Consider the following 54,631-nt stretch of genomic DNA (forward strand, 5'->3'; position numbering starts at 1 on the left):
CGTCGGGCCCTGCTGCGCAAGCGGCCGGACATCACCTCGTGGAAGTCGGCGCTCCGCGCGGGCATGGCCGCTCAGGCGAGGTAGATGCATTTGATCGGCGGTGCGAGCTGGTCTGCAGAGCGGTTCGTGACGGTCCGGTCGGTCAGACATCGTGGCTCCGTCGCAGGGAGTTGCCTCTCAGCACTGAGTGGTACGGACCGCTCCGATGCGCGACAGGACGGCCATTCGGAGCGCTGAAGAGGAGATGACGCCATGCCACAAGGCAGCCCTCACGTTCAGGGGAGGGAGGACCCCGCACCCCCGCTGAGGCACGACCTCGTCGACTTTGCGCTGCTCGAGGAGATCGAGCTCCTCGTTGACGTGATCACCCGAGTGGCCGGTCGCACCGACTACCTGTCAGGTGACGAGGTGGACTCCGTACTCGGCCTGTCGCGCATTGCCTGAGGGACTCCCTGTCCCAGAAGACATAGATGCGTTCACGCTCCACGCCGCGTCCCCCTGCATGGGGTTACTCCCTCCTGGCGACGCGTCCGGCCTTTAGTGAGCGAAGGGCCGTCGGCCCCAGTCGGAGACGAACTGCGCGACGAGTTCGGACTCGATCTCCTCAGCGTCGTCGTCCGGCGTCTCGCGCCATGCAACCAGCAGGGCATCGAGGTCGACCACCTGCCAAAGGCATCTGCCGCCCCAGTGCCCGACAGGTTCTCCAACAGCATGCCCCCGGTACTCGTCCACGCGTGTCGCCAAAACCACGCCTGCCGGAGGCTCGGCATCGGCCCGAAGCACAAGGTAGACCCCCGGTCCTCGAGGCAGGGCGGACGAAGCGGCTCAGTACCCGCCGCCTCCGCCACCCCCGCCGTTGCCGCCACCGCCACCGCCATAGACGATCACGAGAACAACCACGACGACAGCGACTGCAACAAGTGCTGCGATCACCCATCGCTTGGTCAGCACCCTGACCACCTCTCTCCCATCGGGCGCCAACTTTCCAGGGTCGGCCCCACACATGACGACGCACCGCGCCATTGCACGGTTCAACCCGGTGGACGTGACATGGCCGCCTGACGACCACGCGGTCTACCCGGTCCCGTGGATCGTGTTGCCATCCAGGGAGGTGGTCGGCTACGAGCCCGTCAAGGCTGCGCAAGCGTCCCACCTGATAGGACAGGGCCGTGACCACTGACGCGACCGACCACTTCGTCCGCGTCCGCGGCGCGAGAGAGCACAACCTGCGCAACGTCGACGTCGACATCCCGCGCGACGCGATGGTGGCGTTCACCGGGGTCTCCGGCTCGGGCAAGTCCTCGCTGGCGTTCGGCACGCTCTATGCGGAGGCGCAGCGCCGCTACTTCGAATCGGTGGCGCCGTACGCCCGCCGCCGCCTCCTGCCGCAGGTCGGTGCTCCGCACGTCCAGGAGGTCACCGGCCTGCCGCCTGCGGTGGCCCTCCAGCAACGCCGGGCAGCCGCCACCTCCCGCTCGTCGGTCGGCACCATCACGACGCTGTCCAACCTGCTGCGGATGCTCTACTCCCGGGTTGGCGACTACCCCGAGGGCGCCGAGCACCTTGCCGCAGAGGCGTTCTCGCCCAACACCGCGGCCGGCGCCTGCCTGCGCTGTCACGGGCTGGGGGTCGTGCACGACGTCACCGAGGAGCTGCTGGTCCCTGACCCGTCCCTCAGCATCTGGGAGGGCGCGATCGCCGCCTGGCCGGGAGCCTGGCAGGGCGCCAACCTGCGCAGCATCGTCAGCGGTCTCGGCATCAACGTCGACACGCCGTGGCGCAAGCTGCGGAAGAAGGACCGCGACTGGCTGCTCTACACCGACGAGCAGCCGTCGGTGCTCATCAAGCCCGAGCGTGACCGCATCGACTACGGCTACTACGGCACGTTCTGGAGCGCGCGCCAGCACGTCATGCACGTGCTGGCGGACTCCCAGAGCGACCGGATGCGCGAGCGGGCGCTGAAGTTCGTCGTGGATGCGCCGTGCCCCGACTGCCACGGCAGCGGGCTGCGACCGGAGGCCCTCGCGGTGACGTTCGCCGGCCGTTCGATCGCCGAGGTCAACGAGCTGCCGCTCACCGAAGTGGTCGCGCTGCAGCGGCCGTTCGCCGAGCAGCCAGAGGAGGCCAACGAGGTTGCCGTACGGATCTGCAGAGACCTGGTCGCGCGCGTCGAGGTGCTCCTCGACCTCGGCCTGGGCTACCTCAGCCTCGGGCGGAGCTCGACCACGCTCTCCCCGGGGGAGGCGCAGCGCCTGCGGATCGCCACCCAGCTCCGCTCCGGCCTTTTCGGAGTCGTCTACGTCCTCGACGAGCCCTCCGCCGGGCTGCATCCCGCGGACGCCGAACCGCTACTCGACGTGCTGGACCGGCTGAAGGCCTCCGGCAACTCCCTGTTCGTCGTGGAGCACGACATGGACGTCGTTCGACGCGCCGACTGGGTCGTCGACATCGGCCCGGGTGCGGGCGAGGCCGGCGGCCGGGTGCTCTACAGCGGCCCCATCGAAGGGCTGGAGGATGTGGCGGAGTCCGCCACCAGCGCCTACCTGTTCGGTCGCGCCGAGCGGCTCGAGCACGCCGTGCGCGGCCCGCAGGGTTGGCTGCAGCTGGCCGGAGTCACCCGCCACAACCTGGTCGACCTGTCCGTCGACATCCCGCTCTGTGTGCTGACCGCCGTCACTGGCGTCTCCGGGTCCGGCAAGTCGACGCTGGTCAGCCAGGTCCTCGCCGAGGAGCCGTCCGTCGGTGACCAGTTCGACCGGCTCGTGGTCGTCGACCAGCGGCCGATCGGCCGTACGCCGCGGTCCAACCTCGCGACGTACACCGGCCTCTTTGACTCGGTGCGCAAGCTCTTCGCCGCGACAGACGAGGCGCGTGAGCGCGGGTACGGCGCCGGCCGGTTCTCCTTCAACCTGCCCGAGGGCCGCTGCGAGACCTGCCAGGGCGAGGGGTTCGTCGCCGTGGAGCTGATGTTCCTGCCGGGCACGTACGCGCCGTGCCCCACCTGCCACGGCGCGCGCTACAACGAGGAGACCCTCGAGATCACCTACCGCGACAAGAACGTCGCCGAGGTTCTCACGCTCTCCGTCGACCAGGCCGCGACGTTCCTCGCCGACGTGCCGGCCGCCGCGCGGAGCCTGCGAACGCTGCGCGAGGTCGGGCTGGGCTACCTGCGGCTGGGGCAGCCGGCCACCGAGCTGAGCGGCGGAGAGGCGCAGCGCATCAAGCTCGCCACCGAGCTGCAACGGGCGCAACGCGGCCATGCGCTCTACCTGCTCGACGAGCCGACCTCGGGGCTGCACCCCGACGACATCGCGCTGCTGCTGCGCCAGCTGCACCGCCTCGTCGACGCCGGCAACACCGTCGTCCTCGTCGAGCACGACCTCGACGCCATCGCCACCGCCGACTGGGTCATCGACCTCGGCCCCGGCGGCGGCGACGCGGGCGGCCAGGTCGTCGCCACGGGCACCCCAACAGAGGTGGCGAGGGCTCAGGACAGCGCGACCGCCCCGTACCTTGCCCGCCGGCTGGCGCGAGCTTGAACCGACGAAGACCAGCGCTCGCAAAACGCACTGAGGACAGCGCAAAGGCGATGAGACGAGCCGGCACGGAACAGCCTTCCCGCTGCGTATACGGCCGGTTATGGTTCGCCGATGATCGACTTCCAGAACGCCAGTTACATCAAGCTCAGTCAGGTGGACTACACCCAGGTAGCCGACCAGATCGACCCCTTGCTGATCGAGGGAGAGCATGCGTTCGCGGCGTACAAGGGAATGCGGGATTACGTCGTCTTCACCAGTAAGCGCGTCATCGCGGTGAACGTCCAGGGCATCACCGGCAAGAAGAAGGACTTCACCTCCCTCCCCCTCGCCAAGATCCAGGCGTTCTCGATCGAGACCGCCGGCACCTTCGACCTCGACGCCGAGCTCGAGCTGTGGTTCTCGGGGCTCGGCAAGGTCAGGTTCGAGTTCAGCGGCCGGACCGACGTGGCCTACTTGAACAAGCTCGTGGCTCATCACGTCTTGTGACATCGCCGGGAGGGCGGGGATCACAGCAGCTTGATCTCGGCGAGCGTGCCGACGTGCTTTTCCCTGTCCTGAACAGCTGGTGGACGTGGTCGGCAGGAGCGGGACAGGACCCCTGGCGCGTCTTCAACAGGCTCCCGCCTTGGTGTTCTCGCGCACCGCCCGACGCCTCAGGTCCGCTTGGTCAGCAGCATGTCCTTCGACACGTTGAGGCGGACGGTGCCGTCCTCCACCACGTCGACCTCGGTGGCGGAGACGTACGCGTCCCGGGCGAACAGACCTTTGCGGTCGACCTTGAGGAAGCCGGTGAGCAGCAGGCGCTCGGCGAACGGGCGCGGCACGTCGGGCATCACGTCCGGGCCCTCGTCCTGGATGCTGATCGCCTGTGGATCACCGAGCTTCACGAACTCCACCTTGCCGACCTCCTCGCCGTTCACGTCCACGACCGCCATGCCCTCGTAGACCTTCTCGATCGGCCCGATCCGGTCGACGGGTCCGCGGTACTCGTCGTGCCGTTGGACGTCGGTGCTACCCAGCTCGGCCAGCAGCCCCTGCGCCCGGGCCACCTCCTCCTCGGTGCCGTGGACGACCAGCAGGTAGCTGCCCGTGCGGACGAGTTCCTCGTACTTCGGGAGGTGGCTCTTGGCCACGAAGTGTCCGAGGAGGACGCCGACTGCGCCCCCCAGAAGCGCGCCCTCTGCGGCCCCGACCGCAGCAGCCGCCAGCGGGCCCAGGACGACGAGGGGGCCAAGACCCGGGATGAAGAGCATCGCGGCCCCGCTCAGGACGCCGAACAGCCCTCCCACCCAGGCTCCCGTCGCCGCGCTGGGACCCGCGAGGTCACCTGTGGTGACGAACCCACTGATCCGGACCTCGCTCTGCATGTCCTTTCCCACGATCGAGATCCGGTCGACCGGGAAGTCCCTCTGGGCGAGCTCTATGACCGCCTGCTCGGCGGCGGCGAGGTCAGGGAAGACCGCGATGACGGCTTGGTCGCCCTGGCCGACCGGACGGGAGTGGGTGGTAGGTGGATTGCTGCCGAGGGTGCGAGCGGGATCCACCGGCGTGACCACCCGCGTGCTGGGGTCGTTACCCGCGGGATCGGCTCCGGTCTGGGTGACGGGATCTGTCATGACGCCCTCCTCGAGTGCTCCGACCGGGCCGCCCGTGCAGCGTCGTCCGGTCACGGGCCGCTATCCACCGTGTCACGTAGTGGCACCCCTCGCTATCCCGCGATCACGTGCCCTTGCAACGTCACCGACACGTCAGCGAACGAGCTCGGCCACTCGCTCGAGCACCGTGCACGTGAAGAGCGCGTCTTCCGCCGCCGATCGTCACCGTGGCTGGCCTCAGGTCTGGTCGCGAACCTCGCGGGCGGCGAGCCAGGACTCGAAGCGCCCTGCTGCTGTCGTCAGGTAGCGGTGGATCCCGGCCTCCAACTGCGCGACCTCCTCGCGCAGCCCGAACATCTGGAATTCGGCCCGACGCTCGGGCGCGCACTCGTGCCCACCAGTACCGGTCCGATCCACGGAAGCGCCGCACTCCTGACAGGGCATGAAGCGGGAACTGAACATCGCGCACCACCTCGTCGTTGTGAGCGCATTCTCCGACTTCAAGTCGAGTTGCACCAGTCTCGGCCCGTTGCCCCCTGCCGGGCCCAGTACTAGCCTTCGACAGGGTGGGCAGGTGCCAGAGCGGAGGCTCAGATGGCAGACAACGCATCCCTCGCGCGCAGGATTCACGAGGCATGGAACGAGCGAAACTTCGACGAGATCGCCGAGGCAACAGCGCCCGAGGCAACGATCACGATCGTCGGCTCGGGTGACACCTTCACAGGCGCCGAGGGCTCTCGCGCCTACAACACGATGTGGTCAGAGGGGTTCCCGGACGGCAAGGTCACAGTCGACCGAGTGATCGACTCGGGCAACTACGTCGTCGTCGAGTTCACCGGCCGGGGCACCCACACGGGAACCTTGGCGACCAGCATGGGTGAGATCCCAGCAACCGGGCGGTCCCTGACCTTGCAACTGTGCGATGTCATGGAGTTCAAGGACGGCAAGGTCGAGAGTCAGAGGACCTACTTCGACACCGGATCCATGATGGCCCAGCTCGGACTCACGTCCGGGCAGACGGCATCCCAGCACCAGTAGTCCTTTCAGCACAACCGGCACCGGCCCACACTGTCCACCCCCCAACGCTCCCTGGTTCACCGCGTCTGTCCGCGGCTTCGGAGATCGGGCGAAGGCAGGCGACCCACAAGAGATGTGTGTCATTCCGCCGCGTCGGGGCGGGCGCTTCACCTACATCTCGACGCTTGTACGCCTGCGCGAGTGAATCCGGGAGGCGGCTCTCCGTCACTCGGACGCGACCGGAGCTCCCGGTGCCGGTTCGGCGACATCGTTCGCGGTCCTGTTCGCCGGCTTGCGGCGGAGGAAAGCGACCCGAAGGCTGAGTGACAGCGCGGATGTCGTCGTGACCGCGGCCAGGGCGGCGATGGGCGCGCCCACGAGGGCTCCGATGGCCACGAGCAGCAGCCGGCCGTCCCGGCCACCCAGCAGCCAACCAAGCGCTCGTTCGGGTGCCGGTGGCAGGCCCAGGGCAGCGGCCCGGTCCTTGGTCGCCATTGACAACAGCGCGCCGGTCGTGGCGGCAACGGTCAGCGCCAGCACAGGTCCGGGACCGTGTCCGTCGAGCGCCCACAGGCCCAGCCCGGTTAGGATCGCGGCGTCGCCGACCCGATCGAGCACGCCGTCGAGCAGCGCACCCTGGGGCCTGCCGCGCAGCTGGAGCCGGGCGACCTCTCCGTCGACACCGTCGAGGACAGAGCTGGCATGGACCAGGAGGGCGCCGGCGACGCCCTGCCCGACGGCAAGCAACACCGCGCCGGCCAGGCCGAGCACGAAGGCGGCCAGGGACACGAGGTCAGGATCAGGTCGCAACGGGACCAGCACCATGGACAGCCGGGTCGACAGCGGGCGGTTGAGCCAGCGGCTGGCCGGCCCGTCGGCGTCCTTGCCGAGCGAGGCGCGCAGCTTGGCGGCGGCGGCCCGCGCGTCCGCGGGACTGTCCACGTCCTGCCACCAGCAGCCGACGGGCAGCGCGACGGCCCGTAGCGGCCGTTCCTGAGCGAGCCGGGTCACAGCCCTGGCCAGAGTGTGGTCGCCCTCGCCGGCGGCCTGCGCCTGGTGACGGAAGATGTCCGGCGGGAGCAGGAACGCGCCGCAGTCGATGGCCGGCTGGTCCAGGTGCTTGCCGAACGCCACCACGGCGCCGTCCACGACCTGCACCCTCGTACCTTCGTCCCAGGCGTCGCGAACCGGACTCGGGTCGACCAGCACTGCAGGCTCACCGGTCGCCAGCAGCCGGTCGATCGCTCCCTCGCCGAAGACGTGGTCGGCGGTGAGCAGCACGAAGAGCGCCTCGCCGGCCACCGCGTCCTCGACCGCGGCCAGCGACGCACCGTTGCCGTCCTGCCACCGGTCGGCATAGACCGCCCTGACCCGGCCAGGGTCCAACCGGTCGACGACGGCCGTGACCGACTCCGCGTCGTGGCCGACCACCACGACGACGGACTCCACCCCGGCGGCGAGCAGGGTCTTCACCGCGCGCTCGACCAGGCTCAGGCCACCCAGCCGCAGCAGCGCCTTGGAGCCACCTCGGGTGATCGAGCTGATCCGCTCTGAGCGACCCGCGGCCAGCACCACACCGACCCGAGGCAGCGACGTCGGCCGCGAAGGCGGCTCCGGGGCCTCAGTCACACGCCACCTCCCATGTGGGCACCACTGGACACTGCGGGCCGCTCACCCTCGGTGAGGTTCTTGAAAGATAGCCCATGACGTGGTCTCGTCGCCGATGTCCGGCGCCGAGGGGCGCGCCGGTGGGCAGCCTGCCGACGACGGTGGGTGAGGGCCCCTTTCGGCTGGCCCCGACACCCCTTGACAAGATTTTTTGTCAGGAGGATGGTGGCGATATGCGGGACGTCGAGGTCATCGAGAGCGCGGAAGCGGCGGCCACCGCGCTGGATCCGGTCCGGGCCCGGCTGCTGGGCGAGCTGGCCGTCCCGGCCTCCGCCGCCGGACTCGCCGCCCGAGTCGGCATCGGGCGCCAGAAGGTCAACTACCACCTCAAGGCGCTCGAGGCGCACGGGCTGGTGGAGCTGTCCGGCGAGCGCCGGCACGGGGGCATCACCGAGCGGGTGCTGCAGGCCACGGCGGCGACATACGTGGTGTCGCCCGCGGCCCTCAGCGCGTCCGCGGCAGACCCGGCATCCAGCGCCGACCACCTCTCGGCCAGCTACCTCGTCGCGCTGGCCGGTCGGCTGGTGCGCGAGGTCGGCGCCCTGGCCCGCCAGGCGGGCGCGTCCGGCAAGCGCCTGCCGACCCTGACCATCGACACGCAGATCGGCTTCACGTCGGCCGCCGACCGTGCTGCCTTCGCCGACGACCTGACCGCCGCGGTGCTCGACCTGGCCGCTCGCTACCACCACGACGACGGGCGCCCGCACCGGCTCCTCGTCGCCGCCCACCCCGTTCCCGAGGAGAACCCATGAGCACCACCCCGAACGTCCCTTACCGCCTGGAGTTCAGCGTCGAGGTCCCGGGCACCCCGGAGCAGGTCTGGCAAGCCATCGCCACCGCCAGGGGCATGAGCGCCTGGTTCGCGCCGACCGAGATGGACGAGCGCGAAGGCGGCGCCCTGCACTTCACGATGGGCCCGGAGATGGGCTCCGACGGCCAGGTCACCGCGTGGGAGCCGCCGCGCCGCCTCGTCTACGAGGAGGACTGGGCGGCGCTCATGGGCAAGGACCCCGATGCGCTGAGCCCGCTGACGTCCGAGTTCGTCGTCGAGGCACAGTCCGGCGGAACCTGCATCGTGCGCGTCACCAGCAGCGGGTTCGGGACCGGCGCCGCCTGGGAGTCGGAGTTCTGGGACACGATGGCCCCGGGCTGGATGCCCTTCTTCGACAACCTGCGCCTCTACCTCTCGTACTTCCCCGGCCAGGAGGCCACCTACCTGGAGGCCTCCGCCTCCCACTCCGGCGACGCGGAGACCCTCTGGTCAACCCTGCACGACGAGCTCGGGCTCGGCGACGAGGGCGCCACGGTCGACGTGCGCGGCGCCAACGGAACGGTCGAGCGCGTCGGTGTGCGGCAGACGCTGCTCCGCCTCACCGCACCGGTTCCCGGGATGTTGAGCGTCTTCGCGTGGGACGAGGGCGGCGGCACGGCGACGGCGGGCGTACGCGCGTACCTCTTCTCCGCAGAAGCCGCGGACTACGTTCGGCGCGAAGAGCCGGCCTGGCAGTCCTGGCTGCAGGGAATCTCCGTCCCTGCCTGATCTTCTTGCGTGCCGACGCACGACCCGACGGCAGCAAACAGCCCCGCTTGCCGTCGGGAAAGCGGGGCTGTTCGTTGTGCCCACCCAGGGGTGGACTCGGATTCGGCAGTCCCTCCACGAACCAGCCAGCTTCCGTTGTGGCGACGGTCTTGTCAGTTCGTCGTCATCAGGTAAGACGATCGAGGGTCGCGATCATGACGCCCTTTTTGCAGAGATTGTCGAATCCGCTGGGAAGGCGCGCCCGCCTACTGGCCGGCGGCCCAGTCGCCGTAGAAGAGCGCGAGGCCCGCCGTGGCACAGAGGCCGGCGATGATCCAGAACCGGGCCACGATGGTGACCTCCGACCACCCGACCATCTCGAAGTGATGGTGCAGGGGCGCGATCCGGAACACGCGTCTGCCGGTGAGCCTGAAGCTGACGACCTGGATGATGACCGATGCGGTGACGATGACGAAGAGACCGCCCAGGACGACCAGGAGCAGCTGCGTGTGGGTGAGGATGGCCATCCCGGCCAGGGCGGCGCCCAGCGACAGGGAGCCGGTGTCGCCCATGATGATCTCGGCCGGCGAGGCGTTCCACCACAGGAAGCCGAAGCAGGCGCCGGCGATCGCGCACGAGATGACGGCGAGGTCGAGCGCGTCGCCCACCTCGTAGCAGGTGGGACCCGGCGCGACGGCACAGCCCTGCGTGTACTGCCAGAGGGAGATCAGGGTGTAGGCGCCGAAGACCATCACCGAGGCCCCGGGGGCCAGGCCGTCCAGGCCGTCGGTGATGTTCACCCCGTTGGAGGCTCCTGCGATGAGCACGCTCGCCCACGCGATGAACAGGACCACGGCGACGACCGGTCCGGCGAAGGCGAGGTCGACGCCGGTGTCCCTGACGAACGAGATCGCCGTCGATGCGGGGGACTGTCCGTTCGCGTCGGTCAGCAGCAGGGCGGCCAGGGCGAAGGCGATGGTGACCAGCGTCTGGCCGATGAGCTTCTGCCGCCCCGTGAGGCCGAGGCTGCGCTCCTTGCGGATCTTGGTGTGGTCGTCGAGGAACCCGACGAACCCGAGCCCGGTCAGCGGGAACAGCACGAGCAGGGCGCTGAGCGAGATCCCGTTGTGGATGACCTTGAGCATCCCCGTGCTGGTGAGGAGCACCAGGAGCGCGTGCGAGCCGAAGTAGCCGACGAACACCGACCCGATGATCACCGCGCCACCCATGGTGGGCTTGCCCCGCTTGACGTGGTGGTGGGTCAGGTCGTCGTGGATGAACTGGCCGTAGCGTCGCCGGACCAGGAAGGCGATGAACGGTTTGGTGCACAGCAGCGCCACCGCCATCGAGATGCCGCCGGCGAGCATGACGTTGATCATCGGAGCCCTTCGCTGTCCTTCATCCTCGGTCCGTGTCTGCGGTGCCACCCAGCGGGCCGGCGTCCGGGCCCCGCGGCCACCGTCGAGTCGCCGCCCACCCTAGGACAGAGCCGCTCGTGGGCGGTCGCCCAACAGGGCGTCGTGCCAGCGCCCCACCACGCCAGGGGAGGCCCTTGGGTTCACGACGCGGCTTGTACCCGAACGACGGTCATGCCTGTCCCACCGGGCCGGTCCATGGCGGCGAGGGCCGCGCCGGCGTCCTCGAGTCCGATGACCTGACCCACGAGGTCCGCCGGACGCAGGGCACCCGCCTCGATCAGGGCCAGCATCGCCGGGTAGTCGCGGGCGGGCATGCCGTGCGAGCCGTAGATCTCCAGCTCCTGGGCGATCACGAGGTCCATCGGGAGCGGGGGCGTCGACGACGGGCCGAGCAGGAGGCCCGCCTGCACGTGCCGCCCGCGACGACGGAGGCTGCGCACCGAGGCCACCGCCGAGTCCGGCGAGCCGAACGCGTCGACGGAGACGTGCGCTCCGCCACCCGTGACCTCCCGGACCGCCGCAGCCACGTCGGCCACCCCGCAGGCGTCGACGCCCGCCGAGGCGCCCAGTGCCGAGGCCCGTTCCAGCGCAGCCTGACTCACGTCGACAACAACCACCCGGGCACCGAGCGCCACCCCGATCATCACGGCGGACAGTCCGACACCGCCACACCCGTGCACCGCCAGCCACTCACCGGCGCCCAGCCGCCCGTGCGTCGTCACCGCCCGGAAGGCCGTCGCGAACCGGCACCCCAGCGACGCCGCCGTCACGAAGTCGACCGAGTCCGGCAGCCGCACGAGGTTCGTGTCAGCGCCGTGGATCGCCACCAGCTCGGCGAACGACCCGGGTCCCGTGAAGCCCGGCTGCGTCTGGTCGGGGCACACCTGGGCCTCGCCGGCCTCGCACCACGAGCAGCGCCCGCACCCGCACACGAAGGGCACCGTCACCCGGTCACCGACAGCCCAGTCCCGCACGCCCGCACCGACCGAGGCCACGACACCGGCGAGCTCGTGACCCGGCACGTGAGGCAACGAGACGGGGTCGTGGCCCTTCCACGCGTGCCAGTCCGAACGGCATACGCCCGTGGCCCGCACCGCGATGAGGACCCCACCGTCCGAGCACTCAGGCGTGGGCACGTCGGCGAGCGCCGGCACACGGCCGTACTCGTCGTAGACGACCGCCCTCACGCGCGCGGGTCCGTCACGACGTCGCGCCACGAGTGCTGCGGCGAGTAGCCGAGGAGGTCGCGCGCCTTGTCGATGGAGTAGAAGGTCTCGTTGCGTCCCATCCGCCGACGCACCTCCACCCCGTCGTAGAAGCGCTCGCGCACCTCGTCGGTCGTCGCCGCGACGGACATGTCGGCGTTGGCGACGTTGAAGACCTCGTAGCCCAGGCCGTCCACCTCGAGACAGCGCTGCACCATCTGGCCCAGGTCGCGGGTGTCGATGTACGCGAAGAGGTTTCGTCGCCGAAGCGCCGGGTCGGTGAGGAACGGCGGGAACATCTCGCCGTACTCGTCCGGCTCGATGACGTTGTTGATGCGCAGCCCGTAGATGTCGGCGCCGGTGCGGGCCTGGAACGACCGCGCCGTCACCTCGTTCGCGACCTTCGACATCGCGTAGGAGTCCTCCGGCACGGTCGGGTGCTCCTCGTCGACGGGCACGTACGCCGGTCGCCGCTCACCCTGCGCGAAGCACACGCCGTAGGTCGTCTCGGACGAGGCGAAGACCACCTTCCGGATGCCGAGCCGGGTCGCGGCCTCGAGCACGTTGTACGTGCTGAGCACGTTGGCGGCGTACGTCTTCGCGTCCGACGTGAGCAGGATCCGCGGCACCGCGGCGAAGTGCACGACGGCGTCGTATGCCGGCTTGGCCGCAAGCTCCAGCTCGTCGAAGCGCGCCAGCCCCGCGAGCGCGGAGTACGTCTCGCCGATGTCGGTGAGGTCGACCGTCAGGTCGTCGACGGCCGGGTGCCCCAGCGGGACGAGGTCGGCGTTGGTGACCTGGTGGCCCTGCTCGGCGAGGAACGGCGCGACGTGCCTGCCGGCCTTGCCGCTGCCGCCCGTGAAGAAGATGCGCATGACCCGATCCAACCACCGACCCGTCACGGCGCCCGATCGTCCGCGTCCGGCGGCATGCTGGGTGGGGACGCGCGAACTGGTGAGACCCGCGACGGCGCGTCGCGGGCGGACGGAGGAGGAACGGTTGTCCGACTACGAGGTCCGGGCGCTGGCGCCGGACACCTGGGACGCCTACGCGGCGATGATGGAGCGGCACAACGGCGTCTTCGGCGGCTGCTGGTGCACGTGGTTCCACACCATGAGCGGTGAGAAGGAGTTCACCTACGACGGCAACCGGGACCTCAAGCAGCGCCTCGTCGAGCAGGACCGGGCCCACGCCGCGCTCGTCTTCGACGGTGACGAGGCGGTCGCGTGGGCCCAGTTCGGCTCGCCCGCCGAGCTGCCGAACATCCGGCACCGCAAGCAGTACGAGCAGGAGCTCGACCTGCTGCCCGACTACCGGGTGACGTGCATCTTCGTCGACAAGCGCCACCGCCGGAAGCACCTGTCGGACATCGCCCTGCAGGGCGTGATCGACCTCGTCGCGGCAGCCGGCGGCGGCACCGTCGAGGGCTACCCGCACGACAAGGGCGGCAAGCGCGAGGCCGTCCTCTACAACGGCACCCGCACCCTCTTCGAGCGGGCCGGCTTCGAGCACGTCCGCACCAAGGGGCCGTTCAACTGCGTCATGCGACGGACCGTCCCGTGACCGCCGCCCGAGTCCTCGAGCAGGTCGGCTTCCCGCACCTCGGTGCCTCGGGCTCGGGTTTCAGGCGAGCCCGCCGAACGGTCGGACCTCGACCTTGCCCCGGCACGCCTTGGACCCCTCGGCCGCGAGCCGCAGCGCCACGTCGCGGTCGGGTACGTCGATGACCCAGAAGCCTCCGATGACCTCCTTGCTCTCCAGGTAGGGGCCGTCGGTCACGACGGGCTTCTCACCCTGGCCGTCGACCACCGCAGCCTGCGCCACCGGTTCGAGGCCGCCGGCGAAGACCCAGAAACCGTCGGCGCGCAGCTTGTCGTTGAAGGCGCCCGTGTCGGCGAACGCCTGCTCCATGTCGTCCTTCGAGTCGTAGTTGCCGAACTCGTTCATCTCGGCCGGGCCGTGCACGGCGAGCAGGTAGTGCGTCATCCCAGTTCTCCTCTGTCTCGGGCGGTTCGGTCGACCGCCTCACCCTGACGTCGAACGGCCGCGGGCCGCTACGACAGCCCACCACGTTTTTCTCCGACGTGGCGCGTCGGGAGGCCGGACCCCCTCAGACGTTCGGCTCGAAGGAGGCGGCCAGCGCGACGAGCACCGCCGTGCGCTCACGGCGCGCGATCAGCCGCAGCACGGGTGTCGCGAGCCGGTAGATGCGGTGCGTGCGCAGCGACACGTGGTGGCGCACGACCGTCGCCCCGTCGCCGGCGGCCTCCAGCGTGTACGCCGGCCAGCCCTCCATGTTGAGCCGTCCCGATCTCGAGCGGTCCCACCAGTGGTAGGTCAGTGCCTTGGGCGCCTCGAGCTCGGAGATCTCGCCGGGGGTCGGGCCGAACAGCGTCTTGTCGACATAGGTCGTCCCGATCGCCGGCGCACCCGCGGACGTCTGCTCGGAGTGCCGGCGGATGCTGCCCTTAGGCGGCATCCAGACGTTGTAGCCCTCGATGTCCACCAGCCGCGCGAACACCTCGGCAGGTGGCGCGTTGACGCGTCGCTCGAGCTCGAAGTCGACGGCGCCCATGGCCTCACATCCTCAGATGACCGTGCGATGGCGGTGCGGCGGATGTTCCCAAGGGTAGGGCCACGCGACCGGATGCTCCTGAACCGACGATGCCGAGACGCTCCCGTCCTCGAGGACGCCGAACGTCCGGGTGAGCCCCTACGGTCGGTCCATGGCCATCGCCCGATACCCCAGTTTCGTCATCGACTGCCCCGACGCCGGGGCACTCGCCACCTTCTACGGCACCATGCTCGACTGGACGGTCAAGGCGTCCGACGACTGGGCCGAGATCCGCGACAGCGAGACCGGCAGCTGCATCTGCTTCCAGCAGGTCGGGGACTTCACGCCGCCGCAGTGGCCCGGCCAGCAGGTGCCGCAGCAGATGCACGTCGACGTCATGGTCGACGACCTCGACGCCGGTGAGGAGGCCGTCGTGGCGCTCGGTGCGACGAAGCACGAGCACCAGCCCGGCGAGTCGTTCCGCGTCTTCCTCGACCCGGCCGGCCACCCCTTCTGCCTCTGCGTCGACTGAGCGCCCGTCTCAGGCCAACCCCTTTCGATCGAGGCTGGGCGGTCTCAGCTGATGAGGTGCTCGAGCGCGAGCTGGTTGAGGCGCACGAAGCCGTAGTCGCGCTCGGCCGCCTTCTCCGGGTCGAAGCCGTCGTCGGTGGCGAGCAGGTCCTCGACCGACTCGCCGGCACCCAAGGTCGGTTCGGCGAGGTCGAGCACGCCGGCATACGCCCACGCCTCCGCCGTACGCGGGTCGGCGCGGAACGCAGCCGCCTTGTCGGCGAGCGCGAGGTAGGTCTTCATGCACGCGAGCGCCGACTCCCAGACGCCGTCGAGGTGCTCGGTGCGCGACGGCTTGTAGTCGAAGTGCTTGGGGCCGGTGTAGCGCGGGCCGTCGGGCACCGCCGGGAATCCGTTCTCGAGGAGGTCGACGGTGAAGAACGCCGACATGAGGTCGCCGTGGCCGAAGACGAGGTCCTGGTCGTACTTCATGCCTCGCTGGCCGTTGAGGTCGATGTGGAAGAGCTTGTCGCTCCACAGCGCCTGGCCGAGGGCGTGGGTGTAGTTGAGGCCGGCCATCTGCTCGTGCCCGGTCTCGGGGTTGAGGCCCACGATGTCGCCGTGGTCGAGCTCGGCGATGAGCGCGAGCGCGTGGCCGACGGTCGGCAGGAAGATGTCGCCGCGTGGCTCGTTCGGCTTGGGCTCCAGGCCGATTCGCAGGTCGTAGCGCTGCGACTTGATGTAGCCGGCGACGGTGTCGAGGCCCTCCTTGTAACGGTCGAACGCGGCGTGGAGGTCCTTCGAGCCGTCGTACTCCGCACCCTCGCGCCCACCCCACATGACGAAGGTCGTCGCGCCCATCTCGGCGGCCAGGTCGACCGCTCGCAGGACCTTGCGCAGCCCGAACCGGCGCACCCCGCGGTCGTTGGCCGTGAGGCCGCCGTCCTTGAAGACCGGGTGGCTGAAGGTGTTCGTCGTGACCATCTCGATGGTGAGGCCGGCGCGGTCGGCAGCGGACTTGAGCTGGCCGCACCGCGCGGACTTCTCGGCCTCGGAGGCGCCGAACGCGAAGACGTCGTTGTCGTGGAACGTGATGCCCCACGCGCCCAGCTCGGCGAGCCTGCCGGCGTACTCCCACGGGTCGAGCGCCGGGCGGCTCGGGCCGCCGAACGGGTCGGCCCCGGTCCAACCGACCGTCCACAGGCCGAAGGAGAACCGGTCGTCCGGTGTGGGCTGGCGCATCGTCGCGACTCCTCGTGCACGGGTTTGTTGTTCCGTGCAACTTATCGACTCGAGCCGCTAGGGTCAAGGAGTGCCCAACCTGCGACAGGCGAGCTTGCGCCACGCGAACCTCTCGCTCGTCCTGCGCACCGTGCTCGCCGCCGACGAGCCACCGTCGCGCGCCGACGTCGCCGCGGCGACCTCGATGACCCGCTCGACCGTGTCGCGCCTCGTCGACGAGCTCGTGGCGGGTCGACTGCTCGACGAGGTCGAGTCGGCCGTCGGTGGCGCGGGCCGTCCCGGCCGACCTGCCACCCCGTTGCGGCCCGGCGCCCGCTTCGCCGCCCTCGGCCTGCAGGTCGGGGTCAGCCACCTGGCCGCCCGGCTCGTCGACCTCACCGGCGCGGTCGTCGCCGAGCGGATCGTGCCAGTCGACCTGGCCGGCTCGAGGCCGGTGCCGACGCTGCGACGGCTGCGCACCCTCGCGGGCAGACTCCTTGCTGACGCCCCGTCCGGGGTCACGGTGACCGGCGCGGGCCTCGCCCTTCCGGGCATCGTCGACACCGGCGCCGGCCGACTGCTCAGCGCACCCAACCTCGGCTGGGAGGACGTGGCTCCCCGAGCCGCGCTCGGCGACGCACTCGGCGACCTGACCCTGCGCGTCGGCAACGAGGCAGACCTCGCCGCGTACGCGTTCGCGCACCCTGCGCCCGGCCGGCGGCGCGACCCGGCCACGTTCGTCTACCTGAGCGGCGAGGTCGGCATCGGCGGCGCCGTCGTCGTCGAAGGGACGCCGATGAGCGGACGGCACGGCTGGGCCGGCGAGATCGGCCACGTGTGCGTCGACCCCGACGGGCCCTCGTGCCGCTGCGGCTCGACCGGATGCCTCGAGAGGTATGCCGGCCGGCTCGCGATGCTGTCGGCTGCTGGCCTCGACGCGTCGACGCCCCCGGCCGTGCTCGCCGAGCGCGCGCGCTCCGGGGACGAGAGGGCTTGCGCTGCAGTCACATCCGCGGCCCGGGCACTCGGCATCGCCCTCTCGGGTGTGGTCAACGTGCTCGACATCCCGACCGTGGTACTCGGCGGCCATCTCGCCCACGTCGGTGACCTGCTCGCGCCCGAGGTCGAGGGGTGGCTGGCACGGCGCGTGCTGTCCGCGCACTGGGCCACCCCGGAGGTCGTCGTCGCACCCGACGACCTCGCCGCGGGGGCCGCGGGTGCCGCGCTCGTCGAGCTGCACCGCCTCGTCGACGACCCCGTCAGCTTCCTGTCCTGAGCCGCCCGCGGACGGAATGCTCTTTCGATCGGGGCGCTCGGTGACGGCGTGCTCTTTCGATGGAGTCAGGTGATGCGGGCGAGGTCGACGGTCCAGACGGGGTTGCCGGGCACGGCTGCGACACGGTCGCCGCTGGTGAAACGGGTCGACGGCTGGAGCAGGGGGATGAACGGCCCGCGCTCGTTCATCGCCTGCTGCCAGGCGGCATACGCGGTCTCGCGGTCGTCACCGACCGAGGCGCGCGCCTTGTCGGTGAGGGCGTCGACGAGGGAGTCGCTGCCGGGCACGAAGCCCGCGCGCGAGCCGACCAGGCCGCCGGGCCCGAACGCGAGGTAGTTCTCGGGGTCGGGGTAGTCGGGGCTCCAGGCCCACAGGCTGAGGCCCACGCGGCCGGAGCGGTAGGCGGCCAAGGCCGTGCGGGCGGGCTGCGGGTCGAGCCGCACCTTGATGCCCACCTCGCCGAGCTGCTTGGCGACGGCCGCGGCGATCGTGCCGGTCGGCAGCCCCTGGATCGGCAGGTCGGCGGCGTACGTGAGGGGGATCTGCTGGCCCTTGTAGCCCGAGCTGCGGAGGGCCGCACGCGCGGCCGCGAGGTCGGGGGCGGGCACGACCGGGAGGGTGACGACGGGGGTGGGGCGACCGTCGGGGCCGGTCGTCGTGCCGTCGGTGGCGGTTGTCGGGGAGCCCGTCGGGCCGGTCTCCACGCGGGAGCCGGAGGGTGTCGTCGCCGTCGACGACGGTGTCGACGACGGTGTCGGCGTGCCCGTGCTGCCCGTGGCACCCGGGGAGACCGGGGCGGGGAGGTCCTCGAGGGCGCCGACGATCCCGGCCGGGATGAGGCCCGGCGCGGGTGCGGCGCCGGGCACCGCGCTGCCGAGGGCGTCACGGTCGATGCCGCGGCGGATCGCCTCGGCGAAGACTGGGTTGGCCGTCCAGGGGTTCACGGCGCTCTTCTGGTTGAGCGCGAGGTAGGTGAGCGTGCTCGAGCGCATGGACGTCACGGTGACGGCGGAGGCCGGCGGCCGAGCCGCGGCGCGGTCGGCCTGGCCCGGCGACAGGTCGAGCACGACGTCGGCGGCGCCGGTGCGGATGTCGTCGAGCTGCTGCGACGGCGCGACGTTGCGCACGACGACGGTGGCGAACGCGGGAGCGGTGCCGCGCCACATCGGGTTGGCGGCGAGGCGCACCTCGGAGGTGCCGCGCACGCTCTCGATGACGTACGGCCCCGAGCCGGCCGAGTGCTGCGAGAGGTAGCCGCTGGCGTCGTCGCCGGGCCCGATCGTCCCGCCGTGCGACTTGACGGCGGCGGCGTTGAGGATGCCGAGCGCGGGGTTGGCGAGGATCGCCGGCAGCGCGAAGTTCGACCCGGGCGAGGTCAGCGTGAAGGTGCGGTCGTCGACCTTGGTGACCCCGACGGTGCCGAGGATCGACGCGGTGGTGCCACCGAGGCCCTTGGCCCGCTCGATCGTGAAGATCACGTCGTCGGTGGTGATCGGCGTGCCGTCGGAGAAGACGAGGTCCTTGCGCAGCCGCATCGTCAGCCAGCGGCCCTCTGGCGAGAGGGTGTACTCGGCCATGCCCGGCACGACCTTGGTCGGGTCGTCGGGGTCGAGCGTCGTGAGCGTCTCGTAGAGCGCGTGCGTGAGCATGGCTCCGGTGCGGTCGAACTGGCGCGTCGGGTCGAGCGTGGTGTGGTCGAACACGGCACCGACGACGAGCGGCTCCTGCTCTGCCGTCGGCGTCGCCGAGGCCGTCGACACCGCAGGCGTCGAACCAGGAGTCGTTCCCCCCGTCGGCGACGGCTGGGCCGTGCTCGTGGTGCACGCGGCCAGCGCGAGCACGCCGACGGCCGCCGCCAGGGCGGGGCGGGCGGGACGACGACGCATGGACTTCCTTCGAGGACGCCCGGACGGGACGCCGGACGGGACTGCGGGGCGGCAACGGCAGGCGTGGACGCGTTCGGCAAGGTGGCGCCGCGGCCACCCGGTGCGCACCCCTGCCCGTGCCCAGCAGTCTAGCCGCCGCCCGCGGTGGGCCCCGCCTGAGCGGCGCTCGGCGCCAGCACGAGGTAGGCCTGGGCGAGCAGCACCACACCGATCGCGACCCACTTGCCGGTCGGCAGCTCCACGCCGTAACGCCAGCGGTCGACGAGCACGAGACCGACCTGGAGCAGGACGACCCAGCCCATCGTGACGAGAGCCAGCTCGGCATACCTCAGCGACGACGCGTACACCCAGAAGAGCACGAGGAAGGCGCCCGCACCGAGCACGAGCGCGCGGATGCTGCCGTTCTGCGCCCACTCCTTGGCGAGGACCGCGCCGGCCAGGTCGAGGCCCGCGAGGCAGACCATCGCGATCGTCGCGACCACGGGCACCGGCCACGCGTCCGGCGCCTTGAGGAGAGGGAAGACGTCGGTGGCGCTCATGGGTGGACCGTCCTTCGGAGCCTGGTTCGGAGCCTGGTTCGGGCAGGGCCCGCCCCGCGAACGGGCCTTGCACTCAGAGGGCCACGGCCGCCCCGCTGATACCCCTCAGGCCGTCGCGACCGGCTGCCGCTCGCGCTGCCCCTGGCCGTCCTCGAACCACGCCACGAGCGCGGGGTCGAGGGCCGGCACCTCGACGGCACCCCCACCCGTACGCAGGGACGTCGTCGCCGACGCACCTGCAGCCACGGCCTCGCGGGCCGCGACCGGCGAGGTCATCGTCGGACCGCCGTCACGCGCGAAGCGGACGAACTCGGCGACGAGCAGCGGGTCGGCGCCGCCGTGGCCGGTCGTGTCGGCGGCCGGGATCTCGATGACCTGGTCGGCGTCGTCGCGGTAGGCGTCGGTGCGCCGGGTCCACACCTTGACGAGCGCACCGGGCCCGTCGCCGAAGTTCTCGAGGCGCCCCTTCGTGCCGATGACCGTGTAGTTGCGCCAGTAGTCCGGCGTGAAGTGGCACTGCTGGTAGCTCGCGAGCACACCGCCCTCGAGCACGAGGTTGGCCATCGAGATGTCCTCGATGTCGACGACCGGGTTGAGCTCGCGCTGCTCGGTCGGCGGCCAGTTGTCGAGGGAGTACCAGTCGGCCATGCGCCGGTCGGTGTTGTCGCGGTGGTCCTCGATGGCGCCGTAGACGGCGAGGTCACCGACGGCGCTGACCCGCCGCGTGTAGGCGCCCGCGAGCCAGTGGATGACGTCGATGTCGTGGGCGCCCTTCTGCAGCAGCAGGCCCGTGGTGTTGCGGCGGTCGGCGTGCCAGTCCTTGAAGTAGTAGTCGCCGCCGGCCGAGACGAAGTGCCGGCACCAGATCGCCTTGACCTCGCCGATCGTGCCGGCCTCGATGACCTCGCGCATCGCCTGCACCACGGGCATGTGGCGCATGTTGTGGCCGACGTAGAGGCGCGTGCCGCTGCGGTGCGCCGCCTCGAGCACGCGGTCGGCGTCGTCGACGCTCGTGGCGAGCGGCTTCTCGACGAACGTCGGTATGCCGGCCTCGAGGGTGCGCACGGCGTGCTCGGTGTGCGCGTGGTCGGGAGTGAGCACGAGCACGGCGTCGACCTCCGCACGGACGTCGGGAGCGAGGAAGGCGTCGAGGCTGTCGACGAGGCGTACGCCCTCGATGCGCTCGGCGGCGTCACGCCGGCCCCGCTCGGCCGAGTCGCAGACCACGGTGACGCGGCTGCCCTCGCCGGGGCGGTGCGCGTAGCGCGCGAGGCTGGCGCGCAGGCCGAAGCCGATGATGCCGATGCGCAGGTCGGGCCGGTCGGGCGTGCTGGTGGGGCTGGTCGTGCTGGTCGTGCTGTCCATCGGGTCGGCTTGCCTTTCGTGGTGGTGGTTCGAGTCTCAGCCCTTGGAGCCGCTGAACGCGATGCCCTGGATGAACTGCTTCTGGAGCACGACGAAGAGCACGAGCACCGGGAGCGTCGCGAGCACCGAGCCGGCCATGAGCGTCGTCGTGTCGACGGAGAACTGGCCGATGAGCGAGGCGAGGCCGACCGAGAGCGGCATCTTCGTCGGGTCGTTGTTGACCACGAGGGGCCACATGAGGTCGTTCCACGACCACAGCACGTCGAGGACGGCGAGGGCGATGAGCCCCGGCTTCGCCAGCGGCAGCATGATGCGGGTGAAGATCTGCCAGTGGTTCGCACCGTCGAGCTTGGCCGCCTCCTCGAGGTCGCGCGGGAGGCTGAGGAAGAACTGGCGCAGCAGGAACGTGCCGAACGCGCTGAAGAGGCCGGGCACGATGAGGGCCTGGATCGAGTTGAGCCAGCCGAGGCCCGCGACGATCTCGTACTGCGGCAGCAGGAACAGCTGGCTCGGCACCATGAGCACCGAGAGGAAGAGGCCGAAGAGCAGCCCGCGCCCCCTGAACTCGAACCGGGCGAACGCGTAGCCGGCCATCGAGCAGAGCACGAGCTGGCCGAGCACCCGACCCACGGTCTGGAGCGTGCTGTTCCAGAACATCTGGCCGAACGGCAGGGTGTCGAAGACGTCGCCGTAGTTGGACCACTGGGGGCTCTTCGGCAGGATCGTCGGCGGCACGGTGAGGGTCTCGCCGAGCGTCTTGAGCGAGGTCATGACCTCCCAGAAGAACGGCCCGACCATCACGACGGAGCCGAGGACGAGCACGGCGTGCACGCCGATGTGACTGCGGCGCAGGCGGTTCCGCCGAGGTCTACGCGACACCACCGGGCGAGCTGCGAGCTCAGACATAGTGCACCCACTTCTTCTGGAGCCGGAACTGCAGGGCTGTGATCGCGACGATGACGACGAGGATCACGAGGGCGATCGCGGCGGCATACCCCTGCTGGTTCTCGACGAAGCCGCGCTGGTAGAACTGCGCGACGATCGTCTCGGTGGCCGGGTAGGCGGGGTTGGTCGGTCCCGTCATGACGAAGATGAGGTCGAAGGTCTGCAGGGCGCCGATGACGGCGAGCACCGAGATGAAGAAGACGCTCGGGCTGATCTGCGGCAGCGTGATGGACCAGAACTGTCGGATGCGCCCGGCACCGTCGAGCGAGGCCGCCTCGTAGAGGTCCTTCGGCACGCCCTGGATCGCGGCGAGGAAGATGACGATCTGCGTGCCGAGGCCGAGCCAGATCCCCACGGCCGCAATGGCATACAGCGCTGTTGCCGGGTTGGAGAGCCAGTTCGTGCCCTCGAGGCCGGCCGCCCGGAGCATCGCGTTGATGACGCCGACGTCGCCGTTGTAGAGGGTGCGCCAGATGAGGCCCACGGCTGCCGGCATCGTCACGACGGGCAGGAAGTAGAGCACCCGGTACACCCTGACGCCGCGCAGGCCCTCGGTGCTGAGCAGCGCCGCGATGACGAGGGCGATGGGGATGCCGAGCAGGGCGACGACGGTGAACTTCACCGTGTTGAGGAGGGTCTCCCACAGCCGGGCGTCGCCGAGCAGCGTGGCGTAGTTGTCGAGACCGACCCACTCCGAGCCGCCGAACGGACCCGTCTCGGTGAAGGAGATGAGCAGGGTGCGCACGACCGGCCAGAGGTAGAAGACGCCCAGTCCGAGCAGCGTCGGCAGGATGAAGACGGCCGCCCAGAAGAGGTCGTTGCGGCGCATCCGCGACATGCCCCGGCCGGAGCCGGGGCCGGGGGCCGGGCGCTCGCCCCGGCCCTTCGACCCCGCCCCCGGACGGGAGGCGCGTGCCGCGGTGGCGGCAGCGCCCTCCGTCTGGGTCACGACACCCGCCACGGTCACTTCTCCTTGGCGAGCGCCGCGTTCATCTGCGTGGCGAGGTCCTCGAGGCCCGTCGCCGCGTCGACCTCCCCGTTCCACACCTTCGTGAGGATGTCGGTCTGCAGGGTCGTCCACGCCTTCGTGTTCTTCGACGCCGGGTAGGGCACGGCCGTCGCGACCTCGTCGACGTAAGCCTTGAGGTTGAACTGCGGCATCGACCTCACCCAGGCCTCCTGGGTGCCCTCGTAGGCGGGGATCACCGCGCCGGCCTCCGCCTGGATCTGCGCCGCGCGCTCGCCGCCGAGGAAGCCGACGAACTTCTGCGCGGCGTCCTGGTGCTTGGTCTTCGCGTAGATGACGTTGCCGAGCCCGTGGATGACGGAGATCTGGCCCTTCGGCCCGGCGGGCACGGGCGCGACGTTGACGGTGTCCTTGAGCTCGGGGACGTCGTTGTACTCGACCGCGGCCCACGAGCCGTTCCAGTACATCGCGACCTTGCCGGCCTTGAACATGTCGCCGGGGCTGGTGTCGGTCATCTGCTGGACGGTCGGGGAGGCGCCGTCCTTGACGAGCGAGGTCCAGAACTCGATGCCCTTGAGCGCCTCGGGGGAGTCGAAGCCGCTCTTCGTGCCGGCTGCGTCGATGACCTGGCCGCCGGCCGACGGGATCGTGTCGTAGAAGCCGGCCTGGTCCTCGACGGGGGCCGCGGCGCCGAAGACGCCCTTGCCCTTGTCGGTGAGGGCGCGCGCAGCGGACTGGAAGTCGGCCCAGGTCCAGTCGTCCTTCGGGTAGGCGACCTTCTTCGCGTCGAAGAGCGCCTTGTTGTACCAGACGCCGACCGTGTCGAAGTCCTTCGGGATGCCGTACGCCTTGCCGTCCCAGGTGTAGAGGTCGACCAGGGCGGCGGGGTACTTCGCGAGGTCGAGCTTGGCCTTGGTGACGGTCTGCTCGAGGGGGAGCAGCTGCTGGTTCGCGGCATACAGCTTGAAGTTGGGGCCGTTCATCCAGAACACGTCGGGGGCGCCACCGCCGGAGGCTGCGGTCTGGAGCGTCGTGAAGTACTGCTTGAACGGCGTCACCTGGATCTTGACCGTCACGCTCGGGTTCGCGGCGTGGAACTCGTCGGCGATCTTCTGCATCGCCGGCAGCTGGTTCTTGTCCCAGATGCCGTAGCTGATCGTGACCGGCCCGCTCTCGGGCTGGGCGTCGGGCGTACCACCCCCGCTCGAGCTGCCGCAGGCCGTGAGGCCGAGCGTGAGGAGGGCCGTGACGGCCAAGAGGCGGGTGCTGCGCATGGACTTCTCCTTGGGGACCGGGCACATCGTCGGGCGGGTCGTTGCTGCGTCGCCACATCACTACTTGCTCGTTTGTGAGCGACCGGACACAGACTTGAGCAAAATCAAGCAGGTGTCAATCCGTTGCCCGTGTCGGACAGGACCGCCCGGGTCAGCGACCGGCCGGGCTCGTGCGCCCGCGCGCGGAGACGCCCGCCTCGTCGCCGTTCATGACGGCGCCGTCACCGGACGGGGCCCCGGAGGTCGAGGTCGTAGCGGCGCCCGTCGGCCCAGAGCGCGTGCAGAGATGCAACGAGCTTCGTCAGATGCCCGCTGAGCGCCGGGAGGTGGTCGACGGTGACGTCGTGCGCGATCGCGGCCACGACGTCGTCGGGGCCGGGGCCGGTCGGGCGCGCGAACGCGTCGCCTCCTGGTCGGCCAGAAGGTCGTCGGTGCGGGAGGTGAGCAGCCGGAACGGCCGCCCGCTCAGGGAAGCAGGTCGTCGAGGTAGGTGGGCAGCATCTCCCACCACGTCGGCCAGTCGTGCTTGTAGGCCGGACCCCAGTCGTCGACGCGGTTCGGGATGCCCTTGGCCCCCAGCACCTCCGCGACGGCCCAGGCCTCGCCGGGGTCCTCCCACTGGCCGCTGCCCGAGGCGAGCACGATCATCCGCCGGCGCAGGGCGTCGAGGTCGGGGCCCTGGAGGTCGGGCAGGAAGTGGAGCGGCGAGCTGAAGTAGAGGTCGTCGGTGAAGGGGCCGCCGATGAACTTCTCGATGGCGAACGTGCCGCTCATGCACACGGCGGAGTCGACGAGGTGCGGGTAGCGGCAGGTGATCGCCAGCGCGTTGAAGGCACCGATGGAGGCGCCGGCCACCACGACGGGCAGGCGGCCGCCGACGTCGGAGTGGATCGCCGGGATGACCTCGGAGGCGACCGCGTCGTGGAAGGCGTTGAAGAGGGCCATCCGGTACTCCGTCGACCCGATGCGCTCGGCCATGGCCTTGCCGGCGACGCTGTCGCACGAGTAGATCTTCGCGCGGCCGGCGGCGATGAGCGGCTCGAGGTGGGCGATCATCTTGTGCCGCTCGACCTCCTCGGCATCACCACCGGCCGTCGGGAAGAGCAGCACCGGCACGCCGTAGGTCCCCCACCGGGCCACGGTGATGTCCTGGCCCAGGCGGTCGGAGTGCCACCGGTCGGTCACCTTCATGGGTTGCCTGCCCTTCTTGGTTGCGCCCGTCACTCGTAGACGAACTTCTGGGGTCCGGGGAAGATCCAGGAGAGGCCGTCGCCGAGGCGGTCACGCCAGTTCTCCCAGTTGTGGCCGTCGCGCGCCTCGGTGTAGCGCACCTTCATCCCCGTGTGGCGGAACACCGGCACCATCGACCGGTTCGGGGTGATGAGCGGCTCGTAGACACCGCACGTCATGAAGATGCGGTCGACGACTGCGGAGGGCTTCTCACGGAAGCGGTTGACGAACTTCACGACCGGGTCGAAGGCGGGGCCGCCGCCGTGGTCGAACCCGATGTCGGTGAAGACGAGCGACGCCGACTGGAGCATGAGGGAGCCGAAGAAGCCCGGGTAGCGCACGGCGGTCGACAACGCGGCGATGCCGCCGAAGGAGCTGCCCATGAGGCAGCGGCCCTCGGGGGTGTCGACGAGCGGCAGCCGCTCGGTCAGCAGCGGCACGAGCTCGCGGGCGATGAAGCGGGCGTGCGGCGCGTGGTTGGGGTACTCCTTGAGCCGGTCGCGCGGCGGAACGAAGACCGCCACGAGCGGGTCGACGTCGAGCCGGTGGATGAGGTTGTCGAGCACAGTCTTCATCGCCGCGAACTCGAGGAAGTCGGTGCCGTCGTGCACGACGAGGAGCGGGTAGCGCTGGGCCCGGTTGAAGCGCGCCGGCAGGTAGATCTGCACGGGCTGGTCACGGCGCAGGGCCTTGCTGCGGATCTGCTCCTCCACGAGAGTGCCCTGCCGCGCCTCGGGGTCGAACGCCACCCAGTCGGGCACGCGGTAGCCGATGGCCGCGCACACCGACGACGAGCCCATCGGGCTGTGCGCGAGGCGCGGGTTGAGCGGGTCGTTGAACCGCTCGTAGTGCTCGCCCTTGCGAATCTCCACCTGGTACTCGACGCGCGAGCCCTCGGGAAGCACCGTCGTGACGGACCAGAGGTCGGAGTCGCCGATCCGCTTGAGCGGCAAGGGATCGGGCAGCCCGACGACGCGGTGGCGCACCCACACCTCGTCGACGTCGCCGCGGTAGAGGAACGTGGCGCGCTCGCCCTCGATGATGGGGCAGCCGAAACGCTCGATGAACCGGTCGATCGTCGGACCGTCGAGCGGCAGCCGCTCGCGGAGGCGGTTGACGGCGAGCCGTGCCGTGGGGGCCTGGATGCTCACGCGGCCCCCTCGGCGACGAGAGTGCCAGCAGTGGTGAGCACGCGCGTCCCCTCCGGGAGCGTCGCGCGACCCTCTGCGTCGGTGCTCCCGGGCCCGAGCCGGACCACCGTGCCCGCGTCGAGCGGCACCAGGCGGTGCGACGGGAAGCGCGCCGCGAAGACCGCCATCCGGTCGCGGTCGTCGAGGTCGAGGCGGCGGCGCGCGTGGGGCAGCGGCACGACGCCACGCACCCGGCCCAGCCCCCGGTCGTGCACCTCGGGGGCGGTGATGCCGTGGGGTGCGAAGTCGTGGAAGAGGACGACGGGGTCGCAGACGGCCATCGCCCCTGCCGACCAGGCGATGACGGGCGTCGCCGCCGGGATCGACACGGCGAAGAGCCGCAACGTCTCCATGAGGAGGCCGACGTGCCCGCCGGCCACGACCACCGCGGCCGAGGAGGCGAGCAGCTCGGCGATCTCGGCGCGATGGGTGGCGAGCGCCGCGCTGCCCGTGAACGCCTCGGTGGCGGCCGTCTGCTCGACGAGCCGGGCCACCTCCCACGCGTACCAGTCGTCGACGTCCCGCAGGGCCTGCAGCGCGGACCGCTCGGCACCCTCGCCGATGCCGTGCCGCGACGTGCGGTGACGGACCGCGAAGACGGTGTCCCAGGCCGACTGGAGGCGCAGGCCGTAGAAGGAGCGCAGCTCGTCGTGCCGCGACCGGTGGTCGAGCACGACGGCGCGCAGGTCCGGCTCGGCCCGGAGCAGCTCGAACGCCCTTTGGTAGAGCCGCAGGTTGACGCCCCGGCCGTCGAGGTGGCCGGCGAGCTCGGCGTCGTCGGACTCGCGCTCCTCCCAGCCCGAGTTGACCATGGCCACGGGCCCGGACACCCCGAGGGAGCGCACGGTGGCGCCCACGGTCGTCGTGAACCGCTGGGGCCCGAGCAGGATCGTCGTCATCGAGCGCGCGCGCTCAGCCGGCGTACACGCGGATGGTGCGACCGACGTCGTCGAGCATCGCCTTGACGGTGTCGAAGTCGGGATGGCGCAGCCGCACCCACGCGTTGGCCATGTAGCCCGCCTCGACGGCCTGGGTGCCGTGCCCCACCGGCGGGAAGTGGCCGTCGATGACCCACTCGCCGTAGCGCGCCTGGATCTCGTCGATGCCGCTGTAGCCCGTGATCGACCCGTCGCGGTCGGGGCGCAGCGCGACGATGCCGGCGGCATACGTGCGCTTCATCGGCTGCTCGGGGGCCCGGTGGGTGACGACGTGCGCCCACTCGCGGTAGACGTCGACGTCGTTCGCGGCCGAGTAGACGTCCCACGCACCGACACCCGGGGGGCGGCAGCCGATCTCACTGAACTTCAGGCCCTTCGGGCCGTAGAACCACTCCATGTGCGTGGCAGACGTCTCGATGCCCAGCGCCTGGATGACGCGGCGGCCGAGCTCGCGCACCTCGCCGTAGAAGGAATTGCCCGGCTCGTCGATGCGGTTGGTCGTGATGAACTGCGGCGAGATCCAGCGGTGGCGCATCGCCTCGAGCACGTTGGGGTAGTAGTGCGTCGCCCAGTCGTGCACGACCTGACCGTCGAGCGTGATCGTGTCGTAGAAGCCCTCGTGGCCCTCTACGAACTCCTCGATGGCGATCGACGTCGCGCCCTCGCGGCCGTAGCCCTGCAGGGCCTGCTCGAGCTCGTGGTCGCTGTCGACGCGCACCGTGCCCTGGGCGCCGGCACCCGCGCGCGGCTTGAGGATCAGCGGGTACCCCTCGCGCTCGGCGAAGGCCCGCGCCTCGTCCGCGGAGTCGACCGCCGCGCTCGCCGCGGTCGGCACGCCCGCCTGGCGCAGCGCCTCCTTCATCGACGGCTTGTCGCGGCACAGCCACGTGGTGCGCACGCTCGTGCCGGGGATGCCGCACGCCTCGCGCACGTGCGCTGCCGGCATCGTGTGGGCCTCGACGGTCGCCTCGAGCGCGTCGATCCAGACCTTGTCCTGGAAGTAGCGCACGGCCTCGACCATCTGGTCGACGTCGGTGACCGAACCGACGCGGTAGTAGCCGCGCAGGGCTCCGAGGACGTCGTCGCCGAGGTGCGCCTCCTCGGACTCGCCGATGCCGTAGACGTTGGCGCCCACCGAGGCGAGCGCGTGCACGAAGCGGCGCTGGTTGGCCGGGAACGACGGCTCCACGAAGATGATGTTCACGTCGCCGACGCTATCGGTAGCCCTGTGAGGACGCCACGGATCGCGCGTGCGCGGGTGTGGCGCGTTCCGCACGGTTCGGGCCGTTCGTGGGCCGGGCAGGCACCGGGCCACCCTCGAGGAGTCCCGCTGGACCATGCCACTCGTCGCGCTGGGCATCTCCGAGGGGGCCGCCGCGCCGGCTCAGGGCTTCGGCGCCGGGCGCCTCGACCCCGCGGCCCGCACGGCCTCGGCGCCGCGCGGCCTGACGGCATACCGGCTCAGCCCTGGGGGAGGTCCTCGAACTCGTAGACGCGGCGCACCTCGACGGAGACCTCGTCGAAGAGCGAGGCGAACTTCGACGCCAGCTGCACCGCCTCCTCCTTGCTCGCCACGTTGACGAGCGCGAAGCCGCCGATGACCTCACGGGCCTCGCTGAACGGGCCGTCGGTGACGGAGACACCGGCGCCCTCGGTCTTGCGCACGAGGGCGCCGTCCTTGGTCTGCGTCACACCCTCGGCGGCGAGCAGCACGCCGGACTCGGCGTACTCGCTCATGAGCGCGCCCATCGCGTCCTGGAACTCCTGGCTGGGGTTCCAGGCCTCGGGGCGGGCCTCGTCGATCTTGTGGATCATCAGGTAGCGCATGGGAGCTCCTTCGTATGCCGGCCGGGTCGGTCCCAGCCTCCACCACGACGTCGATCGGCAGGGACCCCGGTCGACACTTCGATTTCCGAAAGGCAGCCGGTCTCGTCGGGCGGCGTCAGAGCCAGCCGCGTTCCTGGGCCACCCGGGCGGCCTCGGCCCGGGTCGAGGTCCCGGTCTTGCCGATCGCCGAGCTGAGGTGGTTTCGGACCGTGCCCGACGACAGGTGCACCACCTCGGCGATGGCGGCCACGGTGCCGCCGCGCAGCGCCACGCGCAGCACCTCGCGCTCGCGCTCGGTGAGCGGGTTGGCGCCGTCGACGAGCGACTCGGTGGCGAGCGACGGGTCGACGACCCGCAGCCCGGCGTGGACCCGGCGCACGGCCTCGGCCAGCTGCCGCGCGGGGGTGTCCTTGACGACGAAGCCGGACGCGCCCGCCTCGAGGGCGCGGCGCAGGTAGCCGGGCCGGCCGAAGGTCGTGACGACGAGGGTGCGCACCCCGGGCAGGGCTTCGCGCACGGAGGCAGCCGCACCGATGCCGTCGACGCCGGGCATCTCGATGTCGAGCAGGCACACCTGCGCGCCGGATCGCCGCGCGGCGTCGACGACCTCGTCACCGCGGCCGACCTCGGCGACGACCTCGAGGTCCGGCTCGAGCGCCAGCAGCGCCGCGAGGGCGCCGCGCACGAGCGCCTGGTCGTCGGCGAGCAGCACCTTGATCGGCTCGCTCACATCCGCACCTCCAGCACGGTTCCGTGGCCTTCGCGGCCGGTCTCGAGCGAGAGGTGGCCCCCCGCGGCCTCGACCCTCTCACGCAGCCCGCGTAGGCCGTTGCCCTCGGGTCGGCCGCCGAGCCCTCGCCCGTCGTCGCGCACCGTCAGGCGGTCGCTGTCGAGCTCGACCCAGCAGGCGTCGGCGTCGCTGTGCCGTACGACGTTGGTCGTCGCCTCGCGCAGCACCCACGCCAGCACGGTGCGGTGCCGGGGGTCGACGGCGGCGGGGTCGTCGGGCACGTGGGCCTCGATGCCCGCACCGGCGAGCGCCGTTCTCGCGGAGACGAGCTCGTTGCCGAGCCGTGCCTGGCGCAGACCGCCGACCGTCTCCCGGATCTCGGCGAGAGCCTGGCGGCTCAGGGCCTGGATCTCGGCGAGCTCGGCCTTCGCACGCTCCGGGTCGAGGTCGACGAGCCGCTCGGCCAGCTCGGCCTTGACCGTGACGACGGTGAGTGAGTGGCCGAGCACGTCGTGGACGTCGCGGGCGACGCGCTCTCGCTCGGCGACCAGGGCCAGCTCGCGCGACATCGCCTCGTACTGCGCGCCCCGGTCTGTCATGAGACGGATGACGGCCGTCATGGCACCGACGGCGAAGACGATGATCGCCACGACCCAGGTGCCCTCCTCGGGGTCGACGAAGACGGCGGTGAGGGCGGCGACGACGACGCACACCACGCCGACCACCATCGACCAGACGACGGGCAGGGCGAACATCCCGAACGACACGACGAAGGGCAGGAAGCCGAGGCTGCCCGGCCCGATGAGGGTGGCCGTGCCCACCGTGCAGGCGACCAGGACTGCCAGGTAGGCGACGCCCCGACCGGTCCACGGCCGGCACGCGCGTTCGAGACGTTGCACGTGCTGGGCCCCGAGCGCGTACACGAGCCCGAAGACGACGATGAGTGCCACCCCGAGCAGCGCCTGCCAGGCGGGGCGCGGCTCGCTGACGACGGCCAGCAGCGGGAAGACGAGGAAGACGAGCCAGACCGTCTGGATGACCCACGACCACCGCTCCCACGGGTTGACCGTGGGGTCCGTGGTCGCGGCCCGCCCGGCAGCCGTCACGTCGGGGGCGGTCACTGGCGCTCCCGGCCGCGTCGCACGAGCACCGTCGCGAGCACGCCGAAGGCCATCGCCCAGACGACCACGTTCGTGACCGGCAGCCACAGCGGGTCACGCGACCCGTCGGGCAGGAAGCCCTCGGTGAGCGGGTAGCGGGCCAGGGCGGCATACCCGTAGAGGGGGGTGAGCTTGGCGAACGAGAGCAGGGCTCCCGAGAGGGGGATGAAGAGGTTGCCGAGGAAGGCGAAGATGACGAGGGTGCCCGCGGCCGCGCCGACCGCCGCCTCGGAGCGGAACGCCGTGCCGATGAGCAGGCCGTAGAGCGCGAAGACCGACGAGCCAGCGAGGACGAGCGCGGCGCTGAGAGCCCACGCACCGGCCGACCCCTCGGCGCCGGTGACCGCGCCGAGCGCGTACGTGAGCAGGATCGGCACAGCGGCGACCGTCATCGCGACGAGCGCCTTCATGGCGATGTACGAGCTGTCGGCGAGGGGGGTCAGGCCCAGCTGGCGCCCCCACCCCTGCACCCGCTCGACCGCGGCGTTGCCGCCGATGCTCGTCGTGGCCGTCACGGCGCCGTAGGCCGCCATGCTGATCATCACGTACATGGCGACGTTGCCGTTGCCGATGTCAGCGGTCCTGGCGTCCACGGTCGAGCCGAAGATCAGGTAGAAGAACGCCGGCAGCACGGCGGTGAAGAACATGCCTGCCCAGTCGCGCGTGATCCGGCGCATCTCGAGCAGCGTGAAGGTCGCGTTCATCGGACGAGCTCCTCGTCGTGGTGGGCCGGCTGGTCGCCGAGGCGGTCGCGGTCGTCGCCGGTCAGGGCCATGAAGGCCTGCTCCAGGCCGGCGGTGACGATCTCGAGGTCGCGGCCGCCGAGCTCGCCCAGCAGGAGGCGGGCGACGGCGTCCGAGTCGCTCGCGGTGACGACGACGCGGGCGCCGCGCTCGTCGACGGTGCGCACCCCCTCGGTCGAGCGGAGGACCGCTGTCGCGCGGGCCAGGGCGTGGTCCGGCAGGGTCGCCGACACGGTGCGGCCGCCGGCGCGAGAACGGATCTCGGCCGTCGTGCCGTCGGCGACGATGCGCCCGCCGGCGATGAGGACGATGCGGTCGGCGAAGGCGTCGGCCTCCTCGAGGTAGTGCGTCGCGAAGACGACCGTGCGTCCGGCGCTCGCGTCGGCGTGCATCGTGTCCCAGAAGTCGCGGCGGGCCGTGACGTCCATGCCGGCCGTCGGCTCGTCGAGGACGAGCAGCCGCGGGTCGGGCAGCAGGGCGAGCGCGAAACGCAGCCGCTGCTGCTCGCCGCCGGAGCACTTCGAGACCCGGCGGTCGGCGAGCGCCGTCAGCCCGGCGCGGTCGATGACCACGTCGACGGGCGAGTGGGCGGCGTACGTCGAGGCGATCATGCGGACCGTCTCGCGGACGGTGAGGTCGCGCAGCAGTCCGCCGGTCTGGAGGACGGCCGACACGGCGCCGGAGACGACGGCCTCGCGCGGGCGGCGGCCGAAGACCTCGACGGTGCCGCTCGTCGGCTCGGTCAGGCCGAGCACCAGGTCGAGCGTCGTGGTCTTGCCGGCGCCGTTGGGGCCGAGGAACGCGACGATCTCGCCGGGCTGGATGCGCAGGTCGACGGCGTCGACGGCTCGCACCTCGCTGTCGTGCGAGCCGCGCACTGCCGGGAACGTCTTCGCGAGTCCGCGCAGCTCGATGGCCGGCGTGGTCGCTGTGGTCGATGTGGTCACGGTGTCACTCTCCCAAGGGGCGGCACCTGCCGGCAGGGGCAACGGTCACGACCTGCCCGTGACAGGTGTCATGCCGGCACCTCGCCGGTCCGCGATCGACGGGGGTGGGCCAGACTGTCGGCATGGCGCGGTTCACCGTCGAGTTCGAGACCGAGCTGCCCGCGGCCGAGGCGTGGCGGCGGCTGCTCGACCTCCGTGCCCACACGGCGGTCATCCCGCTGACGACCCTCTCGGGTGCCGTCCTCACCGCCGACGGGCTCGTGCCCGGCTCACGCTTCGTGGCCCGCACCGGCGTCGGACCGGTCGGCTTCGACGACCGCATGGTCGTCGACCAGATCATCCCGCCGCACTCCGGTGGCGCCGGCTCCGCGCGGATCCGCAAGGAGGGCAACGTGGTTCGCGGCGAGATCGATCTGACGGTCGCACCCGCGGGGCAGGGCTCGCGGGTCCACTGGGAGCAGGTGATCCGGGTGCGTCCGGTGCCTGCGGTGCTCGACCCGGTCGTCGCGCGTGTCGCGCGGCTCGCGTACGCCACGACCATCCGCCGCCTGCTGCGCGGCTGAGCGGCTGAGCGCGGTGCGGGCACCTCGCCCCTCGCGAGGTCGCCCCTGACCATCCGATCGGGCGGCCCGCGCCGAACCACCGGGCATGACGCGCCTACGTTTCGCCCTGTGCGGAGTCCTCGCCGCGGTCGCCGGCATCGCCGCCGGCCACCTCCTCGCGGCCTTCCTGTCACCCGCCGCGTCACCCGTCCTCGCGATCGGGTCGACCGTGATCGACCTGACGCCGACCCCGGTCAAGGAGTGGGCTATCGCGACGTTCGGCACCGCGGACAAGGTGGTCCTGCAGGGGTCGGTGCTCGTCGGGACGCTGGTGCTCGCCGCCGTGGCCGGGCTGCTCGCCCGCCGGCGGACTCCCTTCGCCGTCGGCCTCATCGTCCTGCTCACCGGGCTGGCCGGGGCTGCGGCCCTGCTGCGTCCGGCGGCCTCCCCGCGCGACGCCCTTCCGTCCGTCACGGCCATGGTCTGCGGCGTCGTGGTCCTGGTCCTGCTGGGGCGCCTGGCCGCCCGGGCCGAGGGCACCCCGGCCGAGGGCACCCCGGGCCCCCGCGCCGCCGGCATGCGTCCGCGCGCCGATGACACCTCGCGTACCTCGCCCCGACCGGCGCGGCGCAGGTTCCTCGGCGGGGCAGCCGGCGTGGCCGTCCTCTCCGTCCTCGCGGCGGCGGGCGGCCAGCTGCGCGCGGGTGCGCAGAAGGCGAAGCAGATCGTCCTCCCGAAGCCGAAGGACCCAGCGCGGCCGCTGCCGCAAGGTCTCGAGTCGACGGTGAAGGGCATCTCCCCGCTGCGCACGCCGACCGAGAAGTTCTACCGGGTCGACACCAACCTCGTCGTGCCCCAGGTCGACGTCGACGGCTGGACCCTCCAGGTCGACGGCATGGTCGAGCGGCCGTTCACCCTGACCTTCGCCGAGCTGTCCGCCCTGCCGCTCATCGAGCGTGACATCACCATGACGTGCGTCTCCAACGAGGTCGGCGGCGGCTACATCGGCGCGGCCCGCTGGCTGGGCATCCGCCTCACCGACCTGCTCGACCGAGCCGGCGTCAAGGGCTCTCCGGACCAGCTGCTGAGCACCGCCGTCGACGGCTTCACCATCAGCACGCCGCTGTCCGTCGTCCGTGACGGCCGCGACGCCATGGTCGCCATCGGCATGAACGGCGCCCAGCTCAGCGACACCCACGGCTTCCCAGCCCGTCTCATCACGCCCGGGCTCTACGGCTTCGTGGGCGCCACCAAGTGGCTGACGAAGCTCACCCTGACCACGTATGCCGCCGACCAGGCGTACTGGACGAAGCGACAGTGGGCGACCGATGCCCCGATCAGGACGAGCGCCCGCATCGACACACCGGCTCCGCTCTCGACGATCCCCGCCGGGCAGGTCGCCATCGGCGGCGTCGCCTGGGCGCAGCACCGGGGCGTCGGCAAGGTCGAGGTGAAGGTCGACGACGGCCCTTGGCAGGCAACGAAGCTGGGCCCTGACGTCGGCATCGACTACTGGCGACAGTGGTTCCTGCCGTGGGACGCCCAGCCCGGCCTGCACCGCCTCTCTGTCCGCGCGACCGACCTGCAGGGCCGCGTCCAGGACGCGAGGCGCGCGACGCCGTTCCCCAGCGGGTCCAGCGGCATACAGGAGGTCGTCGTGACCGTCACGTGAGACGCGGAGTCCACGTCGAGCGAAAAAGGTTGCGGCGCAGCCCATCCAGACCGGCGGCCGCACCGAACCACCCATGACTGTGCACCACCCCCAAGCCACAAGGAGTCACCCGAGATGAAGACCATGAAGACCCGCGCCGGCCTCGTCGCCCTCGCCATCGCCCTGCCGCTCAGCCTCGCCGCCTGCGGCAGCTCCAGCGACAACACGGCCTCCGCCGGTGCCGGCAGCACGCCCGCCGCCACCAGCTCCGAGGCCATGACGCCGACCCCGTCGGAGACGATGTCGTCGACGTCCGAGTCGATGGACGCCTCCTCCGCCGTCTTCGGCGAGGGCTGCGCCGCGGTGCCGAAGGACGGCAAGGGCTCCTTCAACGGCATGGCGACCGACCCGGTGGCGACCGCCGCGAGCAACAACCCGCTCCTGTCGACGCTCGTCACCGCCGTCAAGGCCGCCGGCCTCGTGGACACCCTGAACTCGGCCCCCGAGGTCACCGTCTTCGCGCCGGTGAACGACGCGTTCGCCAAGATCCCGGCCTCCGACCTCAAGAAGGTGCTCGCCGACAAGCCGACGCTGACCAAGATCCTCACGAACCACGTCGTGGCCGGCAAGATCGCTCCCGACAAGCTGGCCGGCGAGCACAAGACCCTCGCCGGCACCACGATCAAGGTCGAGGGGTCGGGCGAGATGTTCACCGTCGGCAAGGAGAAGGCCAAGGTCATCTGCGGCAACGTGCCGACGGCCAACGCGACGGTCTACATCATCGACTCCGTCCTGATGCCCTGATCGTCTCCTGACCAGGCTGACGCACACCACGACGACGGGCGACACAATGGACCCCATGTCACGGTTCTCGGTGGTGCCCTCCGGCGACGACACGCCGGAGGGTGCCGCCGGCCCCGTCCCGCTGGAGCAGCTGCTCCGGCGGGCGGCAGCCGGCGACGAGTCGGCCTTCGCCGACCTGTACGACGCCGTGTCGTCGCGGGTCTTCGGCCTCGTGCGACGCGTCGTGCGCGACCCGGCCCAGTCCGAGGAGGTCACCCAGGAGGTCTTCCTCGAGATCTGGCGGCACAGCGCCCGCTTCGACCCCGGGCGGGGCAGCCCGCTGTCGTGGATGCTCACCATCGCCCACCGCAAGGCCGTCGACCGGGTCCGCTCGGCCGAGGCCGCGCGAAACCGCGACGAGGGCTACGGCGCCAGCACCCAGGACGTCACGCACGACTCCACGGCCGAGGCGGTCGTCGAGCGCCTCGACGCGGAGCGCGTGCACCGGGCGCTGGAGACCCTCACCAGCGCGCAACGCGAGGCCCTGCAGCTCGCGTACCTGGGCGGCTACACGCACACCGAGGTGGCAACGATGCTCGACCTGCCGCTCGGGACCGCCAAGACACGAATACGTGACGGACTCATCCGACTACGAGACACGCTGGGGGTGACACTGTGAGCGACGACATCCACGCACTCTCGGGTGCCTACGCCGTCGACGCGATCGACGACGTCGAGCGGGCTCATTTCGAGCGCCACCTCGCGGGCTGCCCGGACTGCCAGGCCGAGGTCGCGAGCCTGCGCGCCGCTGCCTCCCAGCTGGCCGTTCTCACCGAGAGCGCACCACCCCCCTCACTCCGCGCCAAGGTCCTCTCCGAGATCTCGAAGGTGCGTCCTCTTCCGCCCCTCACGGCACCGCAGACCGAGCGCGGCGACGACACCCTCCAGCCTTCCGCACCTGATGCGGAGGACTCGGCCGCGGGTGCGAGCACGACCGGGGTGCCCATCGGGGGCACCGACCAGCGCGACGCCGCCGACGAGCTGGGAGAGCGCCGGCGTTCTCGCAGCGCCAGGTTGGGCCGCGGATGGCGCCTGGTCGTGGCCGCCGCAACCGTGGCCGTCCTCGCCATCGGTGGTTTCACCGTGTGGCGGCAGGTCAACACCGACCCGACCAGGGTGATCGCCGACCAGGTGCTGGCAGCCCCCGACGCGACGAGCACCGCCAAGCGCTTCCCCGACGGGTCCACCGCGACCGTGTGGCGCTCCGAGTCGCTCCACAGGGCCGTCATCGTGACCTCGAAGATGGCCGATGCTCCGAACGGCAAGGTCTACCAGCTGTGGCTGCAGGACCCGACCGGGCACATGGCCTCGGCCGGCGTCATGCCGCCCGGACCCGACCAGGTCGTGGTCCTCGAGGGCGACGCGAGCAAGGCCAAGGGCGCCGGCATCACGGTCGAGCCCCCGGGCGGATCGGGCCAGCCGACGTCCGACCCGATCGCCCTCTTCGCCTTCGCCTGACGCCTCCACCACAACCGGTCGCTCGTCCGTCGGGCGGTCACGCGCTCCGTCCCGGCTTCCCCGCCAGGAGCCCGTGACCGCCCGACCTGCGCTCCCACCAGCACGCCCCACGCGTACGCCCTCGCGCGCCCCAGCCTGCCTGGCGGAGTGCATCAGCGACCCGCTTCTATTGCGCTGCCGCAGTTAATGCGGCATGGTGGAGGCATGAGCAGCGAGCACCCGCAGACCCCTGCACCCGCGTCCTCGAGCGAGACCATCCGGGCGGCGATCGACGCCGCCTCGACCGCGCTCGCCAGGGCCGATGCCGGGGTCCCGAGCGCCGCGCTGCCGCTCCTGCGCATCGCCCAGGAGCACGTCACCACCGCCATCGACGAGGCCATGGCAGCCGTGCTGGTCTCCGAGGGCGGCACCATCCGCACGGCCGGCGCGCTCGCGGGCCTGTCGGAGAACGCCGTCGGCCCGCGCCTCGCACGCACCCGGCTGCTCGCGGCATACGGCTCGGACTCCGGTCGCGTCACGGCAGCCGGGGTCGAGCGCGCCCGCTACGACCTCGAGGAGGGCCGGCACCGCGAGGCGCCCGACCAGCCGGACCAGCCGAAGCCGATGCGATTCCGCGCCAGGCGCACCACCTGACGCACCCACCGACCGCACCAGAGAGGGGACCCACCATGACCAACCCGAACCTCACCCACCTCTACTTCCTGCTCGACCGCAGCGGCTCCATGCAGTCGATCAAGGACGACACCGAGGGCGGCTTCGACGCCTTCATCGAGGAGCAGCGGTCGCAGGGTGGCCAGTGCCGCGTCACGCTGGCGCAGTTCGACGACCAGTACGAGGAGGTCTACCGCGACCGACCGGTCGCCGACGTCCCCCCGCTGCAGCTCGCACCCCGCGGCAGCACCGCGCTGCTCGACTCGATCGGCCGGCTCGTCGGCGAGGCGGGCCAGCGACTGGCCGCACTGGCGGAGCACGAGCGGCCCGGCGTCGTCATCGTCGGCATCATGACCGACGGCCACGAGAACGCCTCGCACGAGCTGAGCCACCCGCAGGTCAAGGCCATGATCGAGCGCCAGACGAAGGACTACGGCTGGCAGTTCCTCTACATGGGCGCCGACCAGGACGCCATCGAGGTCGGGACGAGCATCGGGGTCGCGGCCGCCAACTCGATGACCTACAGCCGCGGCCGGGTCGCCGCCGCGATGGCCGCGACGTCGCGCAACATCGGGCGCACCCGATCGGCCGTGGCCGCGGGCGCCTCGATGCAGGAGGCCTCCTCGCTCATCGCGTTCGACGCCGAGCAGCGGGCGGCCGCCCAGGAGTGAGCCCAGAGGTGAGCCCGGGAGTGAGCCGAGCGGCAAGCAGAGCAGGTCGAGGTTCGAGCTCGCGGGCCGGGCCCGGGGGTACGTTGTCGCCATGAGCGACGCTCCCGGCCCGGCCGGGTCCGCAGCAGGGTCGGCAGGCCCCGACGAGCAGTTCGTCGTGCCGGTCCCCACCCAGACGCTGCCCGTCACCCCGAGCCCGCATGCCGTCCAGCCCGGCTGGTGGCCCCCGCCGAGTGGCGCTGAACCCACGGGGTCCGCGGCGGCGGCTGGCACCGAGCGAGGGGTCGACCCGCTCATCGGCCAGGTCGGCGTGGCGCTCTTCTGGGTCACGGTCGGGTGGTGGCTCTTCTTCGTCGTGCGCCTGCTCGGACGCATCGTCCGCGTGGGGTTCGACCAGACGCTCGTCATCCGCACCATCGACGACGGCGCCGAGGAGACGGTGGCCGCCGCGGTGGTGTCGGTGCTCGCGGCGCTGCTGCTCCTCCTCGGCCGCGGTCGCGCCGGCCGGTCCCCGATCGGCTGGGCGTCCCTGGCTCTCGCCGTGCTCACCGTGGTCGTCACCGTCTGGCGGCTGCTGCCGTGAGCCGGGCCTGCTGAACGGAACCCTGCGGTGCTGACCCGCTCGGCGGCCGACGCGGTCGCCGACGCCTACGACCTCCCCCGACCGGCCCGGCTCACCGGGCCGGTCGCGCGCGGTCAGCTCGGCCAGATCTGGCGGCTCGACACGCCGGCGGGCAGCCACGCCGTGAAGGAGTGGATCGCCACCCCCGACCTCGCCGACGTGTCCCGCGACGCCGGCTTCGTCGAGGCCGCCCTCGCCGGGGGAGTCTTCACGCCACGGCTCGTGCGCACTCCCCGTGGTGAGGTCGCGACGCTCGTGGACGACACTGCCGTGCGGCTCTTCGAGTGGGTCGACCTGCGGTCACGGTCGCGCCTGCTGGACCCCGCAGCCGTCGGCCGCACCCTGGCGGCGCTGCACCGCGCAGGGCCGCCCGCCGACGGCGGCGTCGACAACTGGTTCGCCACCGGGTTCGGTGAGGCCAGCTGGCGAGAGCTGCACCAGCGCCTCGTCGACGAGGACGCACCGTTCGCCGGAGAGCTGGGGGCCCTCGTCGACGAGCTGGTCGCGGTCGAGTCGGTCATCGAGCCGCACGAGTCGCCGATCACGTGCCACCGCGACCTGTGGGCCGACAACGTGCTCGAGTCCGCCGACGGCCGCATCTGCGTCATCGACTTCGAGAACATGGGCCCCGCAGACGCGAGCCAGGAGCTCGCGATGGTGCTCTACGAGTTCGGTGACGACGACCCTTCGCGAGCGCGTCGGATCAGCACGGCATACCGCGACGCCGGTGGACCGGGGCGCGTGACGCGCCGCGGTCACTTCACGATGCTCGTCGCGGAGCAGGCCCACATCGGGCAGCTCGCCTGCTCCCGCTGGGTCGGTGCGACGAAGGAGGCCGAGCGAGCACGCCTCGCACGGTGGTTCCTCGAGATCCCGGACGACCCCGTGACGATCCCCCGCATCGACCGGATCCTCGCTGCCGTCACGTGAGGCGGCGGCGTCGGCATATCGTGACCGCGTGACGAGTATCGGGCGCCTCGTGCTGGCGCAGGTGAGGTCGATCGGTTCGCGGAACACCTGTCTCCGAGCAGCCGACGTGCCCGGGGGCCCGTGGACCGCGCGCGGGCAGCGCACCTACCGCACCGGGGCGAGCGGCAGCACGAGCGAGGTCATCACGCGCGCCCGGGCCGCGCGTTCGGTGACGAGCGTGCGCGCGTACCAGGAGGTGGGCCGCGCCGACCTGTTCATCCAGGTCATCCCGTTCGCCTCGCCCGAGGACGCCAGGACCGGCGTCGACGAGCTGCGCGCGCTGCCCCGCACGATGCCGAGGAGCAAGGGGCTCTCGGACGTCGGCGAGCTGCGCACGGTGTCACCGCCCGAGGTGGCGGGCGCCGGCCACGTCGAGGCGGCCGAGCAGCCGTTCGTCCTCGACGGGGAGCACTCACGGACCCTGACGGCCTGGTGCGTCGTGGGCAGCGCGGTCGTGGTCGCAGCCCTCGGTGGCCGGGCCGGGGCGGTTCGGTGGCCGCAGCTGGCCGGGATCCTCGAGGCGCAGGCAGCCGCCCTCACCCGACCGACCTGACCACCCGTCCTCTCGATCACCCTCCGATCGAGAGAGCACTCGGTCAGATGGTGACTCAGCGTTCGTTCGGCTGGGGTTCGGGCCAGTCGTGACCGAGGCGCACGACGTCGCCGACGACGACGACGGCAGGGGCACGGACGCCACGTGACCGGGCGAGCCCGGCGATCGTCGCGACGGTCCCGACGGTGGTGCGCTGGTCGGGCGAGAAGCCGCGCTCGACGACGGCCACGGGGCAGTCCGCCGAGCGCCCGTGCGCGACGAGCAGCTCGGTCGTGCGGGCGAGCTGGGTGACCCCCATGAGGAGCACCAGCGTGTGGTCGCCGCCGGTCGGCAATGCCGGGATGTCCTCGTGGCCCGTGACGACCGTGAAGCCGCGCGCGACACCGCGGTGGGTCACCGGGATGCCGGCGGCTGCGGGCACGGAGACCGCACTCGTCACGCCCGGCACGACCTCGACGGGTATGCCGTGTGGCTCGCAGGCCTCGCGCTCCTCGCCACCGCGGCCGAGCACGTAGGGGTCGCCGCCCTTGAGGCGGACCACCCCGAGGCCCCGCTGGGCCTCCTCGACGAGGATGTCGTTGATCCGCGACTGCGGCACGGGGTGGTTGCCCGGCGTCTTGCCGACGTCGACGACGCGCACCGAGGCGGGCAGTCGGTCGACGACGGCGCGCGGAGCGAGCCGGTCGACCACGACGACGTCGGCCGAGGCGAGCAGCTCGTGGCCCCGGGTCGTGAGCAGGCCGTCGGTGCCGGGTCCGCCACCGACGAGCGCGACCCAGCCCCGGCGGCCGTGGGTGCGGGTGCGACGCAGGTCGAGGGTGCCCGTGGCGAGCGCCCGCTCCACCCCGTCGCGCACGGTCACGGCCAGACCGGGGTCGCCGGCGGCATACGCGGAGATGGTGACCCGGCCGTCGGGCGTGGTCACGTCGGTGCGGGCCGCGACGCTCGCGGTCGTGCCGGCGGCGTCGGTGGCATCGACGCACCAGACGCGCAGGGACTCGGCGTCGGAGGCGACCTCACGGTCGACGGACGCCTCGCCCGTTGCGGTGTGGGCGAACCAGGCGCCGTCGAGGTCGGAAGGTCCGGCGTAGTCGCGCTCGACCCAGTCGACCCGGCCGGCGGCGGCCAGGTCGCTGAGGTCCTCGCAGAGCCACGGCGCGACGACGCGCACGACGGCGCCCTCGTCGAGGAAGGCACGCACGCGGCGCGCGGAGACCGGGCCGCCACCGACGGCCACGACGAGACGGCCGGTCAGGTCGAGGACGACCGGCAGCGCCGGCTTCAGATCTCCCATTCCTCGTCACCCTCGGGCTGCGACGGGGCGTCTGCCGCGGTGGGCAGCGTGGCACCGACCATCCCCGCGGCGACCGTGCGGCCGTCGTGGGCGTCGATGAGCAGGAAGGACCCGCCACGTCGCGACGTCGAGTAGTTCTCGACCGGAACGGCCGACGCCAGCCGGAGCGTCACGAGGCCGATGTCGTTGAGCGACAAGGACTCCGACGGCACGGCGTGGAGGTCGTCGAGGTCGAGGGCACCGTCAAGCGTGCGCACGGCGGTCTGCACCGTGCGCGACCCGTGCTTGAGCAGGAGCCGCTGGCCGGGGCGCAGCGGCGCGTCACCGAGCCAGCAGACGACGGCCTTGATGTCCTGGGTCGGCTCGGGCGCGTCGGCGGCGGCCGCGATGACGTCGCCACGCGAGATGTCGATCTCGTCGGCGAGCCGCAGCGTCACGGACTGGGGCGCGAACGCCTCGTCGAGGGTGGACTCGCCGAGGTCGATGCCGGTGACGGACGTGCGCTTTCCCGACGGGAGCGCCACCACCTCGTCACCGACGCGCACGACGCCAGAGGCGACCTGGCCGGCGTACCCGCGGTAGTCGCGGTGCTGCGGGTCGCGCGCGGCGCCCTGCGGGCGGATGACGAGCTGCACCGGCAGCCGGAACGACTCGTTGGCCGGGTCGTCGGACGGCGGCAGCGCCTCCAGGAGCTCGAGAAGGCTCGGGCCGGCGTACCAGGGGGTGCGCTCGGAGCGGTGCGCGACGTTGTCTCCGTCGAGCGCACTGACCGGGATGGCGATGGCGTCCTCGACGCCGAGCTCGCGAGCCACGGCCTGCACCTCGGCCTCGACGCGGTCGTAGACCTCCTGCGAGAAGTCGACGAGGTCGATCTTGTTCACCGCGACGACGACGTGCGGCACGCGGAGCAGAGCCGTAACCGCGAGGTGGCGACGGGTCTGCTCGAGCACGCCCTTGCGCGCGTCGACGAGGAGCACGACGACGTCGGCGGTCGAGCTGCCGGTGACCGTGTTGCGGGTGTACTGCACGTGGCCGGGGCAGTCGGCGAGCACGAACGAGCGGTTGGCCGTCGCGAAGTAGCGGTAGGCGACATCGATGGTGATGCCCTGCTCGCGCTCGGCGCGCAGGCCGTCGGTGAGCAGCGCCAGGTCGGCGGCGGTCAGGCCGCGGTCACGCGACACGCGCTCGACGGCGGCGAGCTGGTCGGACAGCACCGACTTGGTGTCGTGGAGCAGGCGGCCGACGAGGGTCGACTTGCCGTCGTCGACGGAGCCGGCGGTCGCGAGGCGCAGCAGCGTGCCGCGACCGGCGCCGGCAACGGCGGCGGGGTCGACCAGTGAGGGGTCGACGGTCTCGGGAGCCTGGGTGGCGGTCGCCATCAGAAATAGCCTTCCTTCTTGCGGTCCTCCATGGCGGCCTCCGAGATGCGGTCGTCGGCGCGCGTGGCACCGCGCTCCGTCAGTGTCGAGGCAGCCACCTCGAGGACGATGTCGGCGTTGGTCGTGGCCGGCGACTCGACGGCGCCGGTGCACGACATGTCACCGACGGTCCGGTAGCGCACGAGGCGCGTCTCGACCGTCTCGTCGTCACGCGGCCGGCTCACGGGGCCGACCGCGAGCCACATGCCGTCGCGGCGGAAGACCTCTCGCTCGTGGGCGTAGTAGAGCGGTGCGAGCGGGATGTCCTCGCGCTCGATGTAGCGCCAGATGTCGACCTCGGTCCAGTTGCTGATCGGGAAGACCCGCACGTGCTCGCCCGGGCGGTGGCGCGGGTTGAAGAGGTTCCACAGCTCGGGCCGCTGGTTCTTCGGGTCCCACTGGCCGAACTCGTCGCGGAGAGAGACGATCCGCTCCTTGGCGCGCGCCTTCTCCTCGTCGCGGCGGCCGCCACCGAAGACGCCGTCGAAACGGTTGTCGTTGATGGCATCGAGCAGCGGCATCGTCTGCAGGGGGTTGCGCGTGCCGTCGGCGCGCTCGCGCAGCCGGCCGTCGTCGATGTAGTCCTGCACGCTCGCGACGACGAGACGCAGGCCGAGGCGCTCGACCGTCTCGTCGCGGTAGGCGAGCACCTCGGGAAAGTTGTGGCCCGTGTCGACGTGCAGCACCGGGAACGGGATCGGCGCCGGCCAGAACGCCTTCGTCGCCAGGTGCAGCATGACGACCGAGTCCTTGCCGCCGCTGAAGAGCAGCGCCGGGCGCTCGAGCTCGCCGGCCATCTCGCGGATGACGAGGATCGCCTCCGCCTCGAGCGCGTCGAGCTGGCTCAGCCGACGGTCGGTCGAGGACGTCGTCGCGTATGCCGTCGGCCGCGTCTCGCCGTCGACCGGCGTCGCCGAGCCGGTCGGGGTGTCGATGGTCTTGGTGGTCGTCGTCATGTGTGGAGTCCGCACTCGGTCTTGGCGAAGCCGGCCCAACGGCCGGCGCGGGGGTCCTCGCCGGGCTCGACCCGGCGGGTGCACGGCTCGCAGCCGATCGACGGGTAGCCATCGGAGAGAAGGGAGTTGACCTCGACCTGGTTGTCGGCGGCATACGTGAGGAGCTCGTCGAAGGTCCACGCTGCGAGCGGGTTGATCTTGACGAGGCCGTTCTTGGCGTCCCACGTGACGAGGGGGGTGTCGGCGCGGGTGGGGCCCTCCTCCCGGCGCACGCCGGTGACCCAGGCCTCGTAGAGCGGCAGCGTGCGGGCGAGCGGCTCGACCTTGCGCATCTGGCAGCACAGGGCGGGGTCGCGCTCGTAGAGCCGCGGACCGTACTTCTCGTCCTGCTCGGCCACGGTGAGCTCGGGCATGACGTTGACGAGGGTGATCGGCAGGTCCTCGGCCACGATGTCGCGCGTGACGATCGTGTCGGAGAAGTGGTAGCCGGTCTCGAGGAAGAGCACGTCGACCCCGGGGGCGAACCGCGAGACCACGTGCGGCAGAACGGCATCCGCCATGGAGCACGCCACCGCGAGACTGCCGTCGAAGTGGAACGCGGCCCAGGCAGCGACCTCGTCGGCCGTCGGCTCGTGCTCGGGGTCGGCGCCGAGCGTCGCGTTGAAGTCGTCGACGATCGCCTTGAGCTCGGCCTCCGAGCGGCGCTTGCGCGGCACCTTCGGGGTGGCCAGGGGGACTGCGGTCACTGGAGGGCTCCTTCCTCGGCACGGTGGCTCCACTGGGCGAAGGTCTCGCCCTGCTCGCGCTGTTTGGCGAAGGTGCGCACGACGCGCTCGACGTAGTCGGGCAGGTCGTCGGCCGTCACCTTGAGGCCGCGGACGGTGCGCCCGAGGCCGGCCTGGTCGCGCCCGACCGAGGCGAGGCCACCGCCGAGGTGCACTTGGAAGCCCGGCACCTGCTCTCCGTCCACGGTGACGAGCTGGCCCTTGAGGCCGATGTCGGCGGTCTGGATGCGCGCGCACGAGTTGGGGCAGCCGTTGATGTTGAGCAGGATGGGGGCGTCGAGCGAGCCGTCCTCGACGAGGTCGGCGAGCCGGGTCTCGAGCTCGGCGATGGCGTCGGTCGCGGTCTGCTTCGTCTCGACGATGGCCAGCTTGCAGTACTCGATACCCGTGCACGCCATCGTCGTTCGACGGAACGGGCTGGGCTTCGCCGTCAGGCCGAGGCCCTCGAGCTCGGCGACGAAGTCGTCGACGCGCTCGGCCGGGACGTCGAGGACGACGAGCTTCTGGTGGGCGGTGAGCCGGACAGCGCTGGCGCCGTAGGCCTCGACGAGGTCGCCGAGCCGGGTCAGCAGGGTGCCGCTGATGCGGCCCACGGTGGGGGCGGCGCCGACGTAGTAGTTGCCGTCCTTCTGCAGGTGCACGCCGACGTGGTCGCCGGGGCCCGTGGCGGGTGCGGGGGGCGGGCCGTCGGGCAGCGGGTGCCCGAGGTACTCGGTCTCGAGCACCTCGCGGAACTTCGCCGGGCCCCACTCGGCCAGGAGGAACTTGAGGCGGGCCTTGTTGCGGAGCCTGCGGTAGCCGTAGTCACGGAAGATCGAGATGACGCCGTGCCAGACGTCGACGGCGTCGTCCTCGGACACGAAGACGCCGATGCGCTCGGCCAGCCGTGGCGAGGTCGAGAGGCCGCCGCCGACCCAGAGGTCGAAGCCCGGCCCGAGCTCGGGGTGCACGACGCCGACGAGGGAGATGTCGTTGATCTCGTGCACGACGTCGAGGCTCGGGTGGCCGGTGATGGCCGTCTTGAACTTGCGCGGCAGGTTGGAGAGGTCGAGGTCGCCGAGGTACTTCTCGGTGATCCGCAGGATGACGGGCGTCGGGTCGATGATCTCGTCGGCCGCGACGCCGGCGACGGGGCTGCCGAGGAAGCCTCGCGGGGTGTCGCCGCAGGCCTCCGTCGTCTGCAGGCCGACGGCCTCGAGCCGCCGCCAGATCTCGGGCACGTCCTCGATGCCGACCCAGTGGTACTGGATGTTCTGCCGGTCGGTGATGTCGGCCGAGTCGCGGGCGAAGTCGGTGGAGATGCCGCCGAGGACGCGTAGCCGCTCGGGCGTGAGGGCCTGGCCGTCGCTGCGGACGCGGAGCATGAAGTAGCGGTCGCTCAGCTCGTCGTCGCTCAGCTGGGCCGTGCGGCCGCCGTCGATGCCGGGCTTGCGCTGCGTGTAGAGGCCCCACCAGCGGAAGCGGCCGGAGAGGTCCTGCGTGGGGATCGAGTCGAACCCGTCGCGGGAGTAGATCTGCTCGATCCGCTCGCGGACGTTGAGCCCGTTGTCCTCCTGCTTCCAGGTCTCGTTGCCGTTGAGCGGCTCGGTGCCGTCCACCTTCCACTGCCCGTTGGAGCGACCGCCGCGTGGCGGCCTGGTGCCGGGGCGTGCAGGCGCGGTCGCGGTCGAGTGGTCGGTGACGGTCATGTGATCGAATGTATAACCGGCCATTATCTTGACCCAAATGGGTCCGGCATCCGATCCATCCCCACCAGATGGGTGGGGATTTGCCGTCAGGGGCCGGCGAGGGCGCCGGACGTCACGGCCTGGATGATGCCGACCACGGTCGCGAGGTAGCGCTGCGAGTGGTTGTACGACAGCACGGCGGCGCGCAGGTCGGCGGCCTGCGACAGGTCACGGCCCCCGGCGCAGAGGTAGCCGGCCGCCGCGAGCGCGGCGTCCTCGATGTTCTGCGGGTCGCGTATGCCGTCACCGTTGCCGTCGGCGCCCCAGATCCGCCACGTGGCCGGGATGAACTGCATCGGTCCGACGGCCCGGTCCCACACGGGGTCGCCGTCGAAGCGGCCGCCGTCGCTGTCGCGGATCGCGGCGTAGCTCCCGCCCGTGAGCGCCGGCCCCCGGACCGGCGGGACGGCGTCGTGGGACGCGTCGAGCCGGCGGCCGCGCAGCGAGGACGACTCGACCTCGCCGATGGCCGCGAGCAGCATGACGGGGATGCGGCACGAGGGCCTCTTCGCGGCAGCCGACGTGTAGGCCGCCCAGATGACCTGCTCCTTGGTCAGTGGACCGTTGCCGCCACCCCTGGGCGGGACGGCCACGGCGGTCGGCACCTGGATGTCGGCCCTCGGCCGCCACGTCGAGGACGTGGCGCTGGTGCCTCCACCCGGCTGGAGCGTTGCGGGGTCGGGTTGGGCGCCCGGCAGCTCGCCGGGCTGCGCGTCCTGCTGGGTCTGGTCACCCGGTGCCGCCGGCTTCGCCTGCTGGGCGGTCACCACCGCGCCGGCTGTCAGGAGGAGCCGCTCGAACAGCGGCGTGACCAGCACCCCCGCCAGACCCCCGAGCGTGGTCAGGGGGTCGGCCTGCCGGGCGGGCGCGCCGTCGGCGCCCTCACTCCCGCCGGCCCCGCCGGCCCCGCCTGCTCCGCCGGACACGCCGGGCATGCCTGTCGGGGTTGCCGTCCCGGCGCCACCGAGGCCCGTGCCGAAGCCGAGGCTTGGCTCTGCGGACGGCGACGGGGTCGGAAAGGTCGAGCCGTCGTCGGCGCGAGCCGGGGCGGCGGCGAGCAGGGCGCAGCCCAGGCCGGCGGCCACCCCCGCCGCGACCAGGCGCTCCATCCGCTGACGCATGCCTCATGCTCCCGCACTGCTGCAGGCCCGCCCCCCGGGCCCGCGACGACTTCCCCTCAAGTAGAGCGCGAAAGATGCTCGGGCGCCCGCGAATCCGTTATGTCCGCCGCCACCTCAGCCACCACCTCCGAAGGCTCTCCCACGTGCGAGACCGACGCGAGCGGCTGTCCCGCAGCGCCACCGCCGGACGCCTCAGCGCGCCTTGACGGTCAGGACGGCGCACGGGGCGTCGAGCAGCACCTGCTGTGCGGTGCTGCCCGTCACGAGCTTGCCGACCGGTGACCGCCGGCGCAGGCCGATGACGACGAGGTCGGCGTCGATCTCCGTCGCCGCGCCGAGGATCTCCTCCGCGGCGGAGCGACCAGAGGTCGGCTGACGCACCTCGTGCGGGATGTCGGCGTTCGCGAGCTGCAGGTCGATGGCGTCGATGTCCTCGGCCATCGCGAAGCTCTTGTCGGCGTAGTTGCCGTCGCGTCCGGTGTTGACGACCGTGAGGTGCGACCCCTCTGACTGGGCGAGCGAGATCGCCGCGTCGAGCGCGGCGACCCCCTCGGGTGTCGGAATGTAGCCGACGACAATCTTGACGAACATGCCTCTCCTGACGGGGAACTCAGCGCGCTCGAAACGGCTTTCAGTCTTGGAGCCGCATGGCTCCGGTCATCACCGCTACGCCGTCGGTCATCGAGTGCGACGACGGCGTGATGACGCCGGCGCTCCCGCCGAGACGCTGGATGTGGATGCGGTCGGCAACGTCCCACACGTGCGGCATGTTGTGCGAGATGAGGATGATCCCGAGGCCCCGGTCGCGCAGCTGCCGGATCATCTCGAGGACCTGGTTGCCCTCCTTGACACCGAGGGCAGCCGTCGGCTCGTCGAGGATGACGACCTTGCCCCCGAACGCTGCCGCGCGGCTCACCGCGACGGCCTGACGTTGGCCGCCCGACAGCGTCTCGACGGCCTGGCCCATGTTCTGGATGGTCTGGATGCCGAGGTCCTGGACGGCCTGGCCGGCTCGCTCCTTCATCCCCTTCTTGTCGAGCATGCGGAACACCGAGCCGAGCGGACCCGGACGACGCTCCTCCCGGGCGAGGTAGAGGTTGCTCGCGATGTCGAGGGCGGGGATGACGGCCAGCTGCTGGTAGACCGTCTCGATGCCGGCGTCGCGGGCGTCCTGCGGTCGCTTGAAGTGCACGACCTGGCCGTCGAGGCGGATCTCGCCCGAGTCGGGCACGAGGGCGCCCGTCAGGCACTTGATCAGCGTCGACTTGCCGGCGCCGTTGTCGCCGATGACGGCGAGCACCTCGCCGGGGTACAGGTCGAGGTCGACGCCGTCGAGGCCGACGACCCGGCCGAAGGTCTTGACCAGGCCGCGCGCCGAGAGCACCGGGTGGGTGCGGTCGCTGCTCGGTTCGGCCGTCGAGAACAGGCCGCCCTGGTGGGCGACCGACTGGTCGGTGGTGGGGGGCGCGTCGGCGCTCATGCCTTGACCTTCCTGATCCACTGGTCGACGGAGACCGCGACGATGACGAGCACGCCGGTGGCGAGGACGCGGTACTGCTGGTCGATGCCGGCGAGCGAGAGACCGAACTGGAGGGACTGGACGATCAGGGCGCCGATGAGCGTCCCGATGAGCCGCCCGCGACCACCGAAGAGGCTCGTGCCGCCGATGACCACTGCGGTGATGCTGTTGAGGTTGGCGTCGACGATGGCGTTGGGTGTCGCGGCGCCGGAGCGGCCGATGAGGACCCAGGCCGCGAGGCCGTAGATGAGCCCGGCGACGGTGTAGACGGTGAGGAGCACGCGCTGGGTGCCCACGCCCGACAGGCGGGCCGACTCGCGGTCGTCGCCGACGGCATAGACGTGGCGTCCCCATGCGGTCTGCGACAGCGCGAAGCCGACCACGGCGTACATGACGCCGACGGCGATGACGCCCCACGTGAGGCGGAAGCCGCCCCGCGGGCCGAACCCCTCGCCCAGGAAGTTGAGGAGGGACGGCAGGTGGTCGGCCTGGATGCTCGAGCCGCCCGAGTAGAGCAGCGCGATGGCCGTGAAGACGCTGAGCGTGCCGAGGGTGACGATGAACGGCGGTAGTGCCAGCCGGGTCACGAGCAGGCCGTTGAGCAGACCCGCGCCGACGGCCAGGAGCAGGCCGATCAGCAGTGCGAGGAGGCCGTTCATCCCGCCGTCCTTGGCCAGCGTCGCCATCACCATCATCGACAGGATCGTGATGGCGCCGACAGACAGGTCGATGCCGGCCGTGAGGATGATGAGTGTCTGACCGATCGCCAGGGCCGCCACGACCGCGGTCTGCTGCAGCAGCAGACCGAGCGAGGACGGCGTGGCGAACCGCGAGTTCATCGTGGTGAAGGCGATGAACGCGATGACGAGGATGAGCAGGGGGCTGAGCCACGGGTAGCCGTGGAGGAGGTGCTGCACCCTCTGCAGGGGGCTCTGCTGCCGCCGAGCGAACTCGGCGGCAGCCGACTGGGTGGTCGTCATGGCTCAGTTGCCCCAGCAGATCTTGGCGGCGTCGGCGGAGCTGATGCTGTCGACGCCATCGACCTTCTTGTCCGTCACGAGGGCGACACCCGTGTTGTAGAAGTCGAGGCCGGGCGAGACCTTCGGCTTCTCACCGCCGCGGGCGATCTTGGCGATGGCCTCCATGCCGAGCGTCGCCATCTTCAGCGGGTACTGCTGCGCCGTGGCTCCGATGACGCCGTCGGTGACCGACTTGACGCCGGCGCAGCCGCCGTCGACCGAGACGATGAGGGCCGTCTTGCCCTGCGCCTTGAGAGCCGCGTTGGCACCGACCGCGGTCGGCTCGTTGATGGTGTAGACGAGGTTGATGTCGGGGTTCTTCGAGAGGCACTTCTCCATGGCGGTGCGGCCGCCGTCCTCGGCGCCGTTGCCGGGCTCGTTGCAGACGATGGTGTAGTCACCGCCCTTGCCGCCCGTGTACTTGCCGGTCTTGTCCTCGTCGCCGTTCTTCTTGGGGTCCTTGACATCGATGCCCATGCCCTCGAGGAAGCCCTGGTCACGGTTGTAGTCGACCGACACGATCTTGTCGTTGAACAGGTCGAGGAGCGCGATCACGGCGGGCTTGCCCGCGAGCTGGCCGGCCGCCCACTGACCGTCGAGCTTGCCCGCGGCCCGGTTGTCGGTCGCGAAGGTGATGTCGACGGTGTCGGCAGGGTCGGGCGGCGTGTCGAGGGCGATGACGTAGAGGCCGGCGTCGCGGGCCTTCTTCATGGCGGCGTTGACGCCGTTGCTCATCGGCGTGATGAGCACGCCCTTGTCGCCGCGCGCGATGGCGTCCTCGATCGCCGTGATCTGGCCGGCGTCGTCGCCCTCCTGCTTGCCCGACGCCACGGTCAGGGTGACGTTGTTCTTGTCCGCGTCGGCCTTGGCGCCCTTCTGCATGGCGACGAAGAACGGGTTGGTCGAGTCCTTGGTGATGAGGGAGACACCGACCTTCTCGGCGCCGCCTCCACTGGCGCCGCTCGAGCCGCCGTCCGAGCTGCCGCAGGCAGCGGCGCCGAGAACCAGCGTGCCGGTGGCCATGGCGACGAGTGCGCGGCGACCAGCGAGCCGAGACGGGGTGAGGAAGGAGCTGCGGTGCATGGCGTGGACCTCTCTGTCTGCCGTCGTCACATGACAACGTTGTCAGGACGATGTATAGAACGCTCTTGTGCTCACGTCAAGGCATCCGCTACAAATCGCAACGTGGATGAGACAACGATGTCCGAGGCGGGCTCAGGGCGAGGGGGTCGAGGCGCTGCGACCCGTGGGCACCTGGTGGCCCGAGCCACCATGAAGGACGTCGCGGCACTGGCGGGCGTCAGCCTCAAGACCGTCTCACGCGTCGTGAACCGTGAGTCCGGCGTCTCCTCGGCGGTGCGGGAGCGGGTCGAGCGGGCCGCCACCCGGCTGGACTACTCGCACAACGTCCACGCGAGCAACCTGCGCCGGGCGAGCGGCCGGACCGGCACCGTCGGGGCCCTGCTGCAGGACGTCAGCAACAGCTTCTCGGCAAGCCTGCTGCGCTCCCTCGAGGACGTCGCCCGCGCGCAGCAGACAGCGGTGCTCGCGGCGAGCCTCGACGAGGAGGAGGGTCGCGAGATCGCCCTGGTCCGCGGCTTGGTCGCCCGCCGCGTCGACGGCCTCGTCCTCATGCCGGCGACGTCACGCCACGAGTACCTCGCCGCCGAGCTGCGGGCGGGTCTCCCCACCGTCTTCGTCGACCGCCGGCCCCACGGCGTCGACGCCGACTCGGTCACGGTGGACAACGTCCTGGGCTCGCGGCACGCGGTGGAACACCTCATCGCGCACGGCCACCGCCGCATCGCGGTGCTGCTCGACCTCGCGACGATCCAGACCGCCGAGGACCGCCTACGCGGCTACCGGCAGGCCATGGCAGCGGCCGGCATCCCCGTCGACGAGCGCGTGGAGGTCAGCGACCTCCGCACCTCCGAGGCCGCCGAGCACGCGGTGCACGCGTTCTACCGCGGCGGGCTGGTGCCGACGGCGATCTTCGCCGGGCGCAACGACCTCGCCATCGGCGCGGTGCGCGCGCTGCGGTCCCTGGGGCTCAGCCACGATGTGGCCGTCATCGGCTTCGACGACTTTCCCCTCGCCGACCTCCTCGAGCCGGCGCTCACCGTGGTGCGCCAGAACGTCGGTCAGATCGGCGCCGAGGTCGGCCGGCTGCTCTTCTCCCGTATCGCAGGTGACACCTCGCCGCCCCGGCACGTCGTCATCGAGCCGACGCTCGTCGTGCGCGGGTCGGGTGAGATCCGCCCGTCGTGACGCGGCCGGGCGTCACCGCGGGCGCAGGCGCCACCGCAGTCGCGCCTGCTGGCCCGGCCGCAACTGTGCTGCCCGGGTGACGGCCCCTGGGGTCAGCACGGCGACGACCGGGTAGCCGCCGGTGACCGGGTGGTCGGCGAGGAAGACGACCGGCTCACCTCCCGGCGGCACCTGCACGGCCCCGACGACCATCCCCTCGCTGGGGAGCTCCGTCTCCGCGTATGCCGCCTGGCGCTGGATCGCCTTTCCCTCCAGTCTGATTCCCACGCGGTTGCTGCGTGCCGAAACCGTGCGCACGTCACCTTCGAGGTCGTCGAGGTGGCACCAGTCGGCCCTCGGTCCGGGGTCGATGTCGAGCACCACGGGCCCGTCGCCCGGCACGGGCTGCGGGGCGACGTCGACCACCGGGAACGCCCGCGGTGCGGGGCCCACCGGCAGCACGTCGCCGACCTTCGGCACCGGCGGCCCGACACCCGAGAGCGTGTCGGTCGACCGCGAGCCGAGCACCGGCGGCACCGCGATGCCGCCGCGGACGGCGAGCCAGGTGCGCAGCCCCGCCGCCGGTGCGCCCAGGGTGAGCAGCTGTCCGTCGGCGAGCGGCACAGGCGCAGCGTGCGCCACCGGCCGGCCGTCGACGTCGGCCGGACAGGGTGCTCCGGTCAGGGCCACGAGCAGGTCGCCGCGGGCGCGGACTGCGAGGCCGCCGAACGTGACCTCGAGCGACGCCGGCGGCGACCCGCCGTCGTCACCGCCGAGCAGGTGCCCGACGAGCCGCAGCCCGAGCCCGTACGCCGCCGGGTCGGCCGAGCCCGACCGTCCCACTCCCGCGTCGGCGAGGCCAGGTCGGCCGGCGTCCTCGACGAGGGTGAGCGGACCCGTCGCGACCACCTCCAGGCCTCGCCCAGTCCCAGTCGGGTGACTCGCGCGCCCCGTCCCTGACGGCGTGGCTGCTGTCGCTACCCGGGCTGTCGAAGGGGGTGCGGTGCGGGCGTCGGCGTCGACGAACCACACCGTCATGCCCGGGGTGAGCAGGGCAGGCGGCTGCCGGTCGACATCCCAGAGGACGGCATCGGTGGAACCCAGCAGCTGCCAGCCTCCCGGCGAGTCCTGCGGGTAGATGCCGCTGAACTCCCCTGCGAGAGCGACGGACCCGGCGGGCACCCGGGTGCGGGGATCGGGGCGGCGTGGCACCCTCAGGCGCGGGTCGCCGTCGACGAGGTAGGCGAACCCCGGCGCGAAGCCACCGAAGCCGACGCGCCAGGGTGTGCCCGTGTGGGCCTCGACCACCGCGCCACGGGACA

At 71.5% G+C, this 54,631-nt stretch carries 57 protein-coding genes (1 of these 57 cut by a window edge); 20 read left to right on the plus strand and 37 right to left on the minus strand.

Translation table 11 applies throughout. The features are described 5' to 3' along the window. Positions 1-252 precede the first annotated feature (252 nt). Positions 253-444 carry a hypothetical protein gene (locus tag ACFQ2V_RS15560; protein WP_386053761.1) on the plus strand — a complete coding sequence of 64 codons (192 nt, stop codon included), beginning with the start codon at positions 253-255 and terminating at the stop codon, positions 442-444. A 381-nt stretch (positions 445-825) separates the two neighbouring features. On the opposite strand, the gene ACFQ2V_RS15565 is transcribed toward ACFQ2V_RS15560, so the two are convergent. After that, a complete protein-coding gene (locus ACFQ2V_RS15565) occupies positions 826-951 on the minus strand; it encodes a hypothetical protein (protein ID WP_386053762.1) in 126 nt (41 codons plus the stop codon). A 218-nt stretch (positions 952-1,169) separates the two neighbouring features. Here ACFQ2V_RS15565 and uvrA point away from each other — a divergent pair, with 218 nt between their 5' ends. Together uvrA and ACFQ2V_RS15575 are read left to right on the plus strand one after the other, a co-directional pair. Beyond that, positions 1,170-3,539, plus strand: a complete 2,370-nt coding sequence (gene uvrA, locus ACFQ2V_RS15570; protein ID WP_386053763.1) for an excinuclease ABC subunit UvrA — start codon at positions 1,170-1,172, stop codon at positions 3,537-3,539. A 111-nt stretch (positions 3,540-3,650) separates the two neighbouring features. Continuing rightward, complete coding sequence (locus ACFQ2V_RS15575) at positions 3,651-4,025, plus strand: PH domain-containing protein (RefSeq protein WP_386053764.1); 375 nt, start codon at positions 3,651-3,653, stop codon at positions 4,023-4,025. Between the two features lie 167 nt (positions 4,026-4,192). Here the strand turns inward: ACFQ2V_RS15575 and ACFQ2V_RS15580 are convergent, their stop codons facing one another. Next, positions 4,193-5,155, minus strand: coding sequence for a general stress protein (locus tag ACFQ2V_RS15580; RefSeq protein ID WP_386053765.1), 963 nt, complete (start codon positions 5,153-5,155; stop codon positions 4,193-4,195). A 216-nt stretch (positions 5,156-5,371) separates the two neighbouring features. Next, a complete protein-coding gene (locus ACFQ2V_RS15585) occupies positions 5,372-5,596 on the minus strand; it encodes a hypothetical protein (RefSeq protein ID WP_386053766.1) in 225 nt (74 codons plus the stop codon). Between the two features lie 132 nt (positions 5,597-5,728). Here ACFQ2V_RS15585 and ACFQ2V_RS15590 point away from each other — a divergent pair, with 132 nt between their 5' ends. Beyond that, on the plus strand, positions 5,729-6,172 hold the full coding sequence (locus ACFQ2V_RS15590) for an ester cyclase (RefSeq protein WP_386053767.1): 444 nt from the start codon (positions 5,729-5,731) through the stop codon (positions 6,170-6,172). Between the two features lie 204 nt (positions 6,173-6,376). On the opposite strand, the gene ACFQ2V_RS15595 is transcribed toward ACFQ2V_RS15590, so the two are convergent. After that, positions 6,377-7,780, minus strand: coding sequence for an NTP transferase domain-containing protein (locus ACFQ2V_RS15595; RefSeq protein WP_386053768.1), 1,404 nt, complete (start codon positions 7,778-7,780; stop codon positions 6,377-6,379). A gap of 212 nt (positions 7,781-7,992) precedes the next feature. Between ACFQ2V_RS15595 and ACFQ2V_RS15600 the strand changes: the two genes are divergently transcribed. Together ACFQ2V_RS15600 and ACFQ2V_RS15605 are read left to right on the plus strand one after the other, a co-directional pair. Further along, entirely contained in the window at positions 7,993-8,571 is a 579-nt protein-coding gene (locus ACFQ2V_RS15600; RefSeq protein ID WP_386053769.1) for an ArsR/SmtB family transcription factor, read from the plus strand. Continuing rightward, positions 8,568-9,359 (plus strand): SRPBCC family protein, encoded by a 792-nt coding sequence (locus ACFQ2V_RS15605; RefSeq protein WP_386053770.1) that lies wholly within the window; start codon positions 8,568-8,570, stop codon positions 9,357-9,359. The genes ACFQ2V_RS15600 and ACFQ2V_RS15605 overlap by 4 nt, the downstream gene beginning before the upstream one ends. 245 nt (positions 9,360-9,604) lie before the next feature. On the opposite strand, the gene mraY is transcribed toward ACFQ2V_RS15605, so the two are convergent. The 3 genes from mraY to ACFQ2V_RS15620 all read right to left on the minus strand — a co-directional run bounded on the left by mraY (position 9,605) and on the right by ACFQ2V_RS15620 (position 12,836). Next, on the minus strand, positions 9,605-10,717 hold the full coding sequence (gene mraY / locus ACFQ2V_RS15610) for a phospho-N-acetylmuramoyl-pentapeptide-transferase (RefSeq protein WP_386053771.1): 1,113 nt from the start codon (positions 10,715-10,717) through the stop codon (positions 9,605-9,607). A gap of 179 nt (positions 10,718-10,896) precedes the next feature. Next, complete coding sequence (locus tag ACFQ2V_RS15615; protein ID WP_386053772.1) at positions 10,897-11,943, minus strand: zinc-dependent alcohol dehydrogenase family protein; 1,047 nt, start codon at positions 11,941-11,943, stop codon at positions 10,897-10,899. After that, entirely contained in the window at positions 11,940-12,836 is an 897-nt protein-coding gene (locus ACFQ2V_RS15620; RefSeq protein ID WP_386053773.1) for an NAD-dependent epimerase/dehydratase family protein, read from the minus strand. Before ACFQ2V_RS15620 ends, ACFQ2V_RS15615 begins: the two co-directional genes overlap by 4 nt. A gap of 124 nt (positions 12,837-12,960) precedes the next feature. Here ACFQ2V_RS15620 and ACFQ2V_RS15625 point away from each other — a divergent pair, with 124 nt between their 5' ends. Beyond that, positions 12,961-13,524 carry a GNAT family N-acetyltransferase gene (locus ACFQ2V_RS15625; protein ID WP_386053774.1) on the plus strand — a complete coding sequence of 188 codons (564 nt, stop codon included), beginning with the start codon at positions 12,961-12,963 and terminating at the stop codon, positions 13,522-13,524. A gap of 60 nt (positions 13,525-13,584) precedes the next feature. Here the strand turns inward: ACFQ2V_RS15625 and ACFQ2V_RS15630 are convergent, their stop codons facing one another. Next, entirely contained in the window at positions 13,585-13,947 is a 363-nt protein-coding gene (locus ACFQ2V_RS15630; protein ID WP_386053775.1) for a YciI family protein, read from the minus strand. A gap of 124 nt (positions 13,948-14,071) precedes the next feature. Continuing rightward, positions 14,072-14,536, minus strand: a complete 465-nt coding sequence (locus ACFQ2V_RS15635; RefSeq protein WP_386053776.1) for an SRPBCC family protein — start codon at positions 14,534-14,536, stop codon at positions 14,072-14,074. Positions 14,537-14,687: 151 nt separating this feature from the next. Between ACFQ2V_RS15635 and ACFQ2V_RS15640 the strand changes: the two genes are divergently transcribed. Next, positions 14,688-15,047: a VOC family protein gene (locus ACFQ2V_RS15640; RefSeq protein ID WP_386053777.1), complete on the plus strand. Its 360-nt coding sequence runs from the start codon at positions 14,688-14,690 to the stop codon at positions 15,045-15,047. 44 nt (positions 15,048-15,091) lie between these two features. Here ACFQ2V_RS15640 and xylA read toward each other — a convergent pair whose 3' ends face one another. Continuing rightward, positions 15,092-16,267, minus strand: coding sequence for a xylose isomerase (xylA, locus tag ACFQ2V_RS15645; RefSeq protein ID WP_386053778.1), 1,176 nt, complete (start codon positions 16,265-16,267; stop codon positions 15,092-15,094). 70 nt (positions 16,268-16,337) lie between these two features. Between xylA and ACFQ2V_RS15650 the strand changes: the two genes are divergently transcribed. Beyond that, positions 16,338-17,522, plus strand: a complete 1,185-nt coding sequence (locus ACFQ2V_RS15650) for an ROK family transcriptional regulator (protein WP_386053779.1) — start codon at positions 16,338-16,340, stop codon at positions 17,520-17,522. Between the two features lie 65 nt (positions 17,523-17,587). Here the strand turns inward: ACFQ2V_RS15650 and ACFQ2V_RS15655 are convergent, their stop codons facing one another. The 16 genes from ACFQ2V_RS15655 to ACFQ2V_RS15730 form a co-directional block, all read right to left on the minus strand. Further along, entirely contained in the window at positions 17,588-19,408 is a 1,821-nt protein-coding gene (locus ACFQ2V_RS15655; protein ID WP_386053780.1) for an ABC transporter substrate-binding protein, read from the minus strand. Positions 19,409-19,536: 128 nt separating this feature from the next. Continuing rightward, positions 19,537-19,947, minus strand: a complete 411-nt coding sequence (locus ACFQ2V_RS15660; RefSeq protein ID WP_386053781.1) for a hypothetical protein — start codon at positions 19,945-19,947, stop codon at positions 19,537-19,539. A gap of 105 nt (positions 19,948-20,052) precedes the next feature. After that, a complete protein-coding gene (locus ACFQ2V_RS15665) occupies positions 20,053-21,312 on the minus strand; it encodes a Gfo/Idh/MocA family protein (RefSeq protein WP_386053782.1) in 1,260 nt (419 codons plus the stop codon). 36 nt (positions 21,313-21,348) lie between these two features. Then, the gene (locus ACFQ2V_RS15670) at positions 21,349-22,143 is read right to left on the minus strand and encodes a carbohydrate ABC transporter permease (protein WP_386053783.1); all 795 of its coding nucleotides are present in this window, start codon (positions 22,141-22,143) and stop codon (positions 21,349-21,351) included. A gap of 67 nt (positions 22,144-22,210) precedes the next feature. Next, the gene (locus ACFQ2V_RS15675) at positions 22,211-23,206 is read right to left on the minus strand and encodes a carbohydrate ABC transporter permease (protein ID WP_386053784.1); all 996 of its coding nucleotides are present in this window, start codon (positions 23,204-23,206) and stop codon (positions 22,211-22,213) included. 14 nt (positions 23,207-23,220) lie between these two features. After that, positions 23,221-24,498, minus strand: coding sequence for an ABC transporter substrate-binding protein (locus tag ACFQ2V_RS15680; protein WP_386053785.1), 1,278 nt, complete (start codon positions 24,496-24,498; stop codon positions 23,221-23,223). Positions 24,499-24,719: 221 nt separating this feature from the next. Next, positions 24,720-24,860: a hypothetical protein gene (locus ACFQ2V_RS15685; RefSeq protein ID WP_386053786.1), complete on the minus strand. Its 141-nt coding sequence runs from the start codon at positions 24,858-24,860 to the stop codon at positions 24,720-24,722. A gap of 103 nt (positions 24,861-24,963) precedes the next feature. Then, entirely contained in the window at positions 24,964-25,689 is a 726-nt protein-coding gene (locus tag ACFQ2V_RS15690) for an esterase family protein (protein WP_386053787.1), read from the minus strand. 29 nt (positions 25,690-25,718) lie between these two features. Continuing rightward, positions 25,719-26,879 carry an alpha/beta hydrolase-fold protein gene (locus ACFQ2V_RS15695; protein ID WP_386053788.1) on the minus strand — a complete coding sequence of 387 codons (1,161 nt, stop codon included), beginning with the start codon at positions 26,877-26,879 and terminating at the stop codon, positions 25,719-25,721. After that, complete coding sequence (locus ACFQ2V_RS15700) at positions 26,876-27,817, minus strand: hypothetical protein (protein WP_386053789.1); 942 nt, start codon at positions 27,815-27,817, stop codon at positions 26,876-26,878. The genes ACFQ2V_RS15695 and ACFQ2V_RS15700 overlap by 4 nt, the downstream gene beginning before the upstream one ends. A gap of 13 nt (positions 27,818-27,830) precedes the next feature. Further along, positions 27,831-29,060 carry an ATP-grasp domain-containing protein gene (locus ACFQ2V_RS15705; RefSeq protein WP_386053790.1) on the minus strand — a complete coding sequence of 410 codons (1,230 nt, stop codon included), beginning with the start codon at positions 29,058-29,060 and terminating at the stop codon, positions 27,831-27,833. Between the two features lie 257 nt (positions 29,061-29,317). Further along, a complete protein-coding gene (locus ACFQ2V_RS15710; protein ID WP_386053791.1) occupies positions 29,318-29,683 on the minus strand; it encodes a YciI family protein in 366 nt (121 codons plus the stop codon). Between the two features lie 115 nt (positions 29,684-29,798). Then, positions 29,799-30,413 carry a response regulator transcription factor gene (locus ACFQ2V_RS15715; protein WP_386053792.1) on the minus strand — a complete coding sequence of 205 codons (615 nt, stop codon included), beginning with the start codon at positions 30,411-30,413 and terminating at the stop codon, positions 29,799-29,801. Next, complete coding sequence (locus ACFQ2V_RS15720; protein WP_386053793.1) at positions 30,410-31,534, minus strand: sensor histidine kinase; 1,125 nt, start codon at positions 31,532-31,534, stop codon at positions 30,410-30,412. The genes ACFQ2V_RS15715 and ACFQ2V_RS15720 overlap by 4 nt, the downstream gene beginning before the upstream one ends. Continuing rightward, positions 31,531-32,277 (minus strand): ABC transporter permease, encoded by a 747-nt coding sequence (locus ACFQ2V_RS15725; RefSeq protein ID WP_386053794.1) that lies wholly within the window; start codon positions 32,275-32,277, stop codon positions 31,531-31,533. The genes ACFQ2V_RS15720 and ACFQ2V_RS15725 overlap by 4 nt, the downstream gene beginning before the upstream one ends. Then, positions 32,274-33,263: an ABC transporter ATP-binding protein gene (locus ACFQ2V_RS15730; protein ID WP_386053795.1), complete on the minus strand. Its 990-nt coding sequence runs from the start codon at positions 33,261-33,263 to the stop codon at positions 32,274-32,276. The genes ACFQ2V_RS15725 and ACFQ2V_RS15730 overlap by 4 nt, the downstream gene beginning before the upstream one ends. Positions 33,264-33,385: 122 nt before the next feature. Here ACFQ2V_RS15730 and ACFQ2V_RS15735 point away from each other — a divergent pair, with 122 nt between their 5' ends. The 10 genes from ACFQ2V_RS15735 to ACFQ2V_RS15780 all read left to right on the plus strand — a co-directional run bounded on the left by ACFQ2V_RS15735 (position 33,386) and on the right by ACFQ2V_RS15780 (position 41,223). Continuing rightward, complete coding sequence (locus tag ACFQ2V_RS15735) at positions 33,386-33,826, plus strand: SRPBCC family protein (protein WP_386053796.1); 441 nt, start codon at positions 33,386-33,388, stop codon at positions 33,824-33,826. An 85-nt stretch (positions 33,827-33,911) separates the two neighbouring features. Further along, positions 33,912-35,477, plus strand: coding sequence for a molybdopterin-dependent oxidoreductase (locus ACFQ2V_RS15740; protein WP_386053797.1), 1,566 nt, complete (start codon positions 33,912-33,914; stop codon positions 35,475-35,477). 114 nt (positions 35,478-35,591) lie between these two features. Beyond that, positions 35,592-36,260, plus strand: coding sequence for a fasciclin domain-containing protein (locus ACFQ2V_RS15745; protein ID WP_386053798.1), 669 nt, complete (start codon positions 35,592-35,594; stop codon positions 36,258-36,260). Positions 36,261-36,306: 46 nt separating this feature from the next. Beyond that, on the plus strand, positions 36,307-36,918 hold the full coding sequence (sigK, locus tag ACFQ2V_RS15750) for an ECF RNA polymerase sigma factor SigK (protein WP_386053799.1): 612 nt from the start codon (positions 36,307-36,309) through the stop codon (positions 36,916-36,918). Beyond that, the gene (locus ACFQ2V_RS15755; protein WP_386053800.1) at positions 36,915-37,757 is read left to right on the plus strand and encodes an anti-sigma factor; all 843 of its coding nucleotides are present in this window, start codon (positions 36,915-36,917) and stop codon (positions 37,755-37,757) included. The genes sigK and ACFQ2V_RS15755 overlap by 4 nt, the downstream gene beginning before the upstream one ends. Before the next feature lie 204 nt (positions 37,758-37,961). Next, positions 37,962-38,390: a hypothetical protein gene (locus ACFQ2V_RS15760; RefSeq protein ID WP_386053801.1), complete on the plus strand. Its 429-nt coding sequence runs from the start codon at positions 37,962-37,964 to the stop codon at positions 38,388-38,390. Between the two features lie 35 nt (positions 38,391-38,425). Beyond that, entirely contained in the window at positions 38,426-39,079 is a 654-nt protein-coding gene (locus ACFQ2V_RS15765) for a VWA domain-containing protein (RefSeq protein ID WP_386053802.1), read from the plus strand. Between the two features lie 91 nt (positions 39,080-39,170). Then, on the plus strand, positions 39,171-39,662 hold the full coding sequence (locus ACFQ2V_RS15770) for a hypothetical protein (RefSeq protein WP_386053803.1): 492 nt from the start codon (positions 39,171-39,173) through the stop codon (positions 39,660-39,662). A gap of 27 nt (positions 39,663-39,689) precedes the next feature. Next, a complete protein-coding gene (locus ACFQ2V_RS15775; protein ID WP_386053804.1) occupies positions 39,690-40,631 on the plus strand; it encodes a phosphotransferase enzyme family protein in 942 nt (313 codons plus the stop codon). A gap of 28 nt (positions 40,632-40,659) precedes the next feature. Continuing rightward, positions 40,660-41,223 carry a hypothetical protein gene (locus ACFQ2V_RS15780; protein WP_386053805.1) on the plus strand — a complete coding sequence of 188 codons (564 nt, stop codon included), beginning with the start codon at positions 40,660-40,662 and terminating at the stop codon, positions 41,221-41,223. A gap of 55 nt (positions 41,224-41,278) precedes the next feature. Here the strand turns inward: ACFQ2V_RS15780 and cobA are convergent, their stop codons facing one another. From cobA to ACFQ2V_RS15830, 10 genes are all read right to left on the minus strand, one after another. After that, positions 41,279-42,517 carry a uroporphyrinogen-III C-methyltransferase gene (gene cobA, locus ACFQ2V_RS15785; RefSeq protein ID WP_386053806.1) on the minus strand — a complete coding sequence of 413 codons (1,239 nt, stop codon included), beginning with the start codon at positions 42,515-42,517 and terminating at the stop codon, positions 41,279-41,281. Further along, positions 42,505-43,896, minus strand: coding sequence for a sulfate adenylyltransferase subunit 1 (locus tag ACFQ2V_RS15790; RefSeq protein WP_386053807.1), 1,392 nt, complete (start codon positions 43,894-43,896; stop codon positions 42,505-42,507). The genes cobA and ACFQ2V_RS15790 overlap by 13 nt, the downstream gene beginning before the upstream one ends. Then, a complete protein-coding gene (gene cysD, locus ACFQ2V_RS15795) occupies positions 43,896-44,891 on the minus strand; it encodes a sulfate adenylyltransferase subunit CysD (protein ID WP_386053808.1) in 996 nt (331 codons plus the stop codon). The genes ACFQ2V_RS15790 and cysD overlap by 1 nt, the downstream gene beginning before the upstream one ends. Next, positions 44,888-45,637, minus strand: coding sequence for a phosphoadenylyl-sulfate reductase (locus ACFQ2V_RS15800; RefSeq protein WP_386053809.1), 750 nt, complete (start codon positions 45,635-45,637; stop codon positions 44,888-44,890). The genes cysD and ACFQ2V_RS15800 overlap by 4 nt, the downstream gene beginning before the upstream one ends. Next, complete coding sequence (locus tag ACFQ2V_RS15805; protein ID WP_386053810.1) at positions 45,634-47,364, minus strand: nitrite/sulfite reductase; 1,731 nt, start codon at positions 47,362-47,364, stop codon at positions 45,634-45,636. Before ACFQ2V_RS15805 ends, ACFQ2V_RS15800 begins: the two co-directional genes overlap by 4 nt. 86 nt (positions 47,365-47,450) lie before the next feature. Next, positions 47,451-48,524, minus strand: coding sequence for a lytic transglycosylase domain-containing protein (locus ACFQ2V_RS15810; protein WP_386053811.1), 1,074 nt, complete (start codon positions 48,522-48,524; stop codon positions 47,451-47,453). A 192-nt stretch (positions 48,525-48,716) separates the two neighbouring features. Next, entirely contained in the window at positions 48,717-49,115 is a 399-nt protein-coding gene (locus ACFQ2V_RS15815; RefSeq protein WP_386053812.1) for a universal stress protein, read from the minus strand. Positions 49,116-49,155: 40 nt separating this feature from the next. After that, a complete protein-coding gene (locus ACFQ2V_RS15820; RefSeq protein ID WP_386053813.1) occupies positions 49,156-50,004 on the minus strand; it encodes an ATP-binding cassette domain-containing protein in 849 nt (282 codons plus the stop codon). Continuing rightward, positions 50,001-51,023: an ABC transporter permease gene (locus ACFQ2V_RS15825; RefSeq protein ID WP_386053814.1), complete on the minus strand. Its 1,023-nt coding sequence runs from the start codon at positions 51,021-51,023 to the stop codon at positions 50,001-50,003. The genes ACFQ2V_RS15820 and ACFQ2V_RS15825 overlap by 4 nt, the downstream gene beginning before the upstream one ends. Before the next feature lie 3 nt (positions 51,024-51,026). Continuing rightward, positions 51,027-52,145, minus strand: coding sequence for a substrate-binding domain-containing protein (locus tag ACFQ2V_RS15830; protein ID WP_386053815.1), 1,119 nt, complete (start codon positions 52,143-52,145; stop codon positions 51,027-51,029). Between the two features lie 102 nt (positions 52,146-52,247). Between ACFQ2V_RS15830 and ACFQ2V_RS15835 the strand changes: the two genes are divergently transcribed. Further along, a complete protein-coding gene (locus ACFQ2V_RS15835) occupies positions 52,248-53,330 on the plus strand; it encodes a LacI family DNA-binding transcriptional regulator (RefSeq protein WP_386053816.1) in 1,083 nt (360 codons plus the stop codon). Positions 53,331-53,342: 12 nt separating this feature from the next. Here the strand turns inward: ACFQ2V_RS15835 and ACFQ2V_RS15840 are convergent, their stop codons facing one another. Then, positions 53,343-54,631, minus strand: the 3' portion of a protein-coding gene (locus tag ACFQ2V_RS15840; RefSeq protein WP_386053817.1) for a 5-oxoprolinase subunit B/C family protein. The gene runs 343 nt beyond the window's last position; the window shows 1,289 of its 1,632 coding nt (coding positions 344-1,632); the start codon falls outside the window, past its right edge — the gene reads right to left on this strand; its stop codon occupies positions 53,343-53,345.

It is taken from the genome of Terrabacter terrigena (genome assembly GCF_042676085.1).
Taxonomy (GTDB): Bacteria; Actinomycetota; Actinomycetes; order Actinomycetales; family Dermatophilaceae; genus Terrabacter; species Terrabacter terrigena.

What these genes read in the sequence shown, in the direction of transcription:
- ACFQ2V_RS15710 (WP_386053791.1), bottom strand. Translation starts at nt 29,683, where the DNA reads ATGCGCTACCTGATGATCCACAAGATCGACGAGGCCCGCCCCGAGGCC.
- cysD (WP_386053808.1), bottom strand. Translation starts at nt 44,891, where the DNA reads ATGACGACGACCACCAAGACCATCGACACCCCGACCGGCTCGGCGACG.
- ACFQ2V_RS15830 (WP_386053815.1), bottom strand. Translation starts at nt 52,145, where the DNA reads ATGCACCGCAGCTCCTTCCTCACCCCGTCTCGGCTCGCTGGTCGCCGC.
- ACFQ2V_RS15600 (WP_386053769.1), top strand. Translation starts at nt 7,993, where the DNA reads ATGCGGGACGTCGAGGTCATCGAGAGCGCGGAAGCGGCGGCCACCGCG.
- ACFQ2V_RS15580 (WP_386053765.1), bottom strand. Translation starts at nt 5,155, where the DNA reads ATGACAGATCCCGTCACCCAGACCGGAGCCGATCCCGCGGGTAACGAC.
- ACFQ2V_RS15700 (WP_386053789.1), bottom strand. Translation starts at nt 27,817, where the DNA reads ATGACGACGATCCTGCTCGGGCCCCAGCGGTTCACGACGACCGTGGGC.
- ACFQ2V_RS15690 (WP_386053787.1), bottom strand. Translation starts at nt 25,689, where the DNA reads ATGAAGGTGACCGACCGGTGGCACTCCGACCGCCTGGGCCAGGACATC.
- ACFQ2V_RS15630 (WP_386053775.1), bottom strand. Translation starts at nt 13,947, where the DNA reads ATGACGCACTACCTGCTCGCCGTGCACGGCCCGGCCGAGATGAACGAG.
- ACFQ2V_RS15605 (WP_386053770.1), top strand. Translation starts at nt 8,568, where the DNA reads ATGAGCACCACCCCGAACGTCCCTTACCGCCTGGAGTTCAGCGTCGAG.
- xylA (WP_386053778.1), bottom strand. Translation starts at nt 16,267, where the DNA reads ATGCGCCAGCCCACACCGGACGACCGGTTCTCCTTCGGCCTGTGGACG.
- ACFQ2V_RS15790 (WP_386053807.1), bottom strand. Translation starts at nt 43,896, where the DNA reads ATGGCGACCGCCACCCAGGCTCCCGAGACCGTCGACCCCTCACTGGTC.
- ACFQ2V_RS15660 (WP_386053781.1), bottom strand. Translation starts at nt 19,947, where the DNA reads ATGAGCGCCACCGACGTCTTCCCTCTCCTCAAGGCGCCGGACGCGTGG.
- ACFQ2V_RS15805 (WP_386053810.1), bottom strand. Translation starts at nt 47,364, where the DNA reads ATGACCGTCACCGACCACTCGACCGCGACCGCGCCTGCACGCCCCGGC.
- ACFQ2V_RS15815 (WP_386053812.1), bottom strand. Translation starts at nt 49,115, where the DNA reads ATGTTCGTCAAGATTGTCGTCGGCTACATTCCGACACCCGAGGGGGTC.
- ACFQ2V_RS15665 (WP_386053782.1), bottom strand. Translation starts at nt 21,312, where the DNA reads ATGGACAGCACGACCAGCACGACCAGCCCCACCAGCACGCCCGACCGG.
- ACFQ2V_RS15740 (WP_386053797.1), top strand. Translation starts at nt 33,912, where the DNA reads ATGACGCGCCTACGTTTCGCCCTGTGCGGAGTCCTCGCCGCGGTCGCC.
- ACFQ2V_RS15810 (WP_386053811.1), bottom strand. Translation starts at nt 48,524, where the DNA reads ATGCGTCAGCGGATGGAGCGCCTGGTCGCGGCGGGGGTGGCCGCCGGC.
- mraY (WP_386053771.1), bottom strand. Translation starts at nt 10,717, where the DNA reads ATGATCAACGTCATGCTCGCCGGCGGCATCTCGATGGCGGTGGCGCTG.
- ACFQ2V_RS15765 (WP_386053802.1), top strand. Translation starts at nt 38,426, where the DNA reads ATGACCAACCCGAACCTCACCCACCTCTACTTCCTGCTCGACCGCAGC.
- ACFQ2V_RS15585 (WP_386053766.1), bottom strand. Translation starts at nt 5,596, where the DNA reads ATGTTCAGTTCCCGCTTCATGCCCTGTCAGGAGTGCGGCGCTTCCGTG.
- ACFQ2V_RS15820 (WP_386053813.1), bottom strand. Translation starts at nt 50,004, where the DNA reads ATGAGCGCCGACGCGCCCCCCACCACCGACCAGTCGGTCGCCCACCAG.
- ACFQ2V_RS15770 (WP_386053803.1), top strand. Translation starts at nt 39,171, where the DNA reads ATGAGCGACGCTCCCGGCCCGGCCGGGTCCGCAGCAGGGTCGGCAGGC.
- ACFQ2V_RS15760 (WP_386053801.1), top strand. Translation starts at nt 37,962, where the DNA reads ATGAGCAGCGAGCACCCGCAGACCCCTGCACCCGCGTCCTCGAGCGAG.
- ACFQ2V_RS15745 (WP_386053798.1), top strand. Translation starts at nt 35,592, where the DNA reads ATGAAGACCATGAAGACCCGCGCCGGCCTCGTCGCCCTCGCCATCGCC.
- ACFQ2V_RS15640 (WP_386053777.1), top strand. Translation starts at nt 14,688, where the DNA reads ATGGCCATCGCCCGATACCCCAGTTTCGTCATCGACTGCCCCGACGCC.
- cobA (WP_386053806.1), bottom strand. Translation starts at nt 42,517, where the DNA reads ATGGGAGATCTGAAGCCGGCGCTGCCGGTCGTCCTCGACCTGACCGGC.
- ACFQ2V_RS15560 (WP_386053761.1), top strand. Translation starts at nt 253, where the DNA reads ATGCCACAAGGCAGCCCTCACGTTCAGGGGAGGGAGGACCCCGCACCC.
- ACFQ2V_RS15620 (WP_386053773.1), bottom strand. Translation starts at nt 12,836, where the DNA reads ATGCGCATCTTCTTCACGGGCGGCAGCGGCAAGGCCGGCAGGCACGTC.
- ACFQ2V_RS15575 (WP_386053764.1), top strand. Translation starts at nt 3,651, where the DNA reads ATGATCGACTTCCAGAACGCCAGTTACATCAAGCTCAGTCAGGTGGAC.
- sigK (WP_386053799.1), top strand. Translation starts at nt 36,307, where the DNA reads ATGGACCCCATGTCACGGTTCTCGGTGGTGCCCTCCGGCGACGACACG.
- ACFQ2V_RS15590 (WP_386053767.1), top strand. Translation starts at nt 5,729, where the DNA reads ATGGCAGACAACGCATCCCTCGCGCGCAGGATTCACGAGGCATGGAAC.
- ACFQ2V_RS15635 (WP_386053776.1), bottom strand. Translation starts at nt 14,536, where the DNA reads ATGGGCGCCGTCGACTTCGAGCTCGAGCGACGCGTCAACGCGCCACCT.
- ACFQ2V_RS15735 (WP_386053796.1), top strand. Translation starts at nt 33,386, where the DNA reads ATGGCGCGGTTCACCGTCGAGTTCGAGACCGAGCTGCCCGCGGCCGAG.
- ACFQ2V_RS15680 (WP_386053785.1), bottom strand. Translation starts at nt 24,498, where the DNA reads ATGCGCAGCACCCGCCTCTTGGCCGTCACGGCCCTCCTCACGCTCGGC.
- ACFQ2V_RS15825 (WP_386053814.1), bottom strand. Translation starts at nt 51,023, where the DNA reads ATGACGACCACCCAGTCGGCTGCCGCCGAGTTCGCTCGGCGGCAGCAG.
- ACFQ2V_RS15655 (WP_386053780.1), bottom strand. Translation starts at nt 19,408, where the DNA reads ATGCGTCGTCGTCCCGCCCGCCCCGCCCTGGCGGCGGCCGTCGGCGTG.
- ACFQ2V_RS15725 (WP_386053794.1), bottom strand. Translation starts at nt 32,277, where the DNA reads ATGAACGCGACCTTCACGCTGCTCGAGATGCGCCGGATCACGCGCGAC.